Origin of the sequence: Rhodococcus sp. 05-2255-1e (genome assembly GCF_002259025.1) — a bacterium.
GTDB classification, from domain to species: Bacteria; Actinomycetota; Actinomycetes; order Mycobacteriales; family Mycobacteriaceae; genus Rhodococcoides; species Rhodococcoides fascians.
This window is the reverse complement of sequence record NZ_NOZE01000003.1, coordinates 113,723-171,393: the sequence shown is the minus strand read 5'-3', so window position 1 is coordinate 171,393 and position 57,671 is coordinate 113,723. Positions and strand designations below refer to the sequence as shown.

At 65.0% G+C, this 57,671-nt stretch carries 50 protein-coding genes, 1 tRNA gene and 1 pseudogene (1 of these 52 cut by a window edge); 30 read left to right on the top strand and 22 right to left on the bottom strand.

The window, feature by feature from the left end:
* The first annotated feature begins 8 nt into the window (after positions 1 to 8).
* Together shbA and CH262_RS00850 are read left to right on the top strand one after the other, a co-directional pair.
* Positions 9 to 590 (top strand): RNA polymerase sigma factor ShbA, encoded by a 582-nt coding sequence (gene shbA / locus CH262_RS00855; protein ID WP_027495956.1) that lies wholly within the window; start codon positions 9 to 11, stop codon positions 588 to 590.
* Between the two features lie 113 nt (positions 591 to 703).
* Positions 704 to 2,350, top strand: a complete 1,647-nt coding sequence (locus tag CH262_RS00850; protein ID WP_032385718.1) for a purine-cytosine permease family protein — start codon at positions 704 to 706, stop codon at positions 2,348 to 2,350.
* 63 nt (positions 2,351 to 2,413) lie between these two features.
* On the opposite strand, the gene htpG is transcribed toward CH262_RS00850, so the two are convergent.
* On the bottom strand, positions 2,414 to 4,339 hold the full coding sequence (htpG, locus tag CH262_RS00845; RefSeq protein ID WP_094621633.1) for a molecular chaperone HtpG: 1,926 nt from the start codon (positions 4,337 to 4,339) through the stop codon (positions 2,414 to 2,416).
* A 94-nt stretch (positions 4,340 to 4,433) separates the two neighbouring features.
* On the opposite strand from htpG, the gene CH262_RS00840 reads away from it, so the two are divergent.
* The 15 genes from CH262_RS00840 (at position 4,434) to CH262_RS00770 (ending at position 22,404) form a co-directional block, all read left to right on the top strand.
* Positions 4,434 to 5,549, top strand: coding sequence for an MBL fold metallo-hydrolase (locus CH262_RS00840; RefSeq protein ID WP_094716714.1), 1,116 nt, complete (start codon positions 4,434 to 4,436; stop codon positions 5,547 to 5,549).
* Between the two features lie 20 nt (positions 5,550 to 5,569).
* Positions 5,570 to 7,984 carry an HAD-IC family P-type ATPase gene (locus tag CH262_RS00835; RefSeq protein ID WP_094716679.1) on the top strand — a complete coding sequence of 805 codons (2,415 nt, stop codon included), beginning with the start codon at positions 5,570 to 5,572 and terminating at the stop codon, positions 7,982 to 7,984.
* A gap of 41 nt (positions 7,985 to 8,025) precedes the next feature.
* A complete protein-coding gene (locus tag CH262_RS00830) occupies positions 8,026 to 8,214 on the top strand; it encodes an antitoxin (protein WP_032371276.1) in 189 nt (62 codons plus the stop codon).
* 76 nt (positions 8,215 to 8,290) lie between these two features.
* Positions 8,291 to 9,916 (top strand): Na+/H+ antiporter, encoded by a 1,626-nt coding sequence (locus CH262_RS00825; protein WP_032373083.1) that lies wholly within the window; start codon positions 8,291 to 8,293, stop codon positions 9,914 to 9,916.
* Between the two features lie 29 nt (positions 9,917 to 9,945).
* On the top strand, positions 9,946 to 11,127 hold the full coding sequence (locus CH262_RS00820) for an alpha/beta hydrolase family protein (RefSeq protein WP_179274881.1): 1,182 nt from the start codon (positions 9,946 to 9,948) through the stop codon (positions 11,125 to 11,127).
* Positions 11,124 to 12,296 (top strand): sensor histidine kinase, encoded by a 1,173-nt coding sequence (locus tag CH262_RS00815; protein WP_032365963.1) that lies wholly within the window; start codon positions 11,124 to 11,126, stop codon positions 12,294 to 12,296. Before CH262_RS00820 ends, CH262_RS00815 begins: the two co-directional genes overlap by 4 nt.
* Positions 12,293 to 13,096, top strand: a complete 804-nt coding sequence (locus CH262_RS00810) for a LytR/AlgR family response regulator transcription factor (RefSeq protein ID WP_032407614.1) — start codon at positions 12,293 to 12,295, stop codon at positions 13,094 to 13,096. Before CH262_RS00815 ends, CH262_RS00810 begins: the two co-directional genes overlap by 4 nt.
* Positions 13,097 to 13,109: 13 nt before the next feature.
* Entirely contained in the window at positions 13,110 to 13,469 is a 360-nt protein-coding gene (locus CH262_RS00805) for a hypothetical protein (RefSeq protein WP_027495968.1), read from the top strand.
* Positions 13,470 to 13,475: 6 nt separating this feature from the next.
* Positions 13,476 to 15,218, top strand: coding sequence for a sodium/solute symporter (locus tag CH262_RS00800; RefSeq protein ID WP_094716678.1), 1,743 nt, complete (start codon positions 13,476 to 13,478; stop codon positions 15,216 to 15,218).
* Between the two features lie 201 nt (positions 15,219 to 15,419).
* A complete protein-coding gene (locus CH262_RS00795; RefSeq protein WP_081701694.1) occupies positions 15,420 to 15,719 on the top strand; it encodes a DUF485 domain-containing protein in 300 nt (99 codons plus the stop codon).
* A complete protein-coding gene (locus CH262_RS00790; RefSeq protein ID WP_094716677.1) occupies positions 15,716 to 17,350 on the top strand; it encodes a solute symporter family protein in 1,635 nt (544 codons plus the stop codon). Before CH262_RS00795 ends, CH262_RS00790 begins: the two co-directional genes overlap by 4 nt.
* 84 nt (positions 17,351 to 17,434) lie before the next feature.
* Positions 17,435 to 17,866: a type II toxin-antitoxin system Rv0910 family toxin gene (locus tag CH262_RS00785; RefSeq protein WP_027495972.1), complete on the top strand. Its 432-nt coding sequence runs from the start codon at positions 17,435 to 17,437 to the stop codon at positions 17,864 to 17,866.
* A 20-nt stretch (positions 17,867 to 17,886) separates the two neighbouring features.
* Positions 17,887 to 19,518 (top strand): substrate-binding domain-containing protein, encoded by a 1,632-nt coding sequence (locus CH262_RS00780; protein WP_094716676.1) that lies wholly within the window; start codon positions 17,887 to 17,889, stop codon positions 19,516 to 19,518.
* Between the two features lie 235 nt (positions 19,519 to 19,753).
* Complete coding sequence (locus CH262_RS00775) at positions 19,754 to 20,608, top strand: bacteriorhodopsin-like (protein WP_094716675.1); 855 nt, start codon at positions 19,754 to 19,756, stop codon at positions 20,606 to 20,608.
* A gap of 185 nt (positions 20,609 to 20,793) precedes the next feature.
* Positions 20,794 to 22,404: a substrate-binding and VWA domain-containing protein gene (locus CH262_RS00770; protein ID WP_256988603.1), complete on the top strand. Its 1,611-nt coding sequence runs from the start codon at positions 20,794 to 20,796 to the stop codon at positions 22,402 to 22,404.
* A gap of 1 nt (position 22,405) precedes the next feature.
* Here CH262_RS00770 and CH262_RS00765 read toward each other — a convergent pair whose 3' ends face one another.
* Positions 22,406 to 23,143 (bottom strand): energy-coupling factor transporter transmembrane component T family protein, encoded by a 738-nt coding sequence (locus CH262_RS00765; protein WP_094716673.1) that lies wholly within the window; start codon positions 23,141 to 23,143, stop codon positions 22,406 to 22,408.
* Complete coding sequence (locus CH262_RS00760) at positions 23,140 to 25,170, bottom strand: ABC transporter ATP-binding protein (protein WP_256988602.1); 2,031 nt, start codon at positions 25,168 to 25,170, stop codon at positions 23,140 to 23,142. Before CH262_RS00760 ends, CH262_RS00765 begins: the two co-directional genes overlap by 4 nt.
* Positions 25,171 to 25,209: 39 nt before the next feature.
* On the opposite strand from CH262_RS00760, the gene CH262_RS00755 reads away from it, so the two are divergent.
* Complete coding sequence (locus CH262_RS00755; protein ID WP_032399854.1) at positions 25,210 to 26,466, top strand: MFS transporter; 1,257 nt, start codon at positions 25,210 to 25,212, stop codon at positions 26,464 to 26,466.
* 29 nt (positions 26,467 to 26,495) lie between these two features.
* On the opposite strand, the gene CH262_RS00750 is transcribed toward CH262_RS00755, so the two are convergent.
* From CH262_RS00750 to CH262_RS00720, 7 genes and pseudogenes are all read right to left on the bottom strand, one after another.
* A complete protein-coding gene (locus tag CH262_RS00750; RefSeq protein ID WP_052068934.1) occupies positions 26,496 to 27,860 on the bottom strand; it encodes a DEAD/DEAH box helicase in 1,365 nt (454 codons plus the stop codon).
* A gap of 223 nt (positions 27,861 to 28,083) precedes the next feature.
* Positions 28,084 to 29,466 (bottom strand): annotated as a pseudogene (locus CH262_RS00745) (HNH endonuclease).
* A 79-nt stretch (positions 29,467 to 29,545) separates the two neighbouring features.
* Positions 29,546 to 29,621: transfer RNA gene (locus tag CH262_RS00740), tRNA-Arg, on the bottom strand.
* A gap of 114 nt (positions 29,622 to 29,735) precedes the next feature.
* Positions 29,736 to 30,362, bottom strand: a complete 627-nt coding sequence (locus tag CH262_RS00735) for an isochorismatase family protein (RefSeq protein WP_179274880.1) — start codon at positions 30,360 to 30,362, stop codon at positions 29,736 to 29,738.
* 152 nt (positions 30,363 to 30,514) lie between these two features.
* Positions 30,515 to 32,986, bottom strand: a complete 2,472-nt coding sequence (locus CH262_RS00730) for an ABC transporter permease (protein ID WP_094716671.1) — start codon at positions 32,984 to 32,986, stop codon at positions 30,515 to 30,517.
* On the bottom strand, positions 32,983 to 33,687 hold the full coding sequence (locus tag CH262_RS00725) for an ABC transporter ATP-binding protein (RefSeq protein WP_176456678.1): 705 nt from the start codon (positions 33,685 to 33,687) through the stop codon (positions 32,983 to 32,985). The genes CH262_RS00730 and CH262_RS00725 overlap by 4 nt, the downstream gene beginning before the upstream one ends.
* A 74-nt stretch (positions 33,688 to 33,761) precedes the next feature.
* Positions 33,762 to 34,994, bottom strand: coding sequence for a PucR family transcriptional regulator (locus tag CH262_RS00720; protein ID WP_027495984.1), 1,233 nt, complete (start codon positions 34,992 to 34,994; stop codon positions 33,762 to 33,764).
* Positions 34,995 to 35,327: 333 nt separating this feature from the next.
* Here CH262_RS00720 and CH262_RS00715 point away from each other — a divergent pair, with 333 nt between their 5' ends.
* Positions 35,328 to 36,233 (top strand): acyl-ACP desaturase, encoded by a 906-nt coding sequence (locus tag CH262_RS00715; RefSeq protein WP_094716670.1) that lies wholly within the window; start codon positions 35,328 to 35,330, stop codon positions 36,231 to 36,233.
* Between the two features lie 103 nt (positions 36,234 to 36,336).
* Positions 36,337 to 37,197 (top strand): universal stress protein, encoded by an 861-nt coding sequence (locus tag CH262_RS00710; protein ID WP_094716669.1) that lies wholly within the window; start codon positions 36,337 to 36,339, stop codon positions 37,195 to 37,197.
* On the opposite strand, the gene CH262_RS00705 is transcribed toward CH262_RS00710, so the two are convergent.
* From CH262_RS00705 to CH262_RS00695, 3 genes are read right to left on the bottom strand one after another with little or no spacing between them, the layout of a single operon-like run.
* Complete coding sequence (locus CH262_RS00705; protein ID WP_027495987.1) at positions 37,190 to 37,516, bottom strand: cupin domain-containing protein; 327 nt, start codon at positions 37,514 to 37,516, stop codon at positions 37,190 to 37,192. The genes CH262_RS00710 and CH262_RS00705 overlap by 8 nt on opposite strands.
* 54 nt (positions 37,517 to 37,570) lie before the next feature.
* On the bottom strand, positions 37,571 to 38,080 hold the full coding sequence (locus CH262_RS00700) for a dihydrofolate reductase (protein WP_032399850.1): 510 nt from the start codon (positions 38,078 to 38,080) through the stop codon (positions 37,571 to 37,573).
* Positions 38,077 to 38,877, bottom strand: a complete 801-nt coding sequence (locus CH262_RS00695; protein ID WP_094716711.1) for a thymidylate synthase — start codon at positions 38,875 to 38,877, stop codon at positions 38,077 to 38,079. Before CH262_RS00695 ends, CH262_RS00700 begins: the two co-directional genes overlap by 4 nt.
* 29 nt (positions 38,878 to 38,906) lie before the next feature.
* On the opposite strand from CH262_RS00695, the gene CH262_RS00690 reads away from it, so the two are divergent.
* Positions 38,907 to 39,773, top strand: a complete 867-nt coding sequence (locus tag CH262_RS00690; RefSeq protein WP_094716668.1) for a DNA-formamidopyrimidine glycosylase family protein — start codon at positions 38,907 to 38,909, stop codon at positions 39,771 to 39,773.
* Here CH262_RS00690 and CH262_RS00685 read toward each other — a convergent pair.
* Positions 39,766 to 41,310, bottom strand: coding sequence for a carboxylesterase/lipase family protein (locus tag CH262_RS00685; protein WP_094716667.1), 1,545 nt, complete (start codon positions 41,308 to 41,310; stop codon positions 39,766 to 39,768). The genes CH262_RS00690 and CH262_RS00685 overlap by 8 nt on opposite strands.
* A 74-nt stretch (positions 41,311 to 41,384) precedes the next feature.
* Between CH262_RS00685 and CH262_RS00680 the strand changes: the two genes are divergently transcribed.
* The 5 genes from CH262_RS00680 to CH262_RS00660 all read left to right on the top strand — a co-directional run bounded on the left by CH262_RS00680 (position 41,385) and on the right by CH262_RS00660 (position 46,613).
* Positions 41,385 to 41,945, top strand: a complete 561-nt coding sequence (locus tag CH262_RS00680) for a molybdenum cofactor biosysynthesis protein (protein ID WP_032365947.1) — start codon at positions 41,385 to 41,387, stop codon at positions 41,943 to 41,945.
* 125 nt (positions 41,946 to 42,070) lie between these two features.
* A complete protein-coding gene (locus tag CH262_RS00675; protein ID WP_027495993.1) occupies positions 42,071 to 43,462 on the top strand; it encodes a GntP family permease in 1,392 nt (463 codons plus the stop codon).
* Between the two features lie 29 nt (positions 43,463 to 43,491).
* The gene (locus tag CH262_RS00670; protein ID WP_027495994.1) at positions 43,492 to 44,703 is read left to right on the top strand and encodes a CaiB/BaiF CoA transferase family protein; all 1,212 of its coding nucleotides are present in this window, start codon (positions 43,492 to 43,494) and stop codon (positions 44,701 to 44,703) included.
* Positions 44,704 to 45,627, top strand: a complete 924-nt coding sequence (locus CH262_RS00665; RefSeq protein ID WP_027495995.1) for a hydroxymethylglutaryl-CoA lyase — start codon at positions 44,704 to 44,706, stop codon at positions 45,625 to 45,627.
* On the top strand, positions 45,624 to 46,613 hold the full coding sequence (locus CH262_RS00660) for a 2-hydroxyacid dehydrogenase (protein ID WP_094666131.1): 990 nt from the start codon (positions 45,624 to 45,626) through the stop codon (positions 46,611 to 46,613). Before CH262_RS00665 ends, CH262_RS00660 begins: the two co-directional genes overlap by 4 nt.
* On the opposite strand, the gene CH262_RS00655 is transcribed toward CH262_RS00660, so the two are convergent.
* Together CH262_RS00655 and CH262_RS00650 are read right to left on the bottom strand one after the other, a co-directional pair.
* Positions 46,601 to 47,374, bottom strand: a complete 774-nt coding sequence (locus CH262_RS00655; RefSeq protein WP_228139160.1) for an IclR family transcriptional regulator — start codon at positions 47,372 to 47,374, stop codon at positions 46,601 to 46,603. The two genes, CH262_RS00660 and CH262_RS00655, sit on opposite strands and share 13 nt — an antisense overlap.
* Positions 47,371 to 47,979 (bottom strand): TMEM175 family protein, encoded by a 609-nt coding sequence (locus CH262_RS00650; protein WP_027495998.1) that lies wholly within the window; start codon positions 47,977 to 47,979, stop codon positions 47,371 to 47,373. Before CH262_RS00650 ends, CH262_RS00655 begins: the two co-directional genes overlap by 4 nt.
* A gap of 60 nt (positions 47,980 to 48,039) precedes the next feature.
* On the opposite strand from CH262_RS00650, the gene CH262_RS00645 reads away from it, so the two are divergent.
* Positions 48,040 to 49,446: an APC family permease gene (locus CH262_RS00645; RefSeq protein ID WP_032385702.1), complete on the top strand. Its 1,407-nt coding sequence runs from the start codon at positions 48,040 to 48,042 to the stop codon at positions 49,444 to 49,446.
* A gap of 5 nt (positions 49,447 to 49,451) precedes the next feature.
* On the opposite strand, the gene CH262_RS00640 is transcribed toward CH262_RS00645, so the two are convergent.
* The gene (locus tag CH262_RS00640; RefSeq protein WP_032385701.1) at positions 49,452 to 50,882 is read right to left on the bottom strand and encodes a dihydrolipoyl dehydrogenase family protein; all 1,431 of its coding nucleotides are present in this window, start codon (positions 50,880 to 50,882) and stop codon (positions 49,452 to 49,454) included.
* Between the two features lie 29 nt (positions 50,883 to 50,911).
* Here CH262_RS00640 and CH262_RS00635 point away from each other — a divergent pair, with 29 nt between their 5' ends.
* A complete protein-coding gene (locus CH262_RS00635; protein ID WP_032385700.1) occupies positions 50,912 to 51,670 on the top strand; it encodes an SDR family oxidoreductase in 759 nt (252 codons plus the stop codon).
* Positions 51,671 to 51,738: 68 nt separating this feature from the next.
* Here the strand turns inward: CH262_RS00635 and CH262_RS00630 are convergent, their stop codons facing one another.
* Genes CH262_RS00630 through CH262_RS00620 form a run of 3 tightly spaced genes read right to left on the bottom strand, consistent with a single transcriptional unit; the run spans position 51,739 to position 54,018 of the window.
* Positions 51,739 to 51,984: a DUF2630 family protein gene (locus CH262_RS00630; RefSeq protein ID WP_032385699.1), complete on the bottom strand. Its 246-nt coding sequence runs from the start codon at positions 51,982 to 51,984 to the stop codon at positions 51,739 to 51,741.
* A gap of 16 nt (positions 51,985 to 52,000) precedes the next feature.
* A complete protein-coding gene (locus CH262_RS00625; protein ID WP_094716666.1) occupies positions 52,001 to 53,257 on the bottom strand; it encodes a hypothetical protein in 1,257 nt (418 codons plus the stop codon).
* On the bottom strand, positions 53,254 to 54,018 hold the full coding sequence (locus CH262_RS00620) for a crotonase/enoyl-CoA hydratase family protein (protein ID WP_027496004.1): 765 nt from the start codon (positions 54,016 to 54,018) through the stop codon (positions 53,254 to 53,256). The genes CH262_RS00625 and CH262_RS00620 overlap by 4 nt, the downstream gene beginning before the upstream one ends.
* Before the next feature lie 60 nt (positions 54,019 to 54,078).
* On the opposite strand from CH262_RS00620, the gene CH262_RS00615 reads away from it, so the two are divergent.
* Positions 54,079 to 54,681 (top strand): TetR/AcrR family transcriptional regulator, encoded by a 603-nt coding sequence (locus CH262_RS00615; protein WP_027496005.1) that lies wholly within the window; start codon positions 54,079 to 54,081, stop codon positions 54,679 to 54,681.
* The gene (locus CH262_RS00610; protein WP_094716665.1) at positions 54,668 to 56,284 is read left to right on the top strand and encodes an acyl-CoA dehydrogenase family protein; all 1,617 of its coding nucleotides are present in this window, start codon (positions 54,668 to 54,670) and stop codon (positions 56,282 to 56,284) included. Before CH262_RS00615 ends, CH262_RS00610 begins: the two co-directional genes overlap by 14 nt.
* 10 nt (positions 56,285 to 56,294) lie before the next feature.
* Here the strand turns inward: CH262_RS00610 and CH262_RS00605 are convergent, their stop codons facing one another.
* Positions 56,295 to 57,305, bottom strand: a complete 1,011-nt coding sequence (locus CH262_RS00605) for a hypothetical protein (protein ID WP_094716664.1) — start codon at positions 57,303 to 57,305, stop codon at positions 56,295 to 56,297.
* 140 nt (positions 57,306 to 57,445) lie between these two features.
* Positions 57,446 to 57,671 carry the end of a glucose-6-phosphate isomerase gene (gene pgi / locus CH262_RS00600; protein ID WP_094716663.1) on the bottom strand. 1,424 nt of this gene lie beyond the right edge of the window, so 226 of the gene's 1,650 nt are visible here — the last part of the coding sequence; the start codon falls outside the window, past its right edge — the gene reads right to left on this strand; it ends in the stop codon at positions 57,446 to 57,448.

Below are 57,671 nucleotides of genomic sequence, written 5' to 3'. Positions count from 1 at the left end.
GATCGGCCATGAGCACTTCCATGGACACGCTCGAAGACGTCGTACCGCGGGCCGTCGCGGGTGACCGCGCCGCACTCGAACGCGTACTGGTGTTGATCCAGCCTCCGATTCGCCGGTACTGCGCCTCTCGAATCGGCAATCTCGATGTCGCGGCCGACGACGTGGTGCAGGACGTCTGCCTCGCTCTGGTCACCGCAATTCCCAAGTACCGCGACATGGGCAAACCGTTCATGGCATTCGTCTACGGAATCGCTGCTCACAAACTGGCCGATGCCGGCCGACGATCGGCTCTGCGGCAGACGTTCTCGACGGCCGAGCTGCCCGAGGAGGTGTCGGGTGAGGACGGTCCCGAGCAGGTCGCGCTTGGCGACGAACTCCGCTCCCATGCGCAGGCCCTGATGAACACCCTGCCCCCGAAGTACAGCAAGATCATCCTGATGCGAGTGGTGTGGGGCCTGACCGCACCGCAGACCGGCGAAGCTCTGGGAATGACGGCCGGTGCAGTGCGGGTGGCCCAGCACCGGGCGATGAACATGCTGCGCGCCGAACTGTCGAACTTCTCGCTACTGGCGGCCCGCACAGCTGCCTGACACCGCCCGGTGGATGGGTGTCCGAGGCGTATGTCCGAATCGCCGGATTGAGTAACACCAGCTACATCGGCGCAAGACACGTCGGCAACGTGGCGGTTCTACGTTGTTGATCCATGACCGCCGTACAGCCAGCGCCGACAGACACCGCGCTGAAAGAGACGCTCGAGGACTACACGCTGCGCTTCGCGCCGCGTAGCTACCGTAAGTGGGGGACCGGTGTTGTCGCGACGTCCGCGCTCGGCGGCATCGCCTATCTCGCGGATTTCGCCATCGGTGCCAATATCGGAATCTCGTACGGAACCGGCAATGCACTGTGGGGCATTCTGGTGTTCGCCGTCGTCATCTTCCTGACCGGCCTTCCGCTTGCCTACTACGCGGCCCGTTACAACATCGACCTCGACTTGATCACGCGTGGAAGCGGTTTCGGCTACTACGGATCGGTCGTCACCAACGTCATCTTCGCGACGTTCACGTTCATCTTCTTCGCGCTCGAAGGTTCGATCATGGCGCAGGGACTCGAACTGGGGCTGAGCATCCCGTTGCCCATCGGGTACGCGGTCTCGACCATCATGGTGATCCCGCTGGTCATCTACGGCATGAAAGCCCTTGCCAAACTTCAGGTCTGGACCACCCCGCTGTGGCTCGTTCTGATGGTGCTGCCGTTCGTGTACCTGGTGATCAGCAATCCCGACTCGGTGGGTGAGTTCTTCGCCTACGGTGGTCAGGACGGGGCCGACGGCAAGGGCGTCAACGTCGGGTCGGTGATGCTCGCCGCAGGCGTGTGTCTTTCGCTCATCGCGCAGATCGCCGAGCAGATCGACTACCTGCGTTTCATGCCGCCCAAGACTCCCGAGAATTCCCGACGCTGGTGGACGGCAGTACTTCTCGCCGGACCGGGGTGGGTCATCTTCGGTGCCCTCAAGCAGGTCGTTGGTCTCTTCCTCGCCGTGTACCTGATCGCCAACGTCGTCGACGGATCCAGCATCGCCAACGAGCCGGTGCACCAGTTCCTGGAGATCTACGAGAACTTCATGCCGGGCTGGCTCGCCATGACCCTCGCGGTGATCCTGGTCGTCATCAGCCAGATCAAGATCAACGTGACCAACGCCTATTCGGGATCGCTGGCGTGGACCAACTCCTACACCCGCCTCACCAAGACGTATCCGGGCCGCATGGTGTTCGTGCTGTTCAACCTGGCCATCGCGCTGATCCTGATGGAAGCCAACATGTTCGACTTCCTCAACAGCATCCTCGGCTTCTACGCCAACTGCGGTATCGCGTGGATCGCGGTAGTGGCCTCGGACATCGTGTTCAACAAGTACATCCTCAAGCTCTCGCCCAAGGTGCCCGAGTTCCGACGCGGCATGCTCTACAACATCAACCCGGTCGGCTTCGGATCGATGGCGGTATCGGCGATCCTGTCGATTCTGGTGTTCTTCGGGGCATTCGGGTCTGCGATCAAACCGTATTCGCCCATCGTGGCTCTCGTTCTCGCACTGGTGCTTCCGCCGATCCTGGCGGTGGCGACCAAGGGCAAGTACTACCTGCGACGCACCGACGACGGTATCGATCTGCCGATGTTCGACGAGCACGGCAATCCGTCCGACGAGCTCGTGATGTGCCACGTCAGCGGCATGGAATTCGAGCGACCCGACATGATCGCGTCCAACGTGCCGGGGCCCAACGGAGAAAAGCAGTACATCAGTTCGCTGTCGCTGAGCACCGACAAGACGGGGGAGCACATTCTCCCGCCTCAGTGACCCAGCATGTGAGTGGAACTTCGTAGCAGGCTACGAAGTTCCACTCACATGGGGCGAAGCCACTCAGATGGTGCGCGTCAACCGATCGGCGAGCAACTTGGAGAACTTCGCCGGATCCTTCAGCTCGGTTCCCTCGGCGAGAAGTGCCGTCGCATAGAGCAATTCGGCGGTCTCGGCGAGGTGTGGATCGTCGCTGCGATCCTCGCGGGCCTTCTTCAGTCCCGTCACCAGGTCGTGGTTCGGGTTGAGTTCGAGGATGCGCTTGGAGGTCGGCACGAACTGGCCCGAGGCCTTGTACATCTTCTCGAGCTGCGGGGAGAAGCTGAACTCGTCGCCGACGACGCAGGCCGGTGACGTCGTCAGGCGCGTCGACAGACGTACCTCCTTGACGTCCTCGCCGAGCGTTTCGGTCAGCCAGGTGAGCAGGTCGGCGAATTCCTTGTCCTGCTCCTCGCGCTTGGCCTCGGACTCCTTCTTCTCCTCTTCGGTGTCGAGGTCCACCTCGCCCTTGGCGATGGACTGGAACGACTTTCCGTCGAAGTCGGTGACGTTGCCGACCCACACCTCGTCGACCGAATCGGTGAGCAGCAGCACCTCGAGCCCGCGAGCCTTGAACGCCTCCATGTGCGGCGAGCTCTCGATCTGCTGACGCGATTCGCCCGTCATGTAGTAGATCTGCTGCTGGCCGTCCTTCATCCGGTCCACGTACTCGGCGAGGGTCGTCAGACCCTCTTCGGAGTGGGTGGACGCGAACGACGAGATGCCCAACAGGGTTTCGCGGTTGTCGGAGTCGGAGATCAGGCCTTCCTTGAGGACCGTGCCGAACTGCGACCACAGCGTCTTGTACTTGTCGGGCTGCTCGCTCTGCAGCTCCTTGACCGTGGAGAGCACCTTCTTGGTCAGGCGACGACGGATCGCGCGGATCTGCCGGTCCTGCTGCAGGATCTCGCGAGAAACGTTGAGCGAGAGGTCCGCTGCGTCGACGACACCCTTGACGAAGCGCAGGTACTCGGGCAGCAGTTCCTGCGAGTCGTCCATGATGAACACGCGCTTGACGTACAGATGCACGCCGGCCTTGCTCTCGCGCATGAACAGGTCGAACGGTGCCTGCGACGGAATGAACAGCAGCGCTTGGTATTCGAACGTGCCCTCGGCCTTGAACGGAATGACCTCGAGCGGCTCGTCCCAGGCGTGGCTGACGTGCTTGTAGAACTCCTTGTATTCCTCCTCGGACACCTCGTCCTTGGAGCGGGTCCACAGCGCCTTCTGCGAGTTGATCGTTTCCGTCTCGATCGTGACGGTGTCCTCGCCGCCTTCCTCTTCGCTCTTGACGCGCTTCTCGACGTCGATGCGAATGGGCCAGGCGATGAAGTCGGAGTACTTCTTGACCAGTTCCTTGATCTTGCGCTCGGACGCGTAGTCGTGGAGGTGGTCTTCCTCGTCGGCCGGCTTGAGAGCCAGCGTGACCGAGGAACCCTGCGGGGCGTCGTCGACGTCGGTGATCTCGTAGGTGCCCTCGCCGGTGGACTCCCACTTGGTGGCGGTGCTCTCGCCGGCCTTGCGGGTGAGCAGCGTGACCTTCTCGGCCACCATGAACGTGGAGTAGAAGCCGATGCCGAACTGGCCGATCAGTTCCTCGGAGGCGGCGGCGTCCTTGGCCTCCTTGAGCTTCTTGCGAACTTCTGCGGTGCCGGACTTGGCGAGTGTGCCGATGAGGTCGATGACCTCCGAGCGCGACATGCCGATGCCGTTGTCCCGGATGGTGAGGGTACGAGCGGAGGAGTCGATGTCGATCTCGATGTGCAGATCCGAGACGTCGACGTCCAGATCCTTGTTGCGGTACGACTCCAGGCGCAGCTTGTCCAGCGCGTCCGAGGAGTTCGAGATCAGTTCACGGAGAAAGCTGTCCTTGTTGGAGTAGATGGAGTGCACCATCAGATCCAGGAGCTGACGCGTCTCCGCCTGGAATTCGAGCTGTTCGGTACTCAATGTCTCCCCTTCTAGCAGCAAAACCGACGCGAATATTCTACGGCAAGGCTACGGGTGAGCTGCGAAGACGTCGGCGCCGCCTACTGTGGTGCCCGTGACGAAGACGAAGTTGGCAGCAGGAGCAACCGCAGCGTTGGGCGGGGCATGGTTGGCGCGTGCGCTGTGGGGTCTTCCGTCGGCCATCGGTGCCAGGAGAGTGCACATCACTCCGTACGCGGCCGGGTCCCCGCGTTACCGCGACCGCCGATTCCACAACTCCGACCCCAGCTCCAGTTACGTCCCGGGCCGCGGCGAGAAGGGGCAGAAGAACATGCTCGTCTCGCTGTTCACCGAGCGAGGTAAGGGCAGGCCGCAGCGGCCGATCCCACTGGCACCGCCGATCGCGCCGGTGGACGCGGGCGAGCTGGCGGTCACCTGGTACGGACATTCGAGTGTGCTCGTCGAGGTCGACGGGTATCGCATTCTGGCCGATCCGGTGTGGAGCAATCGCGTGTCCCCGTCCTCGGTGGTGGGCCCGGCACGGCTGCATCCGACGCCGGTCGAGTTGACCGACCTACCTCGGGTCGACGCCATCGTGATCTCTCACGATCATTACGACCATCTCGACAAGGCGACGGTGCAGAAGCTGGCGAGCACGCAGTCGGCTCCCTTCGTCGTGCCTCTGGGCATCGGCGCGCACCTGCGCAAGTGGCGGGTGCCGGGTGAGCGCATCATCGAACTCGATTGGGACGAACAGACGGCGCTCGGTGGCCTCACCGTCACGTGTACCGAGGCTCGTCACTTCTCCGGACGCGGCCTGACTCGCGATTCGACGCAGTGGGCGTCCTGGGCGTTCGCCGGTCCGGTACGACGTGTCTTCTTCGGCGGCGACACCGGCTACACACCGAAGTTCGCCGAGATCGGCAGCAAGTACGGACCCTTCGACCTGACGCTTCTTCCGGTCGGGGCCTACGACGTGCGCTGGCCGGACATTCACATGAATCCCGAGGAGGCTGTCACGGCGCACGTCGATCTGACGCCGTCGGGAATCTTCGTGCCGATCCACTGGGCGACGTTCAACCTGGCGTTCCATCCGTGGTCCGAACCGATCGTGCGGCTGCACGCCGCCGCTCAGGACGTGGGAGTGCAGGTTGCGGTACCGATGCCGGGTCAACGCATCGACGGTACGAGGGCCGTGCACGACGATCGCTGGTGGACCCGTCTGGGCTGAGGCCGCACTAGGCTGCACCCATGTCTATCGACGCCGATGCACAGCGGGACACCGGGCTGACCGAGGCGGAGGTCGCCGCACTGCGGGCCGAGGGGAAATCGAACGACGTTCCCGCTCGTGCTTCACGTTCGGTTCGCGACATCGTCCGGGGCAATGTGTTCACCCGAATCAACGCAATTCTCGGGGTGCTGCTGATCATCGTGCTCTCGACCGGTTCGGTGATCGACGGCATGTTCGGGCTGTTGATCGTCGCGAACAGTGGCATCGGAATCATTCAGGAGATCCGCGCGAAGCGCACGCTGGATCGGCTGGCCATCGTCGGTCAGAACAAGCCGCAGGTGAGACGTGACGGTGTCTCGCAACAGATTCCGCCCGACGAGGTCGTCCTCGGTGACATCGTCGAACTCGGACCGGGTGATCAGATCGTCGTCGACGGCGAGGTCATCGAGACGGCAAGCCTGGAGATCGACGAGTCGCTGCTCACCGGTGAGGCCGATACGGTGCACAAACTCGAAGCAGCGCAGGTACTTTCGGGCAGCTTCGTCGTCTCGGGCAGTGGGGCCTACCGGGCAACGAAGGTCGGACGCGACGCCTATGCGGCCAAGCTCGCCGAAGAGGCCAGCAAGTTCACCCTGGTCAAGTCCGAGCTCCGCAGCGGTATCGACAAGATCCTGAAATTCATCACGTACCTGATGATTCCGGCCGGGGCGCTGATCATCTACAACCAATTGTTCTCCAGCGGGCAGGCTCTGCGGCCTGCCTTGAACGGTATGGTCGCGGCGCTGGTCCCGATGGTCCCCGAGGGTCTGGTGCTGATGACGTCGATCGCGTTCGCGGTGGGTGTCATCAGGCTCGGGCAACGGCAGTGCCTGGTGCAGGAATTGCCTGCCATCGAGGGGCTCGCGCGCGTCGACGTGGTGTGCGCCGACAAAACCGGCACTCTCACCGAGAACGGCATGCGGCTCTCGGAATTGGTGTTGATCGACGAGCACGACTCCGACTCGGTGACAAGAGTATTGGCGTCTCTGGCGTACGACGACCCGCGGCCCAATGCCAGTGTGCAGGCCGTTGCCGAGGCGTACCCCGACGCGCCGGGGTGGACGCAGAGCGCGGTGGCTCCGTTCTCCTCGGCCAAGAAGTGGAGCGGTCTGTCGTACGGCGAGCACGGTAACTGGCTGCTCGGTGCCCCGGACGTGTTGCTCGACCCGACCTCGGAGACCGCTCGACAGGCCGAAGATGCCGGCTCCAAGGGACTCCGGGTACTGCTGCTCGCCAGCAGCGACCTCGCCGTCGACGACACCGCGGCGCCGGGAGTCGTCACCCCGCGGGCTCTGGTGATTCTCGAGCAGAAGGTGCGCGAGGACGCCCGAGACACGTTGGAGTACTTCGCAAGTCAGCACGTTCAGGTCAAGGTCATTTCCGGGGACAACGCCGTGTCGGTCGGCGCGGTCGCCGGCTCGCTCGGACTTCCCGGTGGCGACGCCCCGATCGACGCACGTGACCTGCCCGAGGATTCCGAGCTACTGGCCGACACCGTGCAGAACTCGACGACGTTCGGCCGCGTTCGGCCGGACCAGAAGCGTGCGATGGTGGGCGCGTTGCAGTCTCGAGGTCATACCGTTGCGATGACCGGTGACGGCGTCAACGATGTGCTCGCACTGAAGGACGCCGATATCGGTGTCTCGATGGGCTCGGGTAGTGCGGCCACGCGTGCCGTCGCGCAGATCGTGTTGTTGGACAACAAGTTCGCCACCCTGCCCTATGTGGTGGGGGAGGGGCGACGCGTCATCGGCAACATCGAGCGCGTGTCCAACCTGTTCCTGACCAAGACCGTGTACTCGGTGTTGCTGGCGTTTCTCATCGGTCTCTCGGGAGTGCTGTCGCAGGTCTTCCATTTCGAGCCGATTCCGTATCCCTTCCTACCGAGGCACGTGACCATCGCCGCGTGGTTCACCATCGGCATTCCGGCGTTCGTGCTCTCGCTCGCGCCCAACAACGAACGGGCACGCAGCGGGTTCGTCTCGCGGGTGATGCGGTTGGCCGTTCCGTCCGGGTTGATCGTCGGCTCGTGCACGTTCGTGTCGTATCTGCTGGCCTACGCGGGTCCGAACGCCACCGAGACTCAGGTGACCCAGGCGAGCACCACCGCACTGATCACGTTGATCATGATCGCGTTGTGGGTCCTGGCCGTCGTCGCGCGGCCGTACACCTGGTGGAAGGTGGTGCTGCTCGCGGGATCCGTCGGCGGCTACCTGCTGTTGTTCGCAATCCCGTTCTGCCGCACCTTCTTCAAGCTCGATCCCTCGAACGTCGGTGCCACCACGAGCGCGTTGATCATCGGCGCTGTCGGTATCGCACTCGTCGAGGTCGCCCACCGATTCGGATCGGTACTGCGTAATCGAACGACTCTGCGTAACGGACAGAACGAAACGTAGACTGGAGGCGTTCCGTTTCACCCGACTGGCAGGAGAGTTTCATGGGCTTCGCAGACAATTTGAAGGGCATGGTCGACAAGGGCAAGAACCTTGCGGCAGAGAACGCGGACAAGATCGACGACGTCGTGGAGAAGGCCGGGGACTTCATCGACAACAAGACCGGCGGTAAGTACGCGGACAAGATCGACAAGGCGCAGGAAGCCGCCAAGAAGGCAATTCCGGACAAGTAGGTCGATTCGGACCGTCCACCCGGTGTTCGGGTCGTCGGTGGTGCCGTAGGGCGCTGCGGGCGGCAGAATCGGGCGGGTGGACGGACCGGTACTTCTTCTCGTAGTCATCTTCGCGATCGCGGTCGCGGGATTCGCCAAGCGTCTGGACCTGCAGGTCCCGCTCGTTCTGGTGACCGTCGGATCCATCGCATCGTTCGTGCCCGGCGTACCGCACATCAGTCTCTCGCCCCAGCTCATCCTCGGTGTCGTGCTGCCGCCGTTGCTGTATTCCGCGGCGCTGAACTACTCCTTCGTCAGTTTTCGCCGCAACATCGGCCAGATCCTGCGCCTCGGTCTGGTGATGGTGATCGTGACGACCGTGGCCGTCGGGTACTTCGCCAACCTGCTCGTTCCCGAGCTGACTCTGGGTGCGGCCCTCGTGCTCGGTGCCGTCGTGGCCCCACCCGACGCGGTCTCTGCGATCGCCGTCGGCCGCAAGCTCGGCCTGCCCGCGAGAATGATGGCCATCCTCACCGGGGAGAGCCTGGTGAACGACGCGGCTGCGTTGACCCTGTTCACCTTGACCGTTGCGTCGGTGACGGGCAGTCGCATCGAACTCGGCTCACCGGTCCTGTTCTTTCTGTACGAGATCGTCGGCGGCGTGCTCGTCGGATTCGTCCTCTCGCGCATCGTTCGTTTCGTGCGAAACCGGATCGCCGATTCGGCGCTCGAGACGGTGCTCGGACTCGTCCTGCCGTTCGCGGCCTATCTGGCAGCGGAAGAGATTCACGCGTCCGGCGTGTTGGCCGTCGTCACCGCGGGGTTCGTACTGGGCCGTGTCACGGCCGACGTGTCGGTCTCGACCCGGGTGCAGGAGCGCCAGGTGTGGCCCACGGTGGACCTGCTGCTGGAAGCATTCGTGTTCGCGTACATGGGTTTACAGCTGAAGTTTGTCATCTCCGAGGTGCAGCGCGAGGGTCTTCCGGTGCATCACATCTTCGGGTACGCGCTGCTGGTGCTGCTCGTGGTCATCGTCGTTCGTCCGGCCTGGATCTTCTTCAACTCGGGGAGAAACCTGCTCTTTCGCACGGTGTTTCGCCGCGAGGGGGTGGCCGACGGCCTGACGTGGCAGCAGAACCTGGTGCTGTCGTGGGCCGGGATGCGCGGGGTGGTGACTCTCGCCGCAGCCGCGGGTGTTCCGTTCACCACCGTTCTCGGCGACGAATTTCCCGGGCGGGCGGTGATTCAAGCCGTCGCGTTCGTCGTCGCAGTCGGAACGTTGCTGTTGCAGGGCCTGACGCTCCCGCTCCTGATTCGGCGGTTGGACGTCGCCGATCCACTCGAGCAGCAACGCAACGACAACCAACGATTGCTCTCGCAGGCCATCGCCCGCACGGCTGCCGAGACCTACCTCGAGCGGGCCGCGAAGGACGGCATCTCCGGCGTCGACAGTGACCGGGTAGCCGAGGTGATCGCGCGCGTGCGGCGGTCGGTGCGAGCCCGGATGGACGCGGACGAGACCGAGGACCGCGAGAAGCGAATCGCGGCGGCCGGCGCGCTGTTCGACACCCTGCGGCACAATGTCCTGGTCGCGCAGCGGGCCGCACTGATCGCCGCCCGCGACTCGGGGGAGTTGGACGACGAAGCCCTACGCGCAGTGTTGAATGGTCTGGACGTGGAAGAGATCGCGGCCGAGGCACGCATCGAACGACGCACGACGTAGACGACGAACACAGTGGGAGCGCTGAGACAGTGAGGTCGACCGGACTGGTGGCCGCCGCGGCACTCGTGTTCGCCCTCGCCGCGTGCAGTTCGCCTGCCGTGCCTCCCGTGGCTCCCGCACCCACGTCGAATCCGGCACCCGAGGGCTCCGACCGCGGGTCGATCGTGTCGTCGATGCCGCTCGGTCAGGTCGATATCGGTGTCGCCTTCCTGGGTGGATCCGCCACGAAGATCGTCTACCGCACCACCGACGGCGTCACCGGAGGCGGAACCGAGACATCGGCAACGGTGTTCGTGCCCAAGGGTTCTGCGCCTGCCGGTGGCTGGCCGATCGTCTCGGTCGGGCACGGTACCACCGGTGTCACCGACGAGTGTGCGCCCTCGCTGTATCCGAACCTGTTGGGCACCATCGGCCTGGTGACGCCCTTCCTCGAGCGCGGCACCGTCGTGGTGGTGACGGATTACCAGGGTCTGGGGACTCCGGGAGATCCGGCGTATCTGAACATCGATGCTGCGGCCTACGACGTCATCGATGCCGTGCGCGCCGCGCGTACCGTGGTGCCCGACGTCGGAACCCGATGGGGCGCCATCGGCACTTCTCAAGGGGGACAAGCAGTCTGGGCCGCTGCCGACCGTAATGCGGAGTACGGCGAGGGTTTGGAACTGGTCGGAGTCGCCGCGCTGTCGCCTGCAGCCGATCTGACGCGGTACTTCGCAGCCGACACCGAACAGACCCTGTCCCGTCAGTTGCTGGTGCCGTTTCTCTACGAGGGTCTGCACGTCACGGATCCGAGCGTCGAGCGCTCGGATTACATCCGCGGCACCTTTGCCGACAACGTGACCGCGCTGACGGCGTGCAGCGATCTGCTCGGTTTCTCCAAGGCCGACGCGGGTGCCGTCATCGATCCGGCCGATGCCGTCCCGGCCGATGACCGGGCCGCGAATCGTATGACGGACTGGCTCAGATCGGTGGCGCTGCCGACGTCCCGCACCGATGTTCCGCTGTTCGTTCTGGTCGGCGAGCGCGACGACCTGATCGATCCGCAGTGGACTCGCGACGCCGTAGCGAAAGCCTGCGGACTCGGCGACGACGTGGAACTGCGTGCGGAACCCGAGCAGGGGCACGCGGATCTGGCCGCCAACGCCATCGGCGTCGACTGGCTCGTCGAGCGCTTCTTGAACGTTCCGACCACCGGGACCTGCGCACGATGACCGCGGCACTGGCGTGGATGGCGGTGATCGTGGCGGCGATCGTCACCGCCATCGCGCTGATCAGCCTGCGTGGCCGACGCGATCTGACCACTCCAGAGGAGCGTGCGGTTCACGCCACCCTGCATACCGCGTCGTTGGCGGCGAAGCCGCTGCGGAACGGTCTCGATGCCCGCTCGGCTGCCGCCGCTGCTCCCCATCTCAGAGTCCTGACCGGGGCGGATGCATTGGGTATCTGCGATCCGAGTGCGTCGCTGCTGGCCTGGGACGGGCCGTGGCCGGAGTTGACGCCGGCGTTCGTGGAGGCGGCCAGACGCGCGGTCGATGGGCAGCGGCGCGTGCTGGTGCGGCTTCCGCTCGGCTCGATTCACGAGGTCAAAGCGCTGGTGGTGCAGCCGTTGATCGACGAGGATTCGCCGGTGGTGGGGGTGCTCGGTGCCGCGGTGGTGGCCGAACCAGGGCCGGGCATGCTCGGGGCCATCGCGGAGGTCGCGCGCTACGCGTTCGGTCAGATCGAACTCGCCGAACTGGACGCATCGCGGGCGCGGTTGGACCGAGCCGAGGTGCGTGCACTCCGGGCCCAGATCAGCCCGCATTTCATCTACAACGCGCTGGGCACCATCGCGTCGTTCGTCCGTACCGACCCGGATCGGGCACGGGAACTGGTGCTCGAATTCGCCGACTTCACCCGGTACTCCTTCCGCAACGCCGGAGAATTCACCGTGCTCGCCGACGAACTACGCAACATCGATCGGTACCTGACGCTCGAACGGGCCCGGTTCGGCGATTCGCTGCAGGTCACCCTGCAGGTGGCTCCCGAGGTGCTCGGGGTGGCGCTGCCGTTTCTGGCGCTGCAGCCACTGGTGGAGAATGCCGTCCGGCACGGGTTGTCGGGCAAGGCCGACGGCGGTCGCGTCACGATCATTGCCGCCGACGAGGGCACCGACGCCGTGATCAGCATCGAGGACGACGGAGTGGGAATGGACCCCGAGGTACTGCGATCGGGCAGCCTGCACACCGAGGATGCGGCCCACGTCGGACTGGCGAACGTGGACGATCGGCTGCGGGCGGCCTTCGGAAACGACTACGGTCTCGTCGTGGACACCGCACCGGGAGCAGGCACGAAAGTGAGCATGCGGGTGCCCAAGTTCAGGCCGGGGGTGCGGGCATGACGCATCCAGCGAACTCCAGTTCGGCGCGCGGGCTGGTCGTGCTGGCGGTCGACGACGAGCGGCCTGCCCTGGACGAGCTGGCTTTCCTGCTGCGCGAGCAGGAGGCCGTGGCCGAGGTGTACACCGCGCAGGACGCGACCACAGCCCTGCGCCAACTCAAGCAGACCTCCGGTCAATCCGTGGTGGATGCAGTGTTCCTCGACATCAACATGCCCGGCCTCGACGGCCTCGAGCTCGCCGGAATCCTGTCGGCGTTCGCTCGGCCACCTGCGGTCGTGTTCGTCACCGCTCACGACGATCGAGCATTGGCTGCATTCGATCTGGGCGCGGTGGACTACCTCCTCAAGCCGTTGCGCGACGACCGCTTGGCCGAGGCCGTCCGACGGGTTCTGCTCGCCCGTCGTCGGCCCGCCGAGTCGGCCGAATCGGCTGCCGACGAGGTCATCCCGGTCGAGCTCGGTGGAACCACCACGCTGGTACATCGGTCGTCGGTGGCGTGGGTGGAGGCCGACGGTGACTACGCGCGGCTGCACACCGCCACCGGTTCGCACCTGGTGCGCATTCCCATCTCGGCTCTCGAAAGTCGTTGGGCCGATGCCGGTTTCCTGCGAGTGCATCGTTCGTATCTGGTGTCGCTTCCGTTGGTCACCGGAATCAGAAGCGTCGGTTCGGGCTTGGTGGTGTGTCTGCGCGCCACCGGCGCGCTGCCGGCCTGCGAGCTACCGGTGAGCCGGCGGCACACCAGAGAACTCAAGGACCGGCTCGTGCGCGGTCCGCTGCAGTCGTGGTCGTCGCGGTGACGAGAGGTGCGCGGTGAGTCAGCCGCACCGGGAGCGGGTGGTGCTCTCGCAGCGCCGCGGCGCGCGCCTGGTGCGCACCCGCGTCGAGGTGCAGGAGCAAACCGAGGTGGGTGACGCGCTGGTGCGAAGCCTGGTGCGTGCGCAACTGTTGCTGTCGCTGCGCCTGGCAGTGATGACGTTGTCGATCCTGTTCGCGATTCCCCTGCTGGGCATGCTGCTCACCCGTTTCACCGATGTCGCGCCGTTCGGTATCGGGTTGCCGTGGTTGCTGCTGGGGGTGGCCATCTATCCGTTGCTGTTCGGCGTCGGCCGCGCGTACGTGCGCCGCGCCGAGCGTAACGAGGCCGAGTTCGTCGGCCTGGTCGAGGACTAGGCGCCGGTGAACGGATCGATACCCGTCGCGACATTGATTGCGTTGATCGTGGCCGCGCTGGCCACCGTCGGCATCGGTGTCTACGGAGTTCGGTTGGCGCGCACCACCTCCGACTTCCTGGTGGCCTCGCGGACCGTCGGACCGCGGTGGAACGCCGCGGCCATCTCGGGTGAATACCTTTCTGCCGCATCGTTTCTCGGTGTCGCCGGTCTCATCGCCAAGTACGGTGCCGATGCGCTCTGGTATCCCGTCGGCTTCACGGCAGGCTATCTCGGTCTACTGCTCTTCGTCGCCGCCCCACTGCGCAGGAGCGGTGCGTACACGGTGCCCGACTTCGTCGAATTCCGGCTCGGCGCACCGTGGTTGCGTACCGTGGCCATGCTCGTGGTGGTGGTGATCTGCGCGCTGTATCTGGTGCCGCAGTTCCAGGGCGCGGGCCTGACGCTGAACATCCTTCTCGGAGTGCCGGGCTGGGTGGGAGCACTCGCGGTCGGTCTGATCGTCATTGCGAACGTCGTCGGCGGCGGAATGCGCTCGATCACCTTCGTGCAGGCGTTCCAGTACTGGCTCAAGCTCACCGCGATCGCCATCCCCGCACTGGTGCTGACCGTCCACTTCGTCGCCGACGACCGCAGCGTCGGTACCGCGGCCCCGCCGACCGTCGCCGAGCAGACCCGGGTCGACATCACTACCGACGTGCTCGTGCAGGTCGACTCGCCGATCGTGGTGTCCGTGACAGGAACCCTGGACGAGCAGAGCGTCGATGGACGGGTGACTCTCGATGCAGGCGAACACCGGCTCGGGTCCGGGACACTGCTCACCCTCGACGCAGGCTCGCCGGTTCCGGTGGTCGCCGGCGCACCGACCACCGACCGCGCCTGGGCGATGCCCGGCGGGGGACTGGGCGGTCAGCACCCGCTCTACCAGGTGTATTCACTGATCCTGGCCACGTTCCTCGGCACCCTCGGGCTGCCGCACGTGCTGGTCCGGTTCTACACCAACCCCGACGGCCGAGCCGCGCGATTGACCTCGCTGACCGTGCTGGCGCTGCTCGGCACGTTCTATCTGTTCCCGACGGTCCTCGGTGTGTTCGCCCGGCTCTACGTGCCGCAGCTGCTGATCACCGGTGCCTCCGACGCCGCGGTGTTGCTGCTGCCCGGCTCCGTGCTGTCCGGGGTGCCGGGGCAGCTGCTCGCGGCGCTCGTGGCCGCCGGTGCCATCGCCGCCTTCCTGTCCACGTCGTCCGGCCTGCTGGTCAGCATCGCGGGCGTCCTGAGCACCGACGTGCTCTCGGGCAAGGTCCGAGACTTCCGTGTCGCGGCCGTCCTTGCCGGCGCAGTGCCACTTGCACTGTCGATCGGCGTTGTCTCACTGGATCTCTCGCGTACCGTCGGGCTCGTGTTCGCCGTCGCCGCGTCCACGCTGTGTCCGCTGCTCGTGCTCGGCATCTGGTGGCGCGGACTCACCGCAGCAGGAGCCGCGGCCGGGCTGTTCCTCGGCGGCGGACTCTCCCTCGTCGCCGCGTCGATCTCCGTCGTCACCCCCATCTCCGACGGCGTCCTCGGGGGCTGGGCGGCAGCGATACTCGGCTACCCGGCCGCGGTCAGCGTTCCCGTGGCCTTCGCCGCGATGGTCGTCGTCAGCCTCGCTACCCGGCGAACGGTGCCGTCGGACATCTCCCGAATCTTCGCCCGACTGCACCTGCCCGAAGGCCTCGACATGGGCAAAGACCGAGAGCGCGAGCTGTAACGAGAGAAGGCCGTTCGTCGGGTCTGCGCTACCGCTCGTCGCACACTCCCGCAGCCCGTCGTGTGATCGACGCCACCCCCTGATGTTGTGACCTGACTCTCACTACTGTTCCGAGTCAGCTACAGCTCACATCAACTTCAGGAGTCCAAGGTGACCGCACCGGAAACCAATTCGCCACCGGACGCGCAAGCGTTCGTCGACATGCAGGCCAGTCCCGAGTTCCAGGAACTCCGGCACCGCCTGCGTAGCTTCGTGTTCCCGATGGCCGGGTTCTTCCTGGTCTGGTACGTCATCTACGTGCTGCTCAGCACCTACGCCGTCGACTTCATGTCGACCAAGGTGTGGGGCAACATCAACGTCGGTCTGCTGCTCGGCCTCGGCCAGTTCATCACGACGTTCGCCATCACCGGCATCTACGTGCGGTTCGCCAACCGTGAACTCGATCCTCGCGCCGCAGCCCTGCGCGCCGAGATGGAAGCCTCCCAGGGAGCGAAGTCGTGAATGTACTAGCCCAGGCCGCCGACACCACGGTCGGTGAACCGCTCGTCAACATCGCGATCTTCGGCGCGTTCGTCCTCATCACGATGGCCGTCGTCATTCGCGCCTCCAAGAAGAACGCGACGTCTGCTGAGTTCTTCACCGCGGGCGGCGGATTCTCCGGACCGCAGAACGGCGTCGCCATTGCCGGTGACTACCTCTCGGCCGCAAGCTTTCTCGGTATCGCCGGTGCCATCGCCGTCTACGGCTACGACGGCTTCCTGTACTCCATCGGGTTCCTCGTCGCCTGGCTCGTCGCGCTCCTGCTCGTCGCCGAATTGCTCAGGAACACCGGCAAGTTCACGATGGCGGACGTGCTGAGCTTCCGGCTCAAGCAAGGCCCGGTTCGTACCGCGGCCGCACTGTCGACGCTGACGGTGTCGCTGTTCTACCTGTTGGCTCAGATGGCAGGTGCCGGCGGACTCGTCGCACTGCTGCTCGACATCTCCGACCGCACCGGGCAGTCCATCGTCATTGCCATCGTCGGTGTGTTGATGATCGCGTACGTGCTCATCGGCGGTATGAAGGGCACCACCTGGGTGCAGATCATCAAGGCCGTTCTGCTCATCGCCGGTGCCGCATTCATGACCGTGCTCGTGCTCGCCAAGTTCGGCCTGAACTTCTCCGAGCTCCTCGGCAGCGCGCAGGCAATGGTGTCCAGCTCGGCGACCGATGCCGTGGCCGCACGTGACGTCATCGAGCCCGGTGCCCAGTACGGCGGCAGCGCCACCTCGAAGATCAACTTCCTCTCGCTCGGTATCGCACTCGTCCTCGGTACGGCAGGTCTGCCGCACGTACTGATGCGCTTCTACACGGTGCCCACCGCCAAGGAAGCTCGTCGCAGCGTCGTGTGGGCCATCGCGCTCATCGGTGCGTTCTACCTCTTCACCCTCGTGCTCGGCTACGGTGCCGCAGCGATCGTCGGACCCGACCGCATCCTGGCCTCGGCCGGTGGTCAGAACTCCGCAGCTCCGCTGTTGGCCTTCGAGCTCGGCGGCGTCATTCTGCTCGGCGTCATCTCCGCGGTCGCCTTCGCGACCATCCTCGCCGTCGTCGCCGGATTGACGATCACCGCGTCGGCGTCGTTCGCTCACGACATCTATGCGAGCGTCATCAAGAAGGGCAAGGTCGACGACAAGAAGCAGGTCAAGGTCTCGCGGATCACTGCCGTCGTCATCGGCATTCTGGCCATCGGCCTCGGCATCCTCGCGAACGGGCAGAACATCGCCTTCCTCGTGGCGCTGGCGTTCGCCGTCGCGGCAGCAGCGAACCTGCCGACCATCCTGTACTCGCTGTTCTGGCGTCGCTTCACCACCACGGGCGCGCTGTTCAGCATGTACGGCGGTCTGATCTCGACGATCGTGCTGATCATCTTCTCCCCGGCCGTTTCCGGGTCGGCGACGTCGATGATCCCCGGCTCGGACTTCGCGTGGTTCCCGCTGTCCAACCCCGGCATCGTGTCGATCCCGTTGGCATTCATTCTCGGTATCGTCGGAACGCTGATCTCGAAGGACACCGAGAACACCGACAAGCAGGCCGAGATGGAGGTTCGCTCTCTCACCGGCATCGGTGCGGAGAAGGCCAGCGCCCACTGATCCACCTGTAGAACTGTTCGCGAAGTGCCCGTGTGAGCAAGGCCTCACACGGGCATTTTTCGTCCAGCGGTTACCATCCCTGCTGTGGCCAAGCTGAAGGTTTCCCTCGACGTCCCGCTGACCCCCGAGCAGACGTGGGCGCATGCGTCCGATCTGTCCGGCTACGAGCAGTGGCTCTCCATCCACGAAGCGTGGCGCGGTGAGCTGCCCGAGCAGCTGGCCGTCGGCACCACCCTGGACTCCATCGCCAGCGTGAAGGGCATGCGCAACCGCGTCTCGTGGAAGATCGAGTCCTACGACCCGCCCCGGAAGCTCGAGCTCAAGGGCAACGGCAAGGGCGGAGTGAAGATCGGTCTGGACCTGTCGGTGAAGTCCAAGGGCGACGGGTCCGAGATCACGATCGACGTCAATCTGGGCGGTGCCCCGTTGTTCGGACCCATCGGGTCCGGTGTCGCTCGCGCACTCAAGGGCGACATCGAGAACTCGCTGAAGACGTTCGTCAAGATCTACGCCTGACGGTGTAGGAGTGGAGATGCATGCCCGGTAGGCACAGTGCGCCGTCGTCCGCGACGGGCAGCAGAGGGTTCGCCAAGTACGTCGTCGTTGCCGTCGTCCTGCTTCTGATCGTCGCAGGCGGAGTGTTCGTGGCGCAGAAGGTCTTCGGCAGCGACTGCGGTGACACGTCGAACTACACGTTGGCTGCCGACCCCGCCATCGCACCGGTACTGCAGAAGATCGTCGACGACTCCGCGCCCGAGGATCTCGGTTGTGCCGAGGTGACGGTGACGGCGATGGAGTCGGGTCAGGTGTCGGCCGCAGTGGCCAAAGGCGACGACGTTCCCTCGCTCTGGATTCCCGATTCGTCGCTGTGGGTCGGCAAGACCGTGCGATCGACCGCTTCGCTGATCGACCTGGCGAGCCAGTCGGTGGCGAGCACCCCGGCCGTCCTCGCAACCCGCAAGGACGAGGTTCCGTTCTTCGACACGTGGCTCACCGCACTGAAGCTCGAAGGTTTGCGCATCGGTAATCCGTTGGCCAACACCATCTCCGACGCGGCGATCCTCGGGGCGGTGGCCGAGGCGGGTGAGGACGAGAAGGCCCTCGATGCGGTGTCGACGGCGCTCGTGCCGATCGCTCAGGCTCAGGCCGCCACCCGCGGTGAGGCCGATCCCACCACCCGGTTGGACGATCTGGTGGCGGACGGCGGCGTGGCCGTGGTGTCCGAGCAGACCATGTTGCAGTACCGAAACGACACCGGTGCCGAACTCGGTGCGACGGTGCCGCCGACGGGCAGCATCTTTCTGAACTTCCCGCTGGCCGTCACCGAGCCTGCAGGCGAGCGGCACGACAGCGCGAAGTCGGTCGGCAGCGCGCTGGCCGCGGTCATCGAATCCGATCGAGGTCGGGAGATGTTGTCCAAGGCCGGTTTTCGGTCGGAAGACAACGCGCCCCTCGATTCGGATCGTGGTATCGGTGCCGTCGAGAGTCTGGCGATCGGCGACCAGCAGGCTGCCGAATCGGTGCTGCGTCAATATCAGGTGCTGGCGCTCCCGTCGCGAACGCTCGTGATGGAAGACGTGTCCGGCTCGATGAACTACAGCGCCGGGGCGAACACCCGGATCGCGATGACGGTGCAGGCCAGCGAGACCGGGAATCGACTGTTTCCCGACAACGCGTCGATGGGATTGTGGGCCTTCTCCATCGGACTCGGCGGCGGCGATCAGGATTACCGTGAGCTGGCTCCGATCCGGCGGATGGACGAGAAGGTCGGCAACACGACCCAGCGGGAAGTGCTGCTGCAGCAGACTCGCACCCTTCCGTCCCTGGTCGGTGGTGGAACCGGACTGTACGACACCACGTTGGCCGCGTTCCGCACCGTGCAGCAGGGCTACGACCCCGACGCGGTGAACAGCGTCATCATCCTCACCGACGGTGCCAACGAGGACCCGAACAGCATCTCGCTCGACGAGCTGCTGGCCACACTGCGTACCGAACAGGACCCGTCTCGTCCGGTCGTCATCGTCACCATCGGTATCACCGACGACGCCGATGCCGGAGTTCTTCAGCAGATTTCGGCTGCCACCGGTGGCACCAGCTTCGTCGCTCGGAATCCGGCCGAGATCCCGAACGTGTTCGTCAATGCGCTGAGAAATCGAACCGGTCGCTGACGATCTCGGTGGTTCGAAAGATTCGCGAGGACAACGAAATTCCCTGCGCGCAGGGTTTCGGACGGGTTCTCGAACAAAAACAATCCATTTGTCGACTTCGGGCAGATATTTGCCGGCGCTGGGTCTAGCGTTCGAGGTAGTTCGCAGCGGTCCTCAGACCACGACAGGTTATTGACACTCCCGGTCGTCCTCTCCCTACCAGCGAACTTCGCTTCTTTCTGACCGGAGGACACCCGTGATACCCGATACTCTCACCACTGCCCAATACGACACCATCTACAACATCTTCTCGTTGGTCATCGCTTCACAACTGTTCGCCGCGTTGTTCATGATCGCCTGTCTACCGAGGATTCTGCCCCGGTACAGGCAGGCCATGTGCGTTGCGGCAATCGTGTGCGGCATCGCCGCGTACCACTACTTCCGAATCTTCAACTCGTTCAACAACTCGTTCCAGACCGACGCTGTCGGCGGACGCGGGACCTACAGTCAGGTCGTCGGCGAGGGATTCAACGAGGGGTACCGGTACGTCGACTGGCTGCTCACCGTCCCGTTGCTGCTGCTCGAGTTGGTCGCTGTACTGGCGTTGGCCCGCAAGCTCCAGACCAGTCTGCTGCTGCGGCTCATCCCCGCGGCGGCGCTGATGATCGCGCTCGGATATCCCGGAGAACTGAGTGGGGACAACGGAATTCGAAATCTTTTCGGAACGTTGTCGTCCATTCCCTTCGTCTACATCCTGTACGTACTCTTCGTCGAGGTCACCAAATCGCTCGACAATCAACCGGAGCAGGTGCGCAAGTCGATCGGTCAGCTCCGGCTTCTGCTGCTGATCACGTGGGGTGTGTATCCCATCGCATATCTGTTGCCGCAGTTGGGAATCGACGGTGCCGCTGCCTGGACCGGCAAGCAGATCGGGTATTCGATTGCCGATATTCTCGCGAAGGCTCTGTACGGCCTCATCATCTACCGCATCGCACGAATCAAGTCCTTCGCCGACGATCCGGCTTTCGCGGCCAGCGAACTGTCCACCAGCGAAGCCGCGGAACTGAGCCCGAGACATGGCGAGGTGGGTCGCACGAGCTCCGAGGTCTGAGATCGCGGACCCGTAGCGCTCTCGTACCCGGCACGTACTATGGTTCGTCTCACATGCAGCGGATCGCGTCGCTGCATGTGAGTTCGGGGCCCTGGCACGTCTGCTGTGTCGGGGATCGATGCAGCGGGGGGGAGTCAGCGATGTCAGGACGTCACAGCGGCAGTAGTCGCAGGTTCAGTCCTGCCGTGACCTGGGGCGCGGCCGCTCTGGCGGTAGTCGTGGTCGCGGCCGGTGGCTGGTTCGGCGTCCAGGCCGTACGCGCAGCGGGTTCGGACTCGTGCGAATCGCTCGACACGGTCTCGCTCGCAGTGGACACCTCGATCGCCGAACCGGTGCAGCAGATCCTGGCCCAGGCGGGCGAGGTGGACCGCGGCTGCGTCGACTTCGAGGTGCGGGCCGAGCGCCCCACCGACACGGCGACCGAGATCGCAGGTACCGACGAGAACCGCCCCGACCTCTGGATCCCGGACTCGACGTTGTGGCTGCTCAAGACTTTGCGTTCGACCGGAGCCCTGCCCGAACTCGCCAAGACGTCGGTGGCGAACACACTGCCCGTGCTGGTGTCGGCCTCCGACAGCGCTCCGGTGACCGACACCTGGCTCAGCGTGCTGCAGATGCCGGGCCAACGCATCGGCGATCCGCTCACCAGTAGTGCGTCCAACGCTGCGATCCTCGGTGCGCTGGCCGAGTCCGAGGTCGCGATCTCCGACGCCAAAGCCGTGTCTGCCGCTCTGGTGCCCATGGCACAGGACTTCGGCCGGATAGCCGACACGCCCCACGACACCCCGGACCTCGTCGCCCAGGTGGCGACCGAGGGCGGAACCAGCGTCGCCACCGAACAGGCCGTGCTGGCCTACGAGGCAGCGAACCCCGGATCGTCGCTCACCGAGTCGGTGCCGTCGACGGGCAGCTACTTCCTCAACTACCCCCTCGCCGTCACGGCTCCGGCCGGGCCGGAGTACGACCGCGTCAAGGCCGCCGGGGCCGCGTTGGCGTCGGTGCTGGCCTCGCAGTCGGCGACGGACACACTCGTTGCAGCAGGCTTCCGAACGTCGAGTGGAACCCCCTTGGCCGACGGCAGAGGCGTCGGCTCGGTCGCCGCGTTGGAAATCAAGAATCCGCTGTCGATCGAGACGACGCTGCGCGATTGGGCGGTGCTCGCGTTGCCGCTGCGGACCCTCGTCGTCGAGGACGTATCGGGTTCGATGGCGGCGAAGTCCGGCGACTCCACCCGCATCGCGTTGACCGTCGATGCGTCGCTCGGTGCCAACGATCTGTTCAGCGACCAGACCCAGATGGGGCTCTGGGCCTTCTCCATCGGACTCGGTGGTGGAAAGCAGGATTACCGAGAACTGGTGCCGCTCGGCCCGGTGAGCAACACGTTCGACGGTAAGCCGCAGCGTCAGGCCATTCTCGATGCAGTCCGTGGGCTACCGGCTCTGGTCGGAGGCGGGACCGGACTCTACGACACGACGCTGGCGGCGTTCCGACGTGTCAAGGAAGGCTACGACCCCGATTACGTCAACAGCGTCATCATTCTCACCGACGGCGCGAACGAGGACAACGGCAGCATTTCTCTGGACCAGCTTCTCACCGCCCTGCAGAAGGAGCAGGATCCGGTGCGTCCCATCGTGATCATCACGGTCGGCGTCACCAGCGACGCCGATCCGGTTGCGCTGCAGCAGATCTCCGCGGCCACCGGTGGTACGAGCTATGTCGCGGAGGATCCCCGCGATATCCCGGACGTGTTCGTCAAGGCGTTGAACTCGCGCACCGAGCGTCTCGCGGGGGAGTAGCTCACCGCAGCAGGAAGCTGATCGTGATCGCGGACGCGCAGGCCAGCGTCACCACCACCAGTGTCGCCGCGTCCGAGCCCTTGAAACGTGCCTCGGTGGCGGTGATCATGCCGGTGCCCCCGCGTGCGGTGATGGCTTCACCCATTTCGTCCGCGCGCCTGATGGCCACCGACATCACCGTGGTCACGATGTCGACGAGCGAATTGTCCGACGCACTGTTGACCACGGGTTTCGGTCGCAGCCGTCGGGCGGCGTTGAGGGTGCGCATCTCCTCGATGAGCAGCGGAAGCGACCGCAGGCTGAGCGCCACGGCGATCGCCCACTCGTCGACCGGCAGCTTCAGCTTCTTCAGCGGTGCACCGAGTTTCGACACCGCCGGAGCGATGTCGCTCATCGACGTCGTCCACCCGATCATCATCGATGCGCCGAGCAGAACGAACACGAACAGCGTGGCACGGAAGTACAGCAGAACCGCTGCGCCGCCGATGGGCAGATTGATCAGTGCTCCGACACCGAAGAGCGCCCAGATCCACCACGGTGGCCGAGGTAGAGCCGTGATCGGAATGTGGGCGATGACAGCCGCGACGACCAGCAGCGCGAACACGATGCCGAGGGCAGGCCACGTCGGAGCCACGACGAGGGTGATGCTGAGCAGCAACACCACGATGAGCTTGGTGCCCGCCCACAGCCGGTGAATGGGTGAGAACCGCGGAACCTGGCGCAGTACGACGGTCGTCACGAATGCACGCTCCCATGAATCGAATCGGAGACGATGTGGCCGTCGGCCATCGTGATGGTTCGACTGCAGACGGCGTCCATACCGTCCACGTCGTGCGAGATGACCACGATCGATACGCCGCGCTCACGCAGGCCGGCGAGGACGCCGATGATGTCGTCGCGTCCGGGCGGGTCGAGTCCGGCCAGCGGCTCGTCGAGCACCAAGATGCGGGGTCGACGAGCGATCAGACCGGCCAGCACCACGCGTCGCATCTGTCCGCCGCTGAGCGAGTCGACGTCGCGTGCGGCCAGTGACCGGTCGAGGCCGACGGCATCCATCGCGGCCGACACTGTGGCAGAACCGGTTTCGGGCCCCGCGGCCGCGGCGATGTCCTCGGAGACGGTGCGCCGCTGCAACTGCAGGCGCGAATGCTGAAAGGCCAGCCCGACGTCGCCGACTCGCGACGTCATCGCCTTGCCGTCGAGTTGCGCGACGCCGGTGGTGGGCCCGGTCAGACCGGCCATGATCCACGCCAAAGTCGACTTGCCCGAACCGTTTCCGCCGAGAACGAGAACTCCCTCGCCTCGCTTGACGGTGATGTCGACGCCGTTCAACGCCGATTGTGCCCACGGGGTGCGCCTGTTGTAGACGTGCCGCACGTCGCGTAGTTCGAGCAGGCGCGGGCTCGAATTGTCGTGCAGCACAGCAGCGTTGCCGGTCCTGGTCTGCATCCACAGAGTGTCGTGCTCCACCTGCATGCCCTCGTGTAGATGTACGACGCGATCAGCGGCAACAGTTTCCGAGACATGATGGGTGACGAGTACGACCGACATCCCGTGCCGACGGGGCAGTGCCGCAAGTAGCGAGACCAGATGTTCCCGGCCCGAGGTGTCGATCATGGCGGTTGCCTCGTCGGCGATCAGCAGAGCGGGGCGACGAGCCAGGGCCGCGGCGACGGCAAGTCGCTGCATCTCGCCGCCGGAAAGCGAGGCCGTGTCGCGAGCACCCATGCCGCTCAACCCCACCTCGTCGAGCAAGGCGTCGACGTCGGGACGAGAGTCGCCGGGTGGCAGTCCCCATACGACGTCGTCGGCGACGCGGGTGCCGAGGATCTGAATTTCGGGTCGCTGCAACACCACTGCGGTGCCGCCGTACCGGCCGAGTCCGGTGGAGCCGGGACGAGTCACCGAGCCCTCGGAGGGTTCACGGCCTGCGAGGATGCGCGTCAGCGTGGATTTGCCGGATCCGTTGTGGCCGACGATCGCGACGAATTCTCCCGGTTCGATGTGCAGGTCGATGCCGCTCAACGCTGCCGATCTGCTGCCGGGATATCGGTAGCCCACGGCGGTCAGGGTGACGGGCAGTGGCGCGATCTCGTCGTCGATGCCCGAGACGAACGGCTCCGGTGTGGGGATGGCCGAGAGGCGATCGAGGATGGCGGTGAGGATCAGCCACGCGAACAGAGTTCCGGTGACGATGCCGAATGCGATGGACCCGCCGACCCACCACCACCAGTTGTCGAGTACCGCTGTGCTGCTGCTGCGAATGACATCGGGGATGGCCTGCGGGGCGGATACCCGCTCGAACAGTCGGGAGATGCCTTCGATGGTGTTGCGGAGCGTCTCGAGAAACAGCTGCCGTAGCGGGACGAGGATCAGCAGCAACAGCACCGCGAGGGCTCCGAGTGCCGGTCCGACGATTGCCGACGTGACGAGCACGCCGAACAGGCCTTGTTTCCGGCGCTTCGCCCGGCCGACCAGACCGCCCAGCAATGCCGCACTGGCCACGGTGAGCGCCGTCTGAGTGCCGGCCGCGACGAATCCTACGAGTATGCCCGCCACCGCCGAGGTGACCAATGCTCGCGTGCGATAGCGCAGGGCCACCACCGACATGGGAATAGCGGCGACAACCTGCAGAATCGCTGCCATCGGCACCAGCACGCCGATCACCGTCAGCGCGACGGTGAAGCTGCTCATCACCGCAGCGGTCGCCAATTCTTGCGGACCGAGGGGCCCGGACTCGGGACGGTGGGCAGCGCTGACGGTCACCGCTCCAGTGTGCCAGCTCGACTGAGGCACACTGTCTGCGTGACTTCCGAGATCGCGACCCGCAGGCGACTTCATCCGGCATGGATCGTCGCCGCGGTGGCCTTCCTCGCTCTCGTCGGTGCGGCGGGGTTCCGGGCCGCACCGAGCGTGTTGATGGTGCCGCTGCAGGAAGAGTTCGGTTGGCCGCGGTCGATGCTGTCGCTGGCGGTGGGCGTCAACCTGGTGCTGTTCGGTCTGACGGCACCGTTCGCCGCGGCGTTGATGGAGCGTTTCGGGATCCGAGCTGTGACGTCGACGGCGTTGGTCGTCGTGGCCGCGGGCAGCGCTCTGAGTGTGTTCGTGACCCAGGCGTGGCAGTTGGTGTTGACGTGGGGCGTCATGATCGGGTTGGGCACCGGGTCGATGGCTCTGGTGTTCGCGGCGGTGGTGACGAATCGATGGTTCGTACAGCGTCGCGGGCTCGTCTCGGGCGTGTTGACCGCGGGCAGCGCGACGGGGCAGTTGATCTTTCTGCCGTTGATCGCTCAGCTGGTCGACCGATCCGGTTGGCGCGCAGCATCGTTCCTCATCGCCGGGGGCTCGCTGATCGTGGTGCCGTTCGTGTTGCGGTGGCTGCGCAACATGCCGGCCGATGTCGGCGTGACTCCGTACGGCGCACCCGCCGACTACGTCCCGCCGGCGGCGGTGTCGACCGTGAACCCCGCGCGCGCAGCGGTGCAGGCTCTACGCGACGCGAGCCGAGTACGAACCTTCTGGGCGTTGGTGCTCGGATTCGCGATCTGTGGCGCAACGACCAACGGGCTCATCGGAACTCACTTCATACCGTCTGCGCACGACCACGGAATGCACGAAACCACCGCAGCGGGTCTGCTGGCGGTGGTGGGAATCTTCGACATCGTCGGGACAATCGCATCGGGTTGGCTGACCGATCGAGTGAATCCGCGGTATCTGTTGGCGGCCTATTACGGCTTTCGCGGAATCTCGCTGCTGTTTCTGCCGTGGTTGCTGTCGGCGACCATCCAACCGTCGATCGTCATCTTCGTGGTGATCTACGGATTGGATTGGGTGGCAACGGTTCCGCCCACGATTGCACTGTGCCGAGAGGTGTTCGGCGACAAGGGTTCTCTGGTGTTCGGGTGGGTCTTCGCCTCACACCAGATCGGAGCGGGCATCGCGTCCGTCGTCGCAGGCGTCGTGCGCGACGCCACCGGCGCATACACGATGGCGTGGTTCGGTGCGGCCGGCCTGTGCGCGGTTGCGGCCGTCGTGAGCATCAGAACAGGAAAGCCCTCGTAGCGAGGGCTTTCCTGTTTCCGAACTTCGGGTCAGCGGCTGCGCTGGCTCGTGGCCGGGCCTGCTGCGCGACGGCTGTGGCCGCCGCCACCGCTACGCGGCTGTCCACCACTGCGCGGCTGACCACCCGAGCGGGCCGGGCCGCCGCGTCGCGCGTTGTTGTTGCGCGGGGCTCCGGTGCGTGCCGGAGCCGGCTCTGCTTTCGGTGCAGGCTCGACGTAGCGGGCCTGCTCGCCGACGAGGTTCGCCACTGCGGGCGAGTCGGCGGTGACGCGGATCGGGGTGACCTTGATGTCGGCCTTGCGCAGCAGAACTGCGGTGTCCTTGCGCTGCTCGGGCAGAACCACGGTCACGACGTCGCCTGCGCTGCCGGCGCGCGCGGTGCGGCCGGAGCGGTGCAGGTACGCCTTGTGCTCGGCTGGGGGATCGACGTGGACGACCAGCTGAACGTCGTCGACGTGGACGCCGCGGGCTGCGACGTCGGTGGCGACGAGCACGCGGGCCTGGCCGGAGGAGAAGGCCGCGAGGTTGCGGTCACGTGCGGCCTGCGAGAGGTTGCCGTGCAGGTCGACGGACGGGATTCCGGCGTCGGTGAGCTGCTTGGCGAGCTTGCGGGCCTGGTGCTTGGTGCGCATGAACAGGATGCGGCGTCCGGTGCCGGAGGCGAGCTGGTGGACCAGCTTCTTCTTGGCTTCGACGCCGTCGACCTCGAACACGCTGTGAGTCATGGCCTCGACGTGTGAAGTGGCCTCGTCGACGGAGTGCGTGATCTGGTTGTGCAGGAAGCGCTTGACCAGTTTGTCGACACCGTTGTCCAGGGTCGCCGAGAACAGCATGCGCTGACCCTTGTCGGGGGTGGCAGCGAGAATCCGGGTGACGACGGGCAAGAAGCCGAGGTCGGCCATGTGGTCTGCCTCGTCGAGCACGGTGATCTGTACGCCGTCGAGGGTCAGGTGGCGCTGCTTCATGAGGTCTTCTAGGCGTCCGGGGCAGGCGACGACGATGTCGACACCCGACTTGAGTGCGGACACCTGGCGAACCTGCGAGACACCGCCGAAGATCGTCGTGACCTTCAACGAGTATGCGGCGGCGAGGGGTTCGATCGCGACGGCGATCTGGGTGGCGAGCTCACGCGTCGGCGCAAGGATCAGTCCGCGCGGGCGGCCGGGCTTGCGGTTGCCGGGGAGTTGGCCGGCGAGGCGCGCGACCATGGGGATGGAAAATGCGAGTGTCTTTCCGCTGCCGGTCTTTCCGCGTCCGAGTACGTCGCGTCCCTGCAGTGTGTCGGGGAGCGTGTCGGCCTGGATGGGGAAGGCCTCGGTCTTGCCCTGGCTCGCGAGTACGTCTGCGATGGCCTGGGGTACTCCGAGTGCAGCAAAAGTCTGTGGGGTCGTCATTGTGATGAAAAGTGCCTTTCGGGCAGGGTGTTGCACCTGCGGGCCTTCGGGCCGAGATGCAAGGTGGCGAGACTGCCGGTGGGCAGTTTCGATCGCCGTAAGAGAAGCCTGTGCGGGGTGCACATGGTGATTCGGGAGCATTCCACGACGTCTGACGTGCAGTTACGCGCGTCGATACCGAGTGTAACCGAGTGCGGACCCGATCTCTTCCCGCGGTCGACGGTCACGCGGCGTCGGAGCCGAACAGTCCGTCGATGTAGACGTTCTCCGCCGGCGAGCTGTAGAGCTCGACCACCGGCATCGGCGGCGCGCTCGAATCGTACGTGTGCCCGGTGGGTGAGATGAGCCTGTAGCGATGTCGCGCGTTCCGTTTGTCTCGTAGTGCTTCGGCCGTCCAGCCGTCGCCTTCTTTCGCGTAATTGCATGCGGCACACAGGCCTGCGCCGTTTTCGGCGCTGGTCGCTCCGCCCGCCGTGTGCGCGATGATGTGGTCGTGGTGCCGGATGGGCGCGTCGCACCACGGGGTGCGGCACGTGCGATCGCGGAGATCGATGAGGCGTCCCAATGCGGTGGGAAATGCGCGGGATGTGGATTCGACGGCTGTCAGTGCGCCGGTTTTCGGGTGGGCATAGAGGCGACGTAATGCGACGCGCGTCTCATTGCCCTGCGCATCGTCGAGTGCGTCGCGCACGAGTTGGCGTGCGACGTCCGACGGGATGTCGCCGTAGCCGTGCAGATATGCGGACGTGTCGCCGCCGGCGAGCAGGGTCGAATCCGAGATGACGATGTCGACGGTGACCGGTGGACCCTGAGCGGCCGATGCGCCGGTGACTCGCTCGAACACCAGGTCGGCCATGATCTGGTCGCGGCTGCGTGTGTCGCCACCTGCGTTGATGACGGTGTCGGCGTCGCGCCGCAGGGTCGCCCACATGCAGACGGTCTTCTCCATCGAGGTGAGCGCGGTGAAGAATCCCATCGATTCGGGTGCGGGGCGCGTACTGACTCGGCGTGCGGGTTATGCCTTTGCGCGTCGCTTGACCTGGGAGGCCGCGTCCAGTTCGTTGGCGAGTGCGCGGGCGCGACCCTCGATGGTGCGATCTCCTGCACCGGCGAGGGTGGCGGGGTCTGCGCACAGGCGTTCATCGATGGTCCGGCGATCCTCGACGGTGAGGCATGCTGTTTCGCGGGCGAGAATCATGACGCGCCACTCGTTGAGTTCGCCGGCTTTCAGGCGGGCCAGGGTGTGTGGCATTTCGTGAACGAGCGCACGAGCAAGCCCGAGATGAGTGCCGCCGCGGTTGGGTGACTCTCGTCGAGCCAGGCCGATCTGCGACGCAATTCCTGTGCGCCACTGCGCTTTCGGTTTGCCACGTTCACGACGTTCGGTGCTGATCACGGTTGCAACGGCATCGGTCACCACGGCTTGGGTTGCCACGCTGACGCACTTGATCGTTTCTAGAGCAGAGATGAGATCGATGCCCGCTGCTGCGTCGACGACTATGTCGGACGCCTGAAGACGTGCAACGAACCTCAACACCTCAGCGGATGTGAGCGGTGATTCTGGTATAGCTATGACCACGAGTTCCTCCCCAGTACTCGAATGCATGTTCGAATGTACGCCGGTTCGGGAGGTAGTGCAACAGGGCGGGGTGTGAAATCTGAGAGTGCGCGCCGAAAAGCGATGCTGGTGCCCTCGGCAGGATTCGAACCTGCGACCTACCCTTTAGGAGAGGGTTGCTCTATCCCCTGAGCTACGAAGGCTGGTGATCGAACGAGTGCTCCAAAGTCCCTGGCCAGCAAAGTCTTTCGATCAATCGAACAATCGGGTCGCGGGTGGGTCGCTGTCGTCTGCACAGCGGGCCCACATCGCGGTCGTCAGTCTAGCGGTCCGCACCGCAGATCGTGAAGCAGGTTCGCGCTGCTGGTCACCACACCGGTCAGTGATGCGATCAGATTCAGGGCGGTGCGGTGCTGGTGGGCGGTGTAATCGGCGACCGATTCGATGCCGACGAAGCACTGAATGTCTCGGGCAAAAGCGTCGAACGTCGTCGCGAGAATTCCCGCCGAGGCGAAGACACCCACGATGACCAGCTGGTCACGGCCTCGTCGGCGTAGTTCGACCTCGAGACCGGACGCGTAGAACGCGCTGTAGCTGCGCTTCGCGATCGGAACGAAGTCCGATTCGGTGACCGCCACGTCCTCGGCAGACGGGCCCAACCCCCACATCGGCCCCAGCAGTCCACGCTGTTCGATCGCCTCAGCCGCCCGTGGGCCGCTCGCCAGAATCGGCACTCCGGCAGACCTGGCGCGCGCGACCACCGCCGAGCCTTCCTCGGCCACCCGCGCACGAACCGAGGAGTGCAGCACGTTCAGGTAGTACGGCTGCATGTCGTGGACCAGAAGTGCCGCGCGCTCGGGCCGCAACTCCCACTCGGGACCACCCACACAGTCGCGCAGGGTCTCGACCGCGTACTTCTCTACTTCGACGCTGAATGTGGCCACGTCGGTCATCCTCGTACAAACGCGCGCGCATGTGCCAGACGCGCGCAGAGTCGTCAGCCGCTGGCTGTCTATTTCGCTCGCACCTGACAAACGCGCGCGCGTTTGCGGATCCCTAGGCCCCAGCACCGCAGAACGAGCCCGATCCCCACCACTCAATCCGCGGCAATAGCATCCACGATGTTCAGGCGGGATGCGTGTACCGCAGGGGGAGCCGATCCCAGTAGCGAGAGGCCCAACGCGACGAGTCCGTACAGCAGCACCGTCCAACTGGCGTTGTACTGCACTGGAATTCCGATGCTGGCACCGAGGATCAGTGTGCTCAGGTATTGCAGGCCGGCACCGATGATCAGGCCGAGCACGCCGCCGACGATGCCCACGGACAGTGCCTCCGCCAACACCATGCGTGCCAGGGTTCCTCGGCCGCCGCCCATGGCGCGCAGTACTCCGAGTTCACGTCGACGTTCGAGTACCGACAGCGTCAATGTGTTCAGCAATGCGACGGCAGCGACCAGTGCGACGATCCACTGCAGTGCGATGGCCAGCGCACCGGATTGGCGGATGGCCGCGCTGGTGCCCTCGAGTGCCGCGGCGCCCGTGTACACGAATGCTTCGGGCGGCAGCGTCGACCGCAGCGAATTCTGCACGGCTGCAACGTCTCCGTCGACGGTGATCTCGAGGTACGTCGCACCCTGGCGGTCGTAGAAGCGCTGCATCGATTCCAGTGAGATCGCCATCGTGCCGCCTGCGGCGTTGATGTAGTCCACGAGATCGAGCACGCGTACGTCCTGCACCCCGGTCGGCGTCGGTAGATCGATGGAGTCTCCCGCCGTCACGCCCAGCGTCGTACCGAGCGCCTTCGAGAGCACCACCCCGTCGCCCGCGAGCAATCCCGCGCGTACGTCTGCGGGGAGCGAGGCCAGCGTCACCGCGTTGCTTCCGTCGGCGACGCCTTGGATGGAGACCAGCTCGTCGTCGATGGTCGCGTAGGCCCACTGCCCTTCGACGACGCGGGAGACGCCGGCCGTCGCCCGCACGGCCTCGTCTACGGCGGTGGGAACGATCGGGCCCGACGGTATGGCGTCGGGTGAGCTCATCGATACGTACAGGTCCGTGTCGGCGAGCGACGACAGTGATTCGGCGGCGGAGTCGGTCATGTTCGTCAACGAACCGGACACTCCCACACTGACTCCCACGGCGATGACGATGGTCATCACCGTCGCCCAGATGCGCCGCGGGGCGCGTTCGATCGTCGCGGTGGCGAGCCGTCCGGCACCACCCCATCGGCGGGGCACAGCGCCGGTGGCCCAGACGATCGGCCCGGTTCCGCCGACGCACAGTGCGACGACGCCGAACATGAACAGGGCACCGGCACCGAGGGTCAGTTGCCCGTCGACGTTGACGGCGAACACGAACGATCCGGCGATGGCGAGCAGACCGAACACCGTGGCGGCCAACGTGAACGACAGCTTTGGGCCGCCGGATGTTTCTCCGCCGCCGACCGCCAATGCTTCGATCGGCGAGATGCGATACACCTGAACGGCAGCCAGAGCGGACGCGCCGACGCAGGCCAGCACGCAAGCCACGATCGCGACGGGAATGGCGAAGCTCGGCAACACGTATTCGATTCGCGCATCGAATGCTTGCGACAGGAACGGCGGCAGGCTCTCGATGGCGATGCGGCCCATGATGATTCCGAGAGGTACCCCGACGGCACCGCCGACGAGACCCACCAGCACCGACTCGAACAACAGGTCGCGGACGATGTCCGCGCGCCGACCGCCGACTGCTCGGAGCAGGGAAATGGTGGGGCGACGCTTGGCGATGGCCATGTTCATGACGTTGAACACCAGGAACGCCGCGACGACGAACGCAATGAGGGAGACCATCAGCGTCGCATTGCGCGTCAGACTCATGGCCTGATCGGCTCTGTCGGCCCGGAATTCCGGATTCATCACCGAGACTCGGCCGGCCAACGCTGCGTCCAGGTCGGACCGCAGCGAATCCCCGCCACCGAGAACGAAGATCGAATCGAGCTGGCCCGGCCGGTCGGTCAACGCCTGCGCGGTGGGCAGCAACGTGACGGCGAACATGCCTCCACCGATACGCTGCGTGCCAGGGCCGTCGATCACGCCCACTACCGCAGTGGGTCTGTCGGCGATCGTGACCGTGTCACCCTGCGTCAATCCCGTTGCTGCTCCGACCAATACGCCCGACGGGTCGGACAGCAGACCCGCCGCGTTGCCGACCGCACCCTGCAGATCGGACTGCAGTGCCGTGATCGATGAATCGACACCCAGTACCGTCAGCTCGCCGACATCGGATCGCACGATGCTGCGGAGCAGGGGTACCGCCGCATCGACGCCCGCAACACCGCGTACGACGTCGAGTTCGTTCTGGTCGAATCCCGAATCGGTCACGCCGACCACTTCGTACTGCGCATTGCCTGCGATCGAGACCGCCAGACGTTCGACGGATCCGGTCAGCGATCCGTAGGTGCCGAGGACGGCGATGAGCAAACCCGCGGCGACGGCCACGACTCCCGCCGAGACCAGCGAACGCACCCAGTGCATTCGGAGGTCTCGGAGGCTGATGACGCGAAATCTGCTGAGCGCGGTACCGATCACCGAGGTGTACCAGCGGTGTCGGTGTCGACGCGGCCGTCGATCATGCTGACGACGCGATCGGTCGACCGAGCCGCCTCGAGGTCATGGGTTGCCATCACCACTGCCCGACGCCCCTCGCTGCCGTGGGCTACGTCGGCAAGAATCTCGAGGACGTTGTGGGAGGTCTTGGAATCGAGGTTGCCCGTCGGTTCGTCGGCGATCAGCAGCGCCGGGTCCATCATCAGGGCTCGCGCGATGGCGATGCGTTGAATCTGGCCGCCCGACAGTTGTGCCGGGCGGTGTTCGGACCGCTGCGCCAGCCCCACCATGTCCAACAGCCGCATCGCGTCGGCTTTCGCCTTCTTGATGGGGGTGCCGTCGAGCAGCTTCGGAACGGCGACGTTCTCCCACGCCGACATGGTCGGCAGCAGGTTGAAGAACTGGAAGACGAAGCCCACCTGATGGCGTCGGAAATCGGACTGTGCGTTGTCGTCGAGGGTGGTGACCTCGACGTCGTTGAATCGAATGGACCCGGCCGTCGGGGTGTCCAGCGCGCCGAGCATGTGCAGCAGTGTCGACTTACCTGCTCCGGACGGCGCGACCAGCGACACGAACTGACCACCGTCGATCGTGAGATCGATGCCGTCCAACGCGCGGACCGGTTGTTCGCCGGTGGGGTACTCCTTGACCACGCCGGACAACTGGAGCTTCAACTTCGTCATGCATGATCCCCTGCTTCTCGAATACTTCCGACGCTACCTGCCGTCGGGTCGAGAAACCGGTCGGAGTTCTCAGATCACGCTGCGCCGCGCGAGGATTCGAGCCGTCTGGCCACCAGTGCCGCCTGGAGGTGGCGGATACCGGAGGGACGAGTCGGGTCGAACCCGGTCAGTTGTGCGATTCGCTTGAGGCGATAGTCGACGGTGTTGGTGTGCAGATGGAGTTGCCGGGCGGAGCGCTGACGGTTGAGGTCGTGCGAAATGTGGATCTCGAGGGTCTCGAGCAATTCGGGTGACGAATCGAGTGGCTCGAGGATCTGGGTGAGGTGGCGTCGACCCGGTCCGGGACGAGTGAGCTGGTACTCGAGCACCAGGTCGTCCATCCGGTACAACCCGGACGGGCGGTGCAGCTGATGAGCCAGGGACAGCAGTTCGTGGACCTGGTCTGCGGCGGTGGGAATGTCGGCTGTCGCAGCCTGCTCGGCGGTGGCGGTGACGGGGACCTCTGCGGCGGTACCGATGCGGTGCACCAGCGCCTCGACCCACTCGTCGTCGTGGACGCCGGGGATCAGGACGGTTCCGCCCTCGGTGCTGAGCAGCGACAGGGGAGTGCGTCCGCACACGGTGGCCAGTTCGGCCTGCACGCGACGCAGCTTGCGTCGTGCAGCCACCGTCTTCTGGATGTTGGGGTCGTTCTCGTCGGGGTGCGGCGGTACCGACAGTGCGAGCACGAGGTAACTGTCGGCGAGTTCGATGCCCGACTGGCGGGCCATCGAGACGGCGTTGTGTCCGCTCAGCAACGAGGTGACCAGCGTGTGCGCGGCTGTGTGATGCTCGCTCGCCACCGCCTGAAGCTCTTCGACGTAGCTCTTGCTGGCCGCGATCGAGACTTTCTCCGACAGCAGCACGAACATGCGCGCAGCCTCGATCAACTGGGCGGCGTCGCCTTCTCCTGCCCGCTTGGACACCAGATTCCAACCGATCTGAATGCCCTCGTGGTAGACGCTGAGTACGGACTCGAGCGGGACACCCTCACGAGCCCATTGACTGGCCTTGGCGCGCAGTTCGGCCAAGTCGGACTCGGCAGGTGCGCGCCGCTCGTCGAGCATCTGCACGGCGATGCTGATGCACTTGACGGTGAATTCGGTGACGTCTCCGTGGAGTTGTTCACCGGGAAGTGAACCGCAGGGAGTATTGGCGGCGAAGTGGCCTACCAGGAGGCGCGCCACTGCGCGAAAATCGCGAAGGGGAGCCGAAGCAGGCTGCCCTGCGACCATGATTCCGAGGCCAGTCGAGTTGTGAACGGTCACAGATCAACCCTTCGTGTTGGATTCTTCAGGTTTGAGAGAGCTAACGTACTCACGCGTAGAAACGCGCTTCCTGTCGTGAATCTATGCAACTTCAGCCGAAATGGCAGGTTTTTCAAACTTTGAGTTTGTTTCCTGGCCTCTAACAGGATCGATCATAGGTTGTTATCTACGTGTGATCCATGGTTTCGGCAAAACTCGTTGTGATTTATCTCGAGCGGGCCACGAGGGGCCTTGCGACTTGCCCTAAACAATGCAGAAGGCGGTCCCATCGCCTGCGCTACGCGCCTACTTTGATCTCGGATCGGTCCGGACGAGCGGGGTGAGAGGACGAGTATGCGCAGCGACATCGGGCAGTTCACGGTTCTACGGGAACTGCAGCCGACGATCGACGACAACCTCGCGCGCCACCGCTCGACAGCTGTCTCCTGGCAGCCCACGGATTTCGTCCGGACCGAGATGTACTGGGGAACGCGTACGTCACCGCTGACCGAAGCCGCCAAGGCTGCACTGGTCACCGATCTCCTCACCGCGCAGAACATTCCGCTGTATCGGTGCGAGGTCGCGGCCTCGGGCACCGGCTCGTGGCCTGCCTGGCTCGCCGAGTGGAGCGCCGAGCGCACTCGGCATGCTGCAGCCGTCACCGACTATCTGGTCGCCACCCGCAGTGTCGATCCGACGGCACTCGGTCGAGCTCGCGCACAGTGCAAGACGGTGGGATTCGACTCCCCGATGAACGGCGCTCACCTCCTTCGTTCTCTGGTGCAGGTGACCCTCGACGAATCGATCAGTAGCGTCTGCCATACGAATACCGCGCACCAGTGCCACGATCCGGTTGCCGATCGCTTGCTCGGCCGGATAGTCGACGACCAAAAACTGCACGTAACCTTCTTTGCGAATCTGGTGTCGGCAGCGCTCGACGTCGCTCCCGCTCCGACCGTCACGGCGATCACCGAAGTAGTCATGAACGCGCAGTTGCCGGGTACCAACCTGCCCGGCTTCGGTCGGAGCGCCATGCTCATCGAGCGGGACGGGATCTTCGATCTTCGACGTCATCTCGACGAGGTGCTGCTGCCGACGCTCGCTCGGTGGCGCGTCTTCGAGCGGACCGACCTGGGCGTCGGTGTCCGCAGCCGCGACCAATTGGCCGACTACCTGGTCCATCTCGACACCCGGGCCGCGGCAGCCGAGGCGAACCGCACCCGAACTCCGGGGTACGCAGACGCGCTGCGCGCCAGCTGAGGTGAGTGCATCACGCCTTCGGCGACCATTCATCGACTAGCCTGAACCCCTGTTCGTCATTCACCGAGCCAGCGGGCTCGGGGCTACTACCGGAGGCCGGCACGTGACAGGGCATCGACCGATCATCGTCGGCATCGACGGTTCCGCTGCGGCCGACAAGGCTGTGATCTGGGCGGCCCTGTGCGCTCGGCGACGGGATCGGCGGTTGCACATCGTGACGGCCGTCGACATGCCGGGCGTTGTCGATCTGAGCGAATTTGCAGGTGAGGCAACGGAATTCGTCGCCACTGCGAAATCGCGGCTCGCAGCCGCGGAAACGCTGGCCGTGTCGGTCGTCGACGACCCGACGTTCGAGGTGACCTCGAGTGCCGTCGAGGGCGGCGTGATGGACGTACTCATCGGCGTATCGGCCCAAGCCGAGCTCCTGGTGATCGGAGCGAGCGAGACGGGCGCTGTCACACTCTCTCTGGCCGCCCACAGTGTGTCACCCGTCGCCGTCGTACGCGGCCGGGACATCGACGGCCGTCCCGTCGCCGAGGGCCCGGTCGTCGTCGGCGTGGACGGATCCGACGTCAATCAGGCAGCGGTCGAGTGGGCGTTCTCCGAGGCCTCGGCACGTGATGCTCCGTTGATCGCGGTGCACGTGTGGTCCGACGTGGATCTGACACGCTCGTTCGGTCGCGCGCCCGCGGACTGGCAGGCCATCGCCGACACCGAGGAAGCACTGCTGGCGGAAAGTCTCGCCGGGTGGCAAGAGCGGTTCCCGGAGGTCGACGTCCAACGCGTCGTCGCCCAGGATCGCCCCGTTCGAGTGCTCAGCGGACTGTCCGAAACGGCAGCGGTGATCGTGGTGGGTAACCGGGGGCGCGGCGGATTCGGAGGAATGCTGCTCGGGTCGACGAGCTTCGCTCTGGTCAACACCGCAGATTGCCCGGTGTTGGTCGTCAGGAAAGCGGTCACATAGCGACGGTCAGCAAGAAGCTGACGTCTTCGAGCGCTTCGACGCTGTGCCGTGCGTCGGGGATGACGAGGAGATCGCCGGTGGAGCCCTTCCAGGTCTTCTCACCGCTGATCAGCTCCAACTTGCCGCTGAGGACGAGGACGGTCGACTCACCGCTGAGATCGTGTTCGGCCAGCTTGTTACCCGCGGCCAGCGCCACGACGGTCTGCCTCAATTTGCGGCTGTGGCCGCCGTACACCGTCTGCGAACTGCGGCCACTCGACGCGCCGACTGCGAGCTTGAGTTGCTGACGGGCAAGTGCGGTGAGTGACTTCTTGTCCATAGCCGCCAGTATGACGCACCACCCGCAGCCGCGATGGGGGAATCATGAACGCGCTCAAACAGTTTGGGTAGGCTTCCCGTACTCCACATATCTGAACTGTCTCCCGTCCACTCTGCTGGTGAGCCAGTCACCCGTCTTCTTGATCCAATCGCCTTCCACCGTTGGAGCATCCGTATCGCCCGGTACCTCGACATCGATCTCGGTCACATGCAGGGTTGTGGCGAATGGCATTGCCGATCGGTAGATTTCACCGCCGCCGATGATCCACGCGGTCTCGCCTCCGGCCAGCGCCAGGGCTTCGTCCACCCCGCCGCAGGTCTCGGCGCCGGGTGCGTCGAACGAGCGATTGCGAGTGACCACAATATTGCGTCGGCCCGGGAGCGGTCGAAATCTTTCGGGCAGAGACTCCCAGGTTTTGCGTCCCATGATGACCGGATGGTTCATCGTCGCGGCTTTGAACCGGGCCATGTCCTCCGGTACTTCCCACGGAATCCTGCCGGCTTCGCCGATTTTGAGGTTGGAACTCTGTGCCCAGATCAGGCCGACCTCTCTCGGTGCACTCACACCGCTACCGGGGCCTTGATTGCAGGGTGGTGCTGATAGTCGACGATCTCGACGTCGTCGAAGGTGTAGTCGAAGATCGAATCCCGCTGTGCCAGTTTCAGAGTCGGGTAGGGGTACGCCTCGCGGGAGAGCTGCTCGGCAACCTGGTCGCGGTGGTTGTCGTAGATGTGGCAGTCGCCGCCGGTCCACACGAACTCGCCGACGTCGAGGCCGGTCTGTGCGGCGACCATGTGGGTGAGCAGTGCGTAGCTCGCGATGTTGAAGGGGACGCCGAGGAACATGTCCGCGCTGCGTTGATACAGCTGGCACGAGAGCTTGCCGTCGGCGACATAGAACTGGAAGAACGCATGGCACGGAGGCAGGGCCATCTGCGGGATTTCGCCGACGTTCCACGCCGAGACGATCATTCGCCGCGAATCCGGATCGGTCTTCAGAGTCTCGATGACCTGGCTGATCTGGTCGATGTGCTCGCCCGACGGGGTCGGCCACGAACGCCACTGCACTCCGTAGACGGGGCCGAGTTCGCCGTCCGGAGCTGCCCACTCGTCCCAGATGCTGACGCCGTGTTCCTGCAGCCACGTGACATTGGAGTCTCCGCGCAGAAACCACAGCAATTCGTAGACGATCGACTTGAGATGGACCTTCTTGGTGGTGATCAACGGGAAGCCCGCAGCCAGATCGAAGCGCATCTGATGCCCGAACGCGCTGGTCGTCCCGGTTCCCGTCCGGTCGGATTTGGCTGTACCGGTATCGAGGATGCGGCGCAGCAGATCTTCGTACGGAGTCGGAACCATCACGACGGCCATCGTAGCTGCATACTGGACGCATGCCGGAATTACCCGAGGTGGAAGCCCTTGCCGGCTTCTTGCGCGAGCATGCCGTCGGTGCCGTGATCGGCCGCATCGACATCGCGGCACTCAGTGTTCTCAAGACCTTCGATCCGCCGATCACCGATCTGCAGGGTCGCGACGTCACCGATGCCGCGCGCTTCGGAAAGCATCTGGCGCTGCAGGCGGGTGACCTCTGGCTGATCACACACCTGTCGCGTGGGGGTTGGCTGCGGTGGGTGGACAACCCCAGTGTTGCTCCGCCGAAACCGGGTAAGGGGCCGTTGGCGCTGCGGATCCACTTCTTCACTCCCGAGGGCGCGACGCCCGCCATCGACCTGACCGAAGCCGGTACCAAAAAGCGATTGGCGGTCTGGGTGGTCCGTGATCCTCGGCAGGTTGCGAGCATCGCCCGGCTCGGGCCGGACGCGATGACGGTCACCGAGCTCGAATTCGCCGAGATACTCGGCAGCACCACCGCGCGTCTGAAGACCTCGTTGGTGGACCAATCGTTGCTCGCCGGAATCGGCAACGCCTACTCGGACGAGATTCTGCATGTCGCCAGGCTCTCGCCGTTCGCGTCGTCGAGCAAGCTCGACGCGGAATCCGTCGCGGTTCTCTATGCCGCGATGCGCTCGGTCCTGTCCGACGCGGTGGACCGCTCGGCCGGGCAGGATGCGGCGCGCCTGAAGGGGGAGAAGCGATCCGGCATGCGGGTGCATGCCAGAACCGGGCTGCCGTGCCCGGTCTGCGGAGATCCGGTGCGCGAGGTCGCCTACGTGGACCGCTCTTTTCAGTACTGCGCGACGTGCCAGACGGCCGGCAAGATTCTTGCCGACCGCCGGATGTCGCGGTTGCTCAAGTAGCGGGTTCGAGCGTCTGGCTGGCGTAGCCGCGATAGCCTTCCCACGCTTTGCGGCGATCGCTGCGCGGATCTTTCTGCACCCGAGTGCGCGTGTCGAAGATCAGCGTCCTGCGCTCGGCTTCGTCGTAGGCCGGCCACGATTCCAACGGCTTTCCGTTGGTGGCGAACGCAATCCAGTGTGACTGCACGTGCTCGGTGACCTCCGCGAACGATTTTCGTCCCCCTGTCGCGGTCAGAGCCTTGCCGAACAACGTCTCGTTGATGCCGAAGACGGCGAACAACTCGAACCCGTGAGTGGCGTCGAGGCCCAGCAACTTCATCGACCGAGGGGCGAAGTCGAAGCGATAGAAGTACGTCGGTGCGTGACGCGAATGTCCTTCGGCCACTTCGAGAGACGGCTTCCAGAACGTGAAATCCCCGCCGAAGTCGATGGCGGCCCGCTCGCTCGGGTATCCCCGGTATCCGCCGGTGACAACCGGTTCTGCCGCGGGATCGGTGAGGGAGAAGAGTTTGGAAATGCGTTCGGGGTTGGTGGGCAACGCATCCAGAAACTTTGGAAACAGTGTTCCCTCACGGGCGTTGGTGCCGATGATCAGCGGCACATTGTGTGCGGTGCCGTTCGCGTACGCCTCGACCGGATCGACAGGAAGAAAATCACCGTCGATCACCGGGCCGAAGGGGAGCAGGCCGGGAGTGCGGTGCAGCGTGGTGAGTCCGAGCTTGGTGCCTGCTCGGCCGAGTGCCAGTACCTCGGCGTTCTCCAGGGTTTCCACCGCGGTCTCGGCGGTGCCTCCGAGGTACCCGACGTACTCGCTCGCCCACTGGTCCGCACGATGCTTGGCGGTCGTCATGCCCGGTGCCGAGCTTTCGGCAATTGCCTGGGCGAAAAGGCCTTTCGCGGCGGGCACTGTCATCAGGGTGGTGACGGCATTGCCGCCTGCGGACTCGCCGAAGACGGTGACGTTGTCGGGATCTCCGCCGAACTCGGCGATGTTGCGCTGTACCCACTCCAATGCCGCCACCTGGTCGCGTAGTCCCAGGTTGGAATCGAACGGCCGCTCGGGGGTCGAGAATCGCGACATGTCGAGGTAGCCCAAAGCGCCGAGTCGGTAGTTGACCGACACGTAGATTATGCCGTCGCCGTCCTGCAGCGAGCGCCGGACCAGCGAACCTCCGCCGTACAGCGGGGTGGCCGACGTGCCGAGGGTGTACGCACCGCCGTGGATGAACACCATGACCGGTCTGGGTGTCGTGCTCGGCGTGCTCGGTGCCAAGACGTTGAGTGTCAGGCAATCCTCGCTCGACGGTTGGTACTTGCCGATTGCGAGCATCGTGCCCCGCTTGTGCTGAACGGATGCGTTGCCCCACTCGGTCGCGTCGCGTACGCCCTGCCACGGCTGGGTGGGTTGAGGTGCGCGAAACCGAAGCGGACCGACGGGAGGGGCGGCGTAGGGAATGCCCCGCCAGGTGGTGAGATTGCCGACCGGCTTTCCCTCGATCATGCCGTCCGTAGTGGTCACGCGTGTTTTCACAGCCATTTCGCGATACTACCGGGCGCTTCTTACCCGGTGGTAAGAACCGGCAGGGTCGGGTACCGGGCAGACTCGAAAGCATGCCTTTCGAGTATCGAGCCGAGATAGTGGAGCTGCTGCGAGCGCCCTCGCACGCGTACTTCGGGAGATCCAAGGACGGCCCGGCCGAGGTGCCGACCGAATTGCCGGACAGCGTCGAGATCGTCGCCCACAAGGGCATCCGCGGCGATCGGTTCTTCGGGGTCAAGGCTCATACCGAGGCAGCGGTGAGCTTTTTGGCACTCGAAGCCTGGGACGCCGTCGGCGAGGTACTGGGCGTCGACGTTCCCGACCCGGCCGTGGCCAGGCGAAACGTTGTGGTCCGCGGGTTGGAGCTCGACCCACTGCGCGGACTGGAATTCGAGCTCGATTCCGGTGACGGCTGGATTCGCTTCCGGGGCGGCCGACCTGCCCATCCGTGCGCGTGGATGGACCGCATGGTGGTCGACGGCGCTCGCAAGGCACTGATCGGTCGCGGTGGATTGCGGGTCGAGCCGCTCTCGGACGGAATCCTGCGAGTCGGGCCGCTGTCGGTGCGTTCCCCGGTCGAACTGGATGCCTCGCGAGCTGCGCTGTCGATTCGGCGCGCGCAGCCCATCTGACGCGAAGCCGAGGGTCACTCTTGCTCACGAAGTAAATCTGTGCCCATAATGTGAGCAATGGTGCGACGCATCACACCGGTCCGTCATGCATGGCGGCGGTCACTCTCTGGTGGAAAGACCTACCGATGTCCGATTTGTGGATCGTGATCAACACCGTCGTCGCAGTACTGGCGGTGGTGGTCTTCATCGTTCGTTTCCATTTCAACCCGGTGATTTCGCTGGTGCTCGGGGCTGCGTACCTGGGCCTGGCGACCAAGCTGGGAGTGTCGACCACTGTCGACACGATCACCGGCGGATTCGGCGAGATCATGGCCGAGGTCGGATTGCTCATCGCGTTCGGCGTCCTGATGGGGTCGGTGCTGCAGGAGATGAGCGCCATCCAGCGTCTCGTCGGCACTTTGCTGAGAGCTTTCGGCCCCAAGCGGCTCCCGTACGCGCTGTCGTTGACCATCGCGACTCTGTTGCAGTCCATCTTCCTCGACGTGCTGTTGGTGATTTCCGCACCGCTCGCCCGCAACCTCGCCCCCAAGATCGGCAAGTACGGCACGGCGAGGATGGCGACGGCGCTGGCCATCGCCCTGGAGTGCGGCATCGTGTTCATGGTCCCCGGTGTCGCAACGCTCGCGCTGGCCGGACTGCTCGGCGTGCCGCTGGGCAAGATGATGATCTACGGCCTGATCCTCATCGTTCCTGTCGTTGTGCTGTCGGTGGCCATCATGTCGTTCGTCTTCCGGCACGGTTGGTGGAACGAGGAGAAGGACGAGCAACAGATCATCGCGGTGTCGGAGCCGGTGGTCTCGGAGCCCGTCGAGTCCGACGACGAGCCCCTCGATGCCGGCGGCGGCGTGGCCCAGAAGGTGCGCACCGAGAAGCAGACCTCGCTGCTGGTGTTGCTCTCGCCGTTGCTGCTCGCGCTCGTCCTGATCGCGATCGGTGCCGTTCTCGAAGTCGCCGAGATCTCGGTTCCGGTGGTCGAATTCATCGCCAGCCCAGTCATCGCGTTGCTCCTCGGACTGGTCGGGACGTGCCTCATCGGCCGTTACCACGTCGGTCAGGCGCGGGTGGAGAAAGCTCTCGCTCGTGGTTTCGCCGAGAGCGGTCAGATCCTCATCCTCACCGGTGTCGGTGGATCGCTCGCAGCCGTCATCAACGAGGCGGGTCTCGGTGACATACTCGGCCAGTACTTCACGGCCAGTACCGCGGCACCACTGTTGATGGTGTGGGTCATTGCGGCCGCGTTGCACATCGCCGTCGGATCGGTGACGATCTCGGCCATCACCTCGGCCGGCATCCTCGCCCCGGTTGCTCCGCTGATCGGCCTCGATCCGGTGTTCATCGCGCTTGCCGCCGGTGCCGGTTCGTTGTTCGCCGTGCACGTCACCAGCAACACGTTCTGGCTGCTGCAGTCCTTGATGGGCCAGTCGACGAGGGGCACACTCAAGACGTGCTCGGTGGGTGTGTCGGTGGCATCGGTCATTGCCATTGCCTTGATCGTGCCGATGAGCTGGATCCTGTGACCTCTTCCGCGAATATCGAAAGGAACACAATGGCATTGCCGCTCAGTGGAGTTCGAGTTCTCGAACTCGGCAACTACATCGCCGCACCCACGGCGGCCAGGATGCTCGCCGATTTCGGTGCCGAGGTGATCAAGGTCGAAAGGCCGGGTACCGGCGACGAATTGCGCAATTGGCGGCTGTATTCCGGTACGACGTCGATGCTGTACCGCACGATCAACCGGAACAAGAAGTCGATCGTGCTGGACCTGCGCACCGAGCAGGGCCGTAAGGATGTCGTCGACCTCGCCGCGCACTGCGACATCGTGCTCGAGAACTTCCGACCCGGCACACTCGAGAAGTGGGGGATCTCGCCCGAGGTTCTCAGTGCCGCCAATCCGGAGCTGATCATCACGCGTATCTCTGCATTCGGGCAAACCGGTCCGATGTCGCAGCGACCCGGATTTGCCGCTGTGGCAGAGGCGTACGGCGGTTTCCGCAACCTCGTCGGTGATCCGGACAGGCCGCCGGTGCGGGTCGGTGTGTCGATCGGCGACTCGATCGCCGGCCTCTATGCGGCGTTCGGATGTGTCATGGCGTTGTTCCAACGACAGACGCAGCGTGCAGCAGAGACATCGGACCCGTTGTCGCTCGAACAGCGTTCCATCGACGTGGCCTTGAACGAATCCATCCTGTCGATGATGGAGTCTCTGATCCCGGATTATCTGGCGTACGGCGTCGAACGCGAACGGACGGGCGGCCGGATGGAGGGCATCGCGCCCTCGAATGCGTACCCGTGCAACGACGGTCACTCGATCATCATCGCCGGTAACGGCGACGCCATCTTCCAGCGTTACATGGAGACCATCGACCGTCCCGATCTGGGAGCCGATCCGGACCTGGCGACCAACGCCGGCCGGTGGCGTCGCCGGGACGAGCTGGACGCCGCGATCTCGGCCTGGACCGGATTGCGTTCGCGCGCCGAGGCATTGAAGATACTCGATGCCGCGGGGGTGCCGTCGGGTCCGATCTACACCGCCGCGGACATCGTCGCCGACGAACAGTACGCGGCCCGCAACATGATTCAGCACTTTCCGGTCGACACCGGCCAGGAAGAGCCCACCGACGTCGGGTTCGTCGGAGTCGTCCCGGTGATCGGTGACGCATCCCTGCCGATCCGTTCGGTCGGGCCGGATCTGGGCGAGCACACCAGAGAAGTACTGTCGACGCTGCTCGGCCGGACCGACGAAGAGATGGGCCTGTAGATGTACGGTTTCACCCCCACCGCGGAGCTACGCGACGTCACGATGCGCGACGGACTGCAGCTCACCGGCAAGATGCTCTCCACCGAACGCAAACTCGAGATCGTCAGGGCCCTCATCGAACTCGGCGTGCCGGCCCTCGAGATCGGTTCGATGGCACGCGGCGACAAAGTGCCGCCCATGGCCAACACCCTCGAGGTCATCGGCGAGCTGACCGCCGAGGAACTCGAGCGATGCTGGGTGTGGGTCGCCACTCCACGCCACGTCGAGAAGGCCGCTGCTGCAGGGGCTCGCAACTTCCAGTACTGCTTCTCCGCGTCGGACTCGCACAACCAGGCCAACATCGGGCGCACCACCGAGGTGTCGCTGGCCGCGATGCCCGATGCCGTCGACATCACCCGCTCGGTGGGCGGACAGATCGAGCTGTGTATCGCAACGTCGTTCACCTGTCCTTTCGAGGGACAGGTACCGCCCGATCGGGTCATCGAGATCGCCAACGACGAACGAGCCACGGGCGCAACGGATATTGTCATCTGCGACACCCTCGGACAGGCGGTACCGGTTCAGGTGTCGTCGCTGATCTCACGGGTGCGCGCGGAAACGCCGGATCGCCGGGTGGTGTTCCACGGTCACGACACGTGGGGTCTGGGCGTCGCGAACACTCTGGCCGCCATCTCGGCCGGAGCCGCGATGGTCGACGGTTCGCTCGGGGGACTGGGCGGCTGCCCCTTCGCCCCCGGTGCCAGTGGCAACACCTCGTCCGAGGACATTCTCTTCGCGACGAGGCCGGACTGGTTCGAGCCGAAGACGCTGGCACGCATGGTCTCTCTGTCGGAGGGCCTGCTGGCCGAACTGGAGGAGCCCATGCGATCGAAAACCGTGCAGGGTGCCAGGTCCGAGGCGCACGTGTTCGAGTGGGTCGTATGAGCCGCATTCTCGTCACGTCGGAAATCCCGGCTCCCGGCATGGACATTCTGCGGGCTGCCGGCGAGGTCGACCTCCGCGAGTTGGACCACGAGCAGTTGGTCGAGGCATGCGCCTCGGGGGATTACTCCGTCGTGGTCTCCCAGCTACGCGACCGGTTCGATGCGAAGCTGCTGGCCTCGGCATCACTCGTCGGGATATCCAACTATGCCGTCGGATTCGACAACATCGACATCGCGGCCGCCACACGCTACGGAATCACCGCCGCGAACACTCCAGGTGTGCTGACGGATTCGACCGCAGACATCGCGATGCTCCTCATTCTGTCCACGGCCCGCCGCGCCGTCGAGGCCGATGCCTTCGTTCGGTCCGGATCCTTCACCGGGTGGGAGCCCGAACTGTTGCTGGGCAGCGATGTCTCGGGCCGTGTGCTCGGCCTTGCCGGTTTCGGTCGTATCGCTCGGGCCACCGCTCGGCGGGCACTGGGTTTCGGAATGACGGTGAAGTTCTGCCCCCGGCCGCCCGGCGACCGAGAGGTCTCCGACGACGAACTCGGTGAGTTCGCCGGCCGCGTCGAACATGCGGCGTGGGACGAGATCGTCGCAACGAGTGACTTTCTGTCGCTGCACGTCCCGTTGTCGGACTCCACCCGGCATCTGGTCGATGCTGCCGTGTTCGAGGCCATGAAGCCGTCGGCGATTCTGATCAATACCGCGCGTGGGCCAGTGGTCGACGAGGCAGCGCTGGTGATTGCTCTACGTGAGAAATCTATCGCTGCAGCAGGATTGGACGTCTACGAACGCGAACCTGCGCTCGAACCGGGCCTGGCCGAACTGTCCAATACCGTGCTCCTACCGCACGTGGGCAGCGCGACGGTCTCGGTGCGCTCGGAGATGGCGCGCCTGTGCGCCACCAATGCCGTGGCGATGCTGCGCGGTGAGCTCCCGCCGCACCCGGTCAATCCCGAGGCATGGGGTCAGGCAGGGTAGCGGCCGCCGAGGGTCCGGGTGATCTGTTCGGCATGCGAGATCAGCAGGTCCACCCAGGCCTCGCACTGCGACTGCGGCATCCGTAATGTCGGGCCGCTGATGGTGACGGCACCGACGATGTCCGAGGCCGAATCGAACACCGGAGCGGACAGCCCCGATGCGCCGGTTTCGCGCTCACCGGTGGTGATCGCGTAGCCGTCGGACCTTGTCTGCGCCAACAGTTCCCGCATCGTCTCGGCCTCGGTCACCGTCTGCTCGGTCAACGATTCGAGTTCGCGGGACAGAACACGCTCGGCCAGTTCCGAGTCCCAGGCCAGTAGGACACGGCTGGCCGATCCTGCGCTGAGCGGAATGACCTTGCCGACGTACATGTCTCGTCGCAACGCATGCCGCGTCTCGGCAATGGCCACGCACACGCGGTAGTTCTGCTCGGGCCGAAAGAAGCACGCTGTCTCGGTCGTCAGATCGCGCATGTCCTTGAGGATCGGATTGACGACCGACAACACGTCGAGATCCTTGGTCGCCGTCGCGGCCCAGTACGCCATCCGCACCCCGATGCGGATGCGATCGCCGCCTCGATCCAGAAAGCCCTGTTGAACCAGGTTGGTGACCAGACGCTGCACCGTCGAGGTGGGCAGCCCGGTGCTCTGCTGAATCTCGCCCAGCGTCATGGCCGGGCGATCGAACGAGAACGCATCGAGAATCTCGGTGATCTTGCCCAGCACGAGAAGCGGCTGCTGCTTCGGTGAATTCTCGGTCACTCGACCAATCTACGTGTAGTGCGTCGATCGGCGAAGTGGTTGATCGGCTTGGCCAGCAGCAGGATCAGCAGTGACCACAGGCCGAGTGGTGTGAACGCCAGACCGAACGCGATCAGGATCAACGCCGAGCCGACGGCGCCGGTGCGGACTCGTTCCACGTCGCGAGAGTCAGCGGCCACGATCGACGGGTGCCGCGAGACGACGACGTCCGCGACGAACATGGCGATGACGGAGACAGCGATTGTGGCGACGTACAGCGTCGACGAACTCGAGTCGTATCCGTTCTTCTCGGCGATCAGCTTCGTCGGAAAGGGGAGGAACACGATGGACAGTAGCCACACGAAATTGATCCACATCAGTGCAGGTGTGTAGCCAATCAGATTTCGGAAGACGCGGTGGTGGCTGAGCCATTGAGTGAAGATCACCAGAAAGCTCAGGACGAATGCATAGAATTCCACACCGTGCTCACGAAAGACGTCCACGAAGCTGTCGCTCCGGCCAGGGTCGGCCAACTCGACGAGCGGTAGAACCAACAGCGTGGCCGCGATGGCTACCACGGCATCGCTGAAATTGACCAGTCTCTCGAAACCGCGTTGATATTCCATGTCAGCCCATCTCGTATTCCATGTCAGCATTGTGCTCCCAGTGCGGGTAGCGTCCCAACGATGTCCGAGCGACGTACTCTGACCACCGGGCGAGTGGTATTTCTGGTGGTTGCTGCCGCAGCACCGATGGCGGCCATGATCGGTAATGTGCCACTGGCCTTGATTCGCGGAAACGGGGCTGGGTTGCCTGCCGCGTACGCGATCAGTTCAGTTGTGCTGCTGTGCTTCTCGGTGGGTTTCGCGGCGATCGCACAGCAGGTGTACAGCACCGGAGCGTTCTACACCTACATCGGTCTTGCGTTGGGTAAACCGCCCGGAATTGCTGCCGCATATGTCGCAGTTGTCGCGTATACGTCACTTGCGTGCGGGCTTTCGGGAGCATTCGGCTATTTCACCCATCTGGTCTTCGCCGATTCGGGCATCGATATTCCGTGGTACGTCTTCACCGGCGTTGCCGTGGTGATCGTGGCAATTCTCGGGTTCCGAAATGCCGACCTCTCCGCCAAGGTCTTGGGGACACTGATGGTGCTGGAGTTCGCTTTTCTGGTGGTGTTCGACGGCTTGGTCGTCGGGCAGAAGGGTGCTGCCGCAGTGCCACTGGAGTCGTTCACACCCACTCAGGTGTTCTCCGGTTCGCTCGGTATCGCCATGATGTTCGCCTTCTCGAGCTTCATCGGGTTCGAATCCGCAGCGTTGTACGGGGAGGAGACCAAGGACCCGCGGCGGAGCATCCCGCGCGCGACGTTCATTGCGGTGTCGATCATCGCGGTCTTCTACCTCTCGACGAGCTGGATCGTCGTCGGTGCGGCAGGCGGCGTCGACGCTCCGGCGCTGGCCCAGACCGAACTGGGCAACCTACTGTTCACGCTGGCGCGTGAGTACGGCGGAACAGTGCTGTACGACGGCACCGCAGTGCTGCTGTGCACCAGCGTGCTCGCGTCGTATCTGGCGGTGCACAACGCCGCCAGTCGTTATCTGTTCGCGCTGGGGCGTGAGCGTGCACTTCCGGTGTGGCTCGGCCGAATTCACCCGCGGCACGCGAGCCCGCATATCGGGAGCATCACTGCATCGGTGGTGGCAGCGTTATCGCTGACGGGCTTCGCGGTGGCAGGTGCCGACCCCTACCTCAGCTATGCGGCCGGTGCCATCGGGCTCGGCACTCTGGGTGTCATCGCGCTGCAGGCCGCCGCGGCACTGTCGGTGGTCGTGTTCTTCATCGGCCATCCCGATCGATCCGTGTGGCGCACCGCGATTGCCCCGGGCATCGGATTTCTCGGGTTCACGACCGGATTGATCCTCGCCGGAACGCACTACAGCGTGCTCACCGGATCCGATTCTGCCGTCGTCAACGCGGTACCTGTGGTGCTCATCCTCGCAGCGATCCTGGGGGTCCTGGTGGCTCTACGCCTGAGGCGAACCGACCCGACAACTTACGCAGGCATAGCTGCGGCATATGCGCGGAGCTGAACCTGTCACCGGCGCGATTCGAGTAGTCGGAGCCAGATTTCGCTGACCGTCGGGTACGACGGCACCGCATGCCACAGATCGTCGAGCGATACCTTCCCGACCACGGCAACGGTGGCCGCGTGCACCAATTCCGCCACCCCCGGCCCGACGAAGGTCGCCCCGACGAGAGTGTCGGTGGCCCTGTCGATCACCAACTGCGCACGACCCGAGTAATCGTCCTGCTGTAGGGAGGAACCCGCGACGGCGATGTCCTGGGCCGCGATCTCGACGTCGATACCGGCTTCGCGCGCCTTGGCCTCGGTGAGCCCGACCGAGGCGACCTCGAGGGGCGTGAACACGACCTGGGGAATCTGTCCGTGATCGGCGGTGGCGCGAAACTTCTTGTGATCGAGCGGCTTTCCCTCGGCCCGGGCGGCGATGACGTCACCGGCCACCCGTCCCTGATACTTACCCATGTGCGTCAACGGTGCCCGGCCGTTGAGATCGCCGACGGCATAGAGCCAGTCGTGGTCCCCCACAGTGAGGTGGTCGTCGACGTCGACGTATCTGCCGTCGGGAAGACCGACGGTGGACAGTCCCAGATCCGAGCTCGCCGGGGAGCGGCCCGCCGCGACCAGCACCTCGTCCACGACGAGGTCGTCGCCGCCGACCGTGAGAGTGACCGGACCACCGTGGATTCGGCCGACGCCGGTGTCGGCGGGATCTTGCCGCGACACAGCCGTCAGGGACGCGTCGAGCATGATCGTTGCGCCGCGCTGTTTAAGTGCATCGGCGACGAGCTGTCCGGCGAACGGCTCGGAGCCGGCCAACAGGGACGAGCCGCGCACGATCATCGTGACTTTCGCCCCGAGGGACAGCAGCCACGTCGCTGCCTCGCTTGCCACGACACCGCCGCCGATGATGGCCACGTGGCCGGGGGTCTCGTGAATGTTCGTGGCGTCACGGGAGATCCACGGCCGGGCGTCGCGAAGACCAGGCGTGTTCGGTACCGACGCGGTGGTGCCGGTAGCCAGCACCACCGCGTGCCGAGCTGTGAGCGTTCTGCCGTCGATGTCGACGGTCTTGACCCCGCTGAGCCGTCCGTGGCCACGGATCACCGAGATGCCCGCGGACTCGGCCCACGACACCTGCGACGAGTCGTCGAGGCCGTGCGTGAAGGATTCGCGTCGGGCCAATACGGCGTCGGCGTCGAGGGGCTGATCGCCGACCAGTTCTTTCACACCCGGCATGTTTCGGGCGGTATCGAGCACCTCGCTCGGCCGCAGGAGCGCCTTGCTGGGCATGCATGCCCAGTACGAGCATTCGCCGCCGACGAGTTCGTGTTCGACGATGGCGGCGGTGCGGCTGCTGCCTTGTATCGCGTACTGCGCGGCATTCTCACCGACGGGTCCTCCGCCGATGACGATCACATCGAATTCCGAGCTCTCTGGGGCCATTGCTCCACAGTGACATAGGCTCCCCGCTTATGGCGACCACTCGGAGCAAGATTCTGATCACCGGCGCGAGTTCAGGACTGGGCGAGGAGATGGCGCGCCGCTTCGCGGGCATGGGCCGGGATCTTGCGCTCTGTGCGCGACGGGTCGATCGACTGGACGAGCTTCGTTCCGAACTGATGACGCAGCATCCCGGGATCACCGTGGCGGTACGCGCCCTCGACGTCACCGATCACGATGCCGTGGTGACGGTGTTCGGCGAACTGCGCGACGAGTTGGACGGCCTGGATCGAGTTGTCGTCAATGCCGGACTCGGCAAGGGTGCGAAAATCGGATCCGGTCGCGCCGACGCCAATCTGCAGACCGCGCGCACCAATTTCGTCGGTGCGCTGTCGCAGGCCGAGGCTGCGTTGGCGATATTCCGGGCCCAGAAGCACGGACACCTGGTGTTCGTCTCGTCCATCAGCGCCGATCGGGGTCTGCCCGGTGCCAAGGCGACCTACTCGGCCAGCAAAGCGGCGGTGGCCTCTCTGGGCGAATCGTTGGCCACCGAGTTGGCCCGGACCGACATCGTCGTCACGACGCTTCTGCCGGGCTTCATCGCCACCGACATGTCGGCGGGCGCAGGCGACAGTGCTGCTCTCACAGCCACTCTGGACGAGGGTGTCACCGCGATGGTCCGGGCCATCGAGAGCGAAACGCGCCGCGCCGCGCTGCCCGGCCTGAAATGGCGAGGCATCGACGCGGCGCTGCGGTTCCTGCCGAACGTGCTGACGGATCGAATGGTCTGACTGCAGGAGTGGAGCCTGCGGAATGACCCGGTTACTGCAGGAGTGGAGCCTGCGGAATGACCCGGATGTTACTGCATGTATCCCTCGACCTGGTTGACGCTGTTGGCCGTCGCGGAGTCGGGGTCCTTGCCTGCGTCGATGCGTGCGCGGCGTTGCCGGAGCAGGTCCCAGCACTGATCGAGAGCGTGTTCGAGTGACGCGAGCTGCGCCTTTTCGGTGTCGGGGTCGATCTCCCCGGCCTGGGTGTCGGTGCGCAGCTTGTGCTCGGTGGCGATCAGCTGCTGAATCTTGGTGTGGATATCGTGCTCGTTCATGGCTGCAACGGTAGACCTACCAGGGTGTACCGGCCAGGTTTCGCCGCGCCAGAGCGCGGTGCACCGCTGCAGTGAGCTCTGCCGCCGATCCGACCAGCGCGTCGTCGGTGCACACCAGGGAGAGTGTGTAGCGCCCGTCCATCCGGGACAGGTAGGTCGACAGCCTGATCGTCGACAGAGGGATCGGTCCCGTCGGTGCGGGGTGGATCGCGCGGGTGGCCAGACCGCAGGATCGATGCGGCCCGAGGGTCGTCAGCGCATGCGGAATGTCGCCGATGTTGGAGCACAACACATCTCCGCGCCCCGGCGTCGAGGTCAACTTCGCCGCAAGGCGGTGGGGGAGCAGTTGGACGACCTCGGGCGGGTACCCCGCGGGCGCTCCGACGGGCGCGGCGAAAGCAGCTTTGCACGCCGCGCGCACTGCCGCCGGTGAATCGTCTCCGCGAACGTCGACGGTGGCCATCCCGATCGAGTTCGCGTCGCCGGATCCGGTGCGGAAGGGGATGTCGACGGTCACCGTGGGTGAGCCGAGTTCTGCCATGGTCGCGGCGACGACGCACACGAACAACGAATTGGGTGAGCCACCACCGAGCTCGGCAGCCGAATCCCACTGCGCTGCATCGACGTCCACGACCACCGAGAAGGCCCGTCGAACACGGTGGGGGCGTGTGCGATTCGAGTCGGATGCCGTGAACGCGCGCAGCTCGGCCCGAGCCTTCGCGCTCACCCACAGTCGAGCGGTCGCGACGATCGACCGCACGAGCACGGTGACGATCATGCGCAGAGCGTCCACCGCGTCCGAACCGGGGGAGGCGATCGGTTCGGTTTCTACCGAGCCCGAAAACGACTGTGCAGCAGCGTCGATGAGCCCACTTGCATCGGCGAGCGCATGCGAGCACACCAGCGATACGACGGTACCGCCGTCGGCCAGCGGAGCTGCCGTCAACCGCCAGCCCGGTCCGTATTGCGGATCCAACTGCACATCGGCCTGGTGGTCGGCCCACTCGATGGCGTCGTCGACCGGCTCGGAGGCGACCGTCAGCGGCAGCGAGGTGGAACAGACGTCCCATCGGAGCCGGGCACCGGGGATGCGAGGCACGCCGACCTGTCGACCCAGCTGCCCGCGTGCGAGCGCAGCGTGTACCCGTTCGAGTTCGTCCTGGGTCACCGACTCGGCAGTACGCCAAATACCCTGCAGTGCAATCGGTGTGCCGTACCCGCGATGTGTGCGGAGAAAGATCTCGTCGATCACCGACAGGCGGGTCGAGATCACGGACTGGGGGTACCGTGTCGCCCCGCGCCCGAGGCGAACCGACTCGCTCCGGTGAGCGCGTCGGCGGTGATCGAGATGGCACCGTGCCGAAACTCGTTCTTCAGCGCGGCTTCCTCGTCGAGGCCGTCCTGCTCGAGGACGGACAGCCGGTCCTCGCGCATGCAGGTCTGCGGCAGCAACGCCAGTTCGGCGGCCAGCGCCTCGGCCTCGGATCGGGCACGGCCGACCGGAACCACCCGGGTGATCAGGCCGATGTCCAACGCCTCCTGGGCTGCCACGGCGCGTCCGGTGAGAATCATGTCCATCGCTCGTCCGGTGCCGATGATGCGCGGCAATCGCACTGTGCCGCCGTCGATCAGAGGCACGCCCCAGCGCCGACAGAACACGCCGAACGTGGCGTCGTCCTCCGCGATGCGTAGGTCGCACCACAGGGCGAGTTCGAGCCCACCCGCGACGGCGTATCCCGACACCGCGGCGATGACCGGCTTGGACAACCGCATTCGCGTCGGGCCCATCGGACCGTCGCCGTGTTCGGTCGCGTGGTTCGACCTGGGTGTGCCGAGCGCCTTCAGATCGGCACCCGAGCAGAAGGTCCCGCCTTCGCCCCACAACACGGCGACCGACGCGGATTCGTCGGCATCGAATTCCTCGAAGGCCTGGGTGAGTTCCTGAGCAGTGGGCCCGTCGACGGCGTTGCGTGCCTCCGGGCGTGAGAGGACCACGGTGGTGACGGGGCCTGATCGTTCGATCCGTACCGGCATGGTTACGAACCTACTCGAGTCCCCTTGCGTGAAGCACTGAATCAGTGCTTCAATCCTTCAATGCCCTACCGGCGAACACCCGCAGTGCAGGCCCGGCTCGATGCCGGCCGAACGAAACTGCTTGCTGCCGCCGTCGAGGTCCTGTCCACCAAGGGATACGCGGGCCTGTCGGTGGCCTCGGTCGCCGCGGCCGCCGGCGTGTCCGCGGGCAGCGTCTACACGCACTTCGACGGCAAATCCGACCTGGTCGTCGAGATCTTCCGGCAGGTCTGCACCCGTGAAGTGGCTGCGGTGGTCGCCGTCGCCGCACACGGCAGCACATCCGAGCGAGTCGCCGCGGTCGTGCAGACCTTCGCCGGGCGGGCCCTGAAGAACCGCACGATGGCCTACGCGCTGCTCGCCGAACCGGTCGATCCAGCAGTGGACGCCGAGCGGTTGGTGTTCCGGCGCAAATTCACCGCTGCGTTCGCCGACGCGATCGTGGCAGGAATCGCGGCCGGGGAGATTCCCGATCAGGACGCGGCGATCTCGGCCGCCGGCCTCGTGGGTGCCGTCGGCGAAGTGCTGGTCGGTCCGTTGTCGTCGCACGAGTCCGTGGACGTGGTCCCCGGTCTCGTCGCTTATTCGTTGCGTGCGTTAGGAGTTCGAGATGAACACACATGAGGTCTTCAATCAGGCGACCGACCTGACGCCCTACGACGTGTCCGACGACGCCTCGCTGCTGGACGGTCTCGACCGAGCCGGCGGCGGCTGGGCGCGCGACGAGGTGCGTCAATTGGGCGCTCTCGCAGGCGGAGTCGAGGCCCAGGAGTGGGGCAGGCTCGCGAACGAGAACCCACCGGTGCTCAGGACACACGATCGGTACGGCCATCGCGTCGACGAGGTCGAATTCCATCCGCACTGGCATGATCTGATGACCGTCGCGGTGCAGCACGGACTGCACGCCAGCCCGTGGACGGACGATCGAGTGGGTGCGCACGTGGCCCGCGCCGCGAAATTCTACGTATGGGGACAGGCCGAAGCAGGCCACATGTGCCCGATCTCGATGACCTACGCCGTCGTACCCGCATTGCGGCACAACCCCTCTCTCGCCGCGCAGTTCGAACCTCTGCTCGCGTCCCGGGAATACGATTTCGGGCTGCGCGAGCCGTCTAGCAAACGCGGCTTGATCGCCGGTATGTCGATGACGGAGAAGCAAGGCGGCTCGGACGTTCGCGCCAACACCACCACGGCCACCCCGTCGTCGGACGGCACCTATTCGATCGTCGGCCACAAATGGTTCACGTCTGCACCGATGTCTGACATGTTCCTGACGTTGGCTCAGGCACCCGGCGGGCTCTCGTGCTTCATGTTGCCGCGGGTGCTGCCCGACGGCACCCGTAACCGAATGATGCTGCAGCGCTTGAAGGACAAGCTCGGCAACAAATCCAACGCCTCGGGAGAACTGGAATACGACGGTGCGACCGGCTGGCTCGTCGGCGAGGAGGGCCGCGGGGTGCGCACCATCATCGAGATGGTGAACATGACCAGGTTGGACTGCGTCATCGGCTCTGCTGCCGGTATCCGCAACGCCACCGTCCGCGCGGTGCATCACGCACGTCACCGAGCTGCCTTCGGTGCGCAACTGATCGATCAGCCTCTGATGCGAAACGTATTGGCAGACTTGACCATCGAATCCGAAGCGGCGACCGCCGCCATGATTCGTCTGGCGCAGGCCACCGACGGTTCCGCCCGCGGCGACGAGCAGGAGAGCGCGCTACGCCGAATTGCTCTGGCCATCACCAAGTACTGGGTGTGCAAGCGGGCACCGGCGCATGCCGCCGAAGCACTCGAATGTCTCGGTGGCAACGGCTATGTCGAGGAATCCGGTATGCCTCGGTTGTTCCGCGAATCGCCGCTGATGTCGATCTGGGAGGGCTCGGGCAACGTCGCCGCACTCGACTCGCTGCGTGCACTCGCGCGTCAACCCGACAGCGTCGAGGCCTTCTTCGGTGAGATCGGCAAGGCGTCGGGTGTGGACTCTCGACTGGACGACGCCATCGCCCGCGTCGGGAAAGAACTCTCCGACACCTCCGACATGGAATACCGCGCCCGCCGCGTCGTCGAACTGATGGCACTGACCTTCCAAGGTGCGCAGCTGGTGATGCACGGGAATTCCGCTGTGGCCGACGCTTTCTGCGCCAGTCGACTCGACCGAGACTGGGGCATTGCCTTCGGCACCCTGCCCGTCGGAGTCGATACCTCAGCTGTGTTGGCGCGGGTGTGATGCGGCGGATCTACGCCCCTCGTGGGAATTCGCACCGCCTGTAGGGTGCGCATATTCCTACGAGCGCCGTAGCTGTGGGGAGGGGTAGCTCGGCGTACCGTCCACTCGGCGGGCCGAGGAGCAACGCGCGCCGATAGGCAGCATCAAGCCGGTCGACGATGATGTGCGGAGTCGACAAGTCCCGCCAGTCGAATCTGAAGACGGTCCTGCCTTGCTCGGCGAGCCGGTTGTGGCGATTCTTCTCTGCGATGATTGCCTGCCGTGGCTGCGGACCGTACTTGTCTTCTCCGTCGAACTCGGCAATCACCTCGGCCAGGTCGGGAAACAGGAAGTCGGTACGGGCGATGCGTCGACCGCCTTCGTCGAAGATCGTCTGATTGGACAGCGGAGTCGACACTGTCTGCAGGATCAGTCGCGATCGACTCTCGCCGACGCTGTCGCTGCGCGCACTCATCGCGCTGACAGCACGTCTGGCGCGTCCGGCGCCACTTCGGTGTTGCGCTGCGTCGCAATACTTCTCGAGTTCCTCGATTGTGGTGAGGCCGTGGCGCAATGCTCGATCACCGAGACACACCGCAACCTCGAGTGGATGAGTCCTGGCGACGTCGACGACTGTGCGCGCTGGGCCTGTGACACGCATACCGTCGAGATGAAGCCACTCGTCGTCCAGTAGATCGGTGCCGTGGAGGAACCGGCGTCGACTGCGCTTGCCCGAGTGGCCGCGACGGTTGGTCATCGTCACCGTGTCGAGCGGCACGTTCCACACGTCGAGTCCGAGAACCACTGCTGCGGATACATGGCTGAGTACGACGTCGTCGCCGGAATCGGCATAGGTCGCCTGAGCCAGGAGTGCATGCTGCTGCGCGGAGTTCAGTGTTGCGAAAACATCCCCTCGAACGAACCAGCCTCTCCGGATTGCAACGATGGACTTGTGTGCGCGTGCCCGGCGAAGGTCGTCATCGGTGAAGCCCGACGTGAGCGCGTCGGCACGGGTGAAGAGCCCGCGTTGCTCGAAGTCCATGCTCGATTGGACGCACGACCGACCTGTTTGGATCCGCCGAGCGGCAATCTACGGCCCGTTCAGGAATCCGCACCGCCTGCAGGGTGCGTAGATTCCTACCAGGGCCGTAGATCCACCGACCGACCTCAGGCCGACCGAACTCAGGCCGAACGACCCCGCTGCGCCCGGTACCAGCGCACCAGGGCGTCGGTGGATGAATCCGATTGCACGGCAGGGGCTTCGGCGTCGGTGAGTACCGGGGTCAGTTCGAGTGCCTGGGTCTTGCCGAGTTCGACGCCCCACTGGTCGTAGGAGTCGACGCCCCAGATGACGCCTTCGACGAAGACCTGGTGTTCGTACAGGGCGACCAATTGTCCGACGACGGAT

What these genes read in the sequence shown, in the direction of transcription:
- shbA (WP_027495956.1), top strand. Translation starts at nt 9, where the DNA reads ATGAGCACTTCCATGGACACGCTCGAAGACGTCGTACCGCGGGCCGTC.
- CH262_RS00850 (WP_032385718.1), top strand. Translation starts at nt 704, where the DNA reads ATGACCGCCGTACAGCCAGCGCCGACAGACACCGCGCTGAAAGAGACG.
- CH262_RS00835 (WP_094716679.1), top strand. Translation starts at nt 5,570, where the DNA reads ATGTCTATCGACGCCGATGCACAGCGGGACACCGGGCTGACCGAGGCG.
- CH262_RS00830 (WP_032371276.1), top strand. Translation starts at nt 8,026, where the DNA reads ATGGGCTTCGCAGACAATTTGAAGGGCATGGTCGACAAGGGCAAGAAC.
- CH262_RS00815 (WP_032365963.1), top strand. Translation starts at nt 11,124, where the DNA reads ATGACCGCGGCACTGGCGTGGATGGCGGTGATCGTGGCGGCGATCGTC.
- CH262_RS00810 (WP_032407614.1), top strand. Translation starts at nt 12,293, where the DNA reads ATGACGCATCCAGCGAACTCCAGTTCGGCGCGCGGGCTGGTCGTGCTG.
- CH262_RS00795 (WP_081701694.1), top strand. Translation starts at nt 15,420, where the DNA reads ATGCAGGCCAGTCCCGAGTTCCAGGAACTCCGGCACCGCCTGCGTAGC.
- CH262_RS00780 (WP_094716676.1), top strand. Translation starts at nt 17,887, where the DNA reads ATGCCCGGTAGGCACAGTGCGCCGTCGTCCGCGACGGGCAGCAGAGGG.
- CH262_RS00750 (WP_052068934.1), bottom strand. Translation starts at nt 27,860, where the DNA reads ATGACGACCCCACAGACTTTTGCTGCACTCGGAGTACCCCAGGCCATC.
- CH262_RS00725 (WP_176456678.1), bottom strand. Translation starts at nt 33,687, where the DNA reads ATGACGAAGTTGAAGCTCCAGTTGTCCGGCGTGGTCAAGGAGTACCCC.
- CH262_RS00715 (WP_094716670.1), top strand. Translation starts at nt 35,328, where the DNA reads ATGCGCAGCGACATCGGGCAGTTCACGGTTCTACGGGAACTGCAGCCG.
- CH262_RS00705 (WP_027495987.1), bottom strand. Translation starts at nt 37,516, where the DNA reads ATGGACAAGAAGTCACTCACCGCACTTGCCCGTCAGCAACTCAAGCTC.
- CH262_RS00690 (WP_094716668.1), top strand. Translation starts at nt 38,907, where the DNA reads ATGCCGGAATTACCCGAGGTGGAAGCCCTTGCCGGCTTCTTGCGCGAG.
- CH262_RS00685 (WP_094716667.1), bottom strand. Translation starts at nt 41,310, where the DNA reads ATGGCTGTGAAAACACGCGTGACCACTACGGACGGCATGATCGAGGGA.
- CH262_RS00680 (WP_032365947.1), top strand. Translation starts at nt 41,385, where the DNA reads ATGCCTTTCGAGTATCGAGCCGAGATAGTGGAGCTGCTGCGAGCGCCC.
- CH262_RS00675 (WP_027495993.1), top strand. Translation starts at nt 42,071, where the DNA reads ATGTCCGATTTGTGGATCGTGATCAACACCGTCGTCGCAGTACTGGCG.
- CH262_RS00670 (WP_027495994.1), top strand. Translation starts at nt 43,492, where the DNA reads ATGGCATTGCCGCTCAGTGGAGTTCGAGTTCTCGAACTCGGCAACTAC.
- CH262_RS00665 (WP_027495995.1), top strand. Translation starts at nt 44,704, where the DNA reads ATGTACGGTTTCACCCCCACCGCGGAGCTACGCGACGTCACGATGCGC.
- CH262_RS00660 (WP_094666131.1), top strand. Translation starts at nt 45,624, where the DNA reads ATGAGCCGCATTCTCGTCACGTCGGAAATCCCGGCTCCCGGCATGGAC.
- CH262_RS00650 (WP_027495998.1), bottom strand. Translation starts at nt 47,979, where the DNA reads ATGGAATATCAACGCGGTTTCGAGAGACTGGTCAATTTCAGCGATGCC.
- CH262_RS00645 (WP_032385702.1), top strand. Translation starts at nt 48,040, where the DNA reads ATGTCCGAGCGACGTACTCTGACCACCGGGCGAGTGGTATTTCTGGTG.
- CH262_RS00640 (WP_032385701.1), bottom strand. Translation starts at nt 50,882, where the DNA reads ATGGCCCCAGAGAGCTCGGAATTCGATGTGATCGTCATCGGCGGAGGA.
- CH262_RS00635 (WP_032385700.1), top strand. Translation starts at nt 50,912, where the DNA reads ATGGCGACCACTCGGAGCAAGATTCTGATCACCGGCGCGAGTTCAGGA.
- CH262_RS00630 (WP_032385699.1), bottom strand. Translation starts at nt 51,984, where the DNA reads ATGAACGAGCACGATATCCACACCAAGATTCAGCAGCTGATCGCCACC.
- CH262_RS00620 (WP_027496004.1), bottom strand. Translation starts at nt 54,018, where the DNA reads ATGCCGGTACGGATCGAACGATCAGGCCCCGTCACCACCGTGGTCCTC.
- CH262_RS00615 (WP_027496005.1), top strand. Translation starts at nt 54,079, where the DNA reads ATGCCCTACCGGCGAACACCCGCAGTGCAGGCCCGGCTCGATGCCGGC.
- CH262_RS00610 (WP_094716665.1), top strand. Translation starts at nt 54,668, where the DNA reads ATGAACACACATGAGGTCTTCAATCAGGCGACCGACCTGACGCCCTAC.
- CH262_RS00605 (WP_094716664.1), bottom strand. Translation starts at nt 57,305, where the DNA reads ATGGACTTCGAGCAACGCGGGCTCTTCACCCGTGCCGACGCGCTCACG.